At 67.6% G+C, this 55,181-nt stretch carries 50 protein-coding genes and 1 rRNA gene; 32 read left to right on the plus strand and 19 right to left on the minus strand.

What is annotated here, in order from left to right; translation table 11 throughout:
- Positions 1-215: 215 nt before the first annotated feature.
- Positions 216-1,133, plus strand: coding sequence for a hypothetical protein (locus tag EEB19_RS22745; RefSeq protein ID WP_187589597.1), 918 nt, complete (start codon positions 216-218; stop codon positions 1,131-1,133).
- Positions 1,134-1,232: 99 nt separating this feature from the next.
- Here EEB19_RS22745 and EEB19_RS22750 read toward each other — a convergent pair whose 3' ends face one another.
- The 3 genes from EEB19_RS22750 to EEB19_RS22760 all read right to left on the minus strand — a co-directional run bounded on the left by EEB19_RS22750 (position 1,233) and on the right by EEB19_RS22760 (position 3,889).
- Complete coding sequence (locus tag EEB19_RS22750) at positions 1,233-2,078, minus strand: class I SAM-dependent methyltransferase (protein WP_187589598.1); 846 nt, start codon at positions 2,076-2,078, stop codon at positions 1,233-1,235.
- A 15-nt stretch (positions 2,079-2,093) separates the two neighbouring features.
- Positions 2,094-3,173 (minus strand): trans-aconitate 2-methyltransferase, encoded by a 1,080-nt coding sequence (locus EEB19_RS22755; RefSeq protein WP_187589599.1) that lies wholly within the window; start codon positions 3,171-3,173, stop codon positions 2,094-2,096.
- A gap of 161 nt (positions 3,174-3,334) precedes the next feature.
- Positions 3,335-3,889 (minus strand): 2'-5' RNA ligase family protein, encoded by a 555-nt coding sequence (locus tag EEB19_RS22760; RefSeq protein ID WP_187589600.1) that lies wholly within the window; start codon positions 3,887-3,889, stop codon positions 3,335-3,337.
- 148 nt (positions 3,890-4,037) lie between these two features.
- On the opposite strand from EEB19_RS22760, the gene rpsA reads away from it, so the two are divergent.
- The 3 genes from rpsA (at position 4,038) to coaE (ending at position 8,189) form a co-directional block, all read left to right on the plus strand.
- Positions 4,038-5,501, plus strand: coding sequence for a 30S ribosomal protein S1 (rpsA, locus tag EEB19_RS22765; protein WP_187589601.1), 1,464 nt, complete (start codon positions 4,038-4,040; stop codon positions 5,499-5,501).
- A gap of 126 nt (positions 5,502-5,627) precedes the next feature.
- Complete coding sequence (gene aztD, locus EEB19_RS22770) at positions 5,628-6,890, plus strand: zinc metallochaperone AztD (protein WP_187589602.1); 1,263 nt, start codon at positions 5,628-5,630, stop codon at positions 6,888-6,890.
- A gap of 111 nt (positions 6,891-7,001) precedes the next feature.
- Positions 7,002-8,189 carry a dephospho-CoA kinase gene (coaE, locus tag EEB19_RS22775; RefSeq protein ID WP_187589603.1) on the plus strand — a complete coding sequence of 396 codons (1,188 nt, stop codon included), beginning with the start codon at positions 7,002-7,004 and terminating at the stop codon, positions 8,187-8,189.
- 12 nt (positions 8,190-8,201) lie between these two features.
- Here the strand turns inward: coaE and EEB19_RS22780 are convergent, their stop codons facing one another.
- Positions 8,202-8,684, minus strand: coding sequence for a hypothetical protein (locus EEB19_RS22780; RefSeq protein WP_187589604.1), 483 nt, complete (start codon positions 8,682-8,684; stop codon positions 8,202-8,204).
- 215 nt (positions 8,685-8,899) lie between these two features.
- On the opposite strand from EEB19_RS22780, the gene EEB19_RS22785 reads away from it, so the two are divergent.
- From EEB19_RS22785 to EEB19_RS22800, 4 genes are all read left to right on the plus strand, one after another.
- A complete protein-coding gene (locus tag EEB19_RS22785) occupies positions 8,900-9,310 on the plus strand; it encodes a hypothetical protein (RefSeq protein ID WP_187589605.1) in 411 nt (136 codons plus the stop codon).
- A gap of 34 nt (positions 9,311-9,344) precedes the next feature.
- The gene (locus tag EEB19_RS22790) at positions 9,345-9,947 is read left to right on the plus strand and encodes a hypothetical protein (protein ID WP_187589606.1); all 603 of its coding nucleotides are present in this window, start codon (positions 9,345-9,347) and stop codon (positions 9,945-9,947) included.
- A 195-nt stretch (positions 9,948-10,142) separates the two neighbouring features.
- Positions 10,143-10,565: a hypothetical protein gene (locus EEB19_RS22795; RefSeq protein WP_187589607.1), complete on the plus strand. Its 423-nt coding sequence runs from the start codon at positions 10,143-10,145 to the stop codon at positions 10,563-10,565.
- Between the two features lie 395 nt (positions 10,566-10,960).
- Positions 10,961-11,428: a hypothetical protein gene (locus EEB19_RS22800; protein ID WP_187589608.1), complete on the plus strand. Its 468-nt coding sequence runs from the start codon at positions 10,961-10,963 to the stop codon at positions 11,426-11,428.
- 6 nt (positions 11,429-11,434) lie between these two features.
- On the opposite strand, the gene EEB19_RS22805 is transcribed toward EEB19_RS22800, so the two are convergent.
- The 9 genes from EEB19_RS22805 to mdo form a co-directional block, all read right to left on the minus strand.
- On the minus strand, positions 11,435-11,968 hold the full coding sequence (locus tag EEB19_RS22805; RefSeq protein ID WP_187589609.1) for a DUF402 domain-containing protein: 534 nt from the start codon (positions 11,966-11,968) through the stop codon (positions 11,435-11,437).
- A 20-nt stretch (positions 11,969-11,988) separates the two neighbouring features.
- Positions 11,989-12,489: a hypothetical protein gene (locus EEB19_RS22810; RefSeq protein ID WP_187589610.1), complete on the minus strand. Its 501-nt coding sequence runs from the start codon at positions 12,487-12,489 to the stop codon at positions 11,989-11,991.
- The gene (locus EEB19_RS22815) at positions 12,486-13,688 is read right to left on the minus strand and encodes a Dyp-type peroxidase (RefSeq protein WP_262365865.1); all 1,203 of its coding nucleotides are present in this window, start codon (positions 13,686-13,688) and stop codon (positions 12,486-12,488) included. Before EEB19_RS22815 ends, EEB19_RS22810 begins: the two co-directional genes overlap by 4 nt.
- Positions 13,689-13,713: 25 nt before the next feature.
- Complete coding sequence (locus EEB19_RS22820; RefSeq protein ID WP_187589612.1) at positions 13,714-14,280, minus strand: copper chaperone PCu(A)C; 567 nt, start codon at positions 14,278-14,280, stop codon at positions 13,714-13,716.
- Positions 14,277-15,863 carry a PepSY domain-containing protein gene (locus EEB19_RS22825; RefSeq protein ID WP_187589613.1) on the minus strand — a complete coding sequence of 529 codons (1,587 nt, stop codon included), beginning with the start codon at positions 15,861-15,863 and terminating at the stop codon, positions 14,277-14,279. The genes EEB19_RS22820 and EEB19_RS22825 overlap by 4 nt, the downstream gene beginning before the upstream one ends.
- 288 nt (positions 15,864-16,151) lie before the next feature.
- The gene (locus EEB19_RS22830) at positions 16,152-16,685 is read right to left on the minus strand and encodes a hypothetical protein (RefSeq protein WP_187589614.1); all 534 of its coding nucleotides are present in this window, start codon (positions 16,683-16,685) and stop codon (positions 16,152-16,154) included.
- 47 nt (positions 16,686-16,732) lie between these two features.
- On the minus strand, positions 16,733-18,265 hold the full coding sequence (locus tag EEB19_RS22835; protein ID WP_262365866.1) for a VWA domain-containing protein: 1,533 nt from the start codon (positions 18,263-18,265) through the stop codon (positions 16,733-16,735).
- Between the two features lie 10 nt (positions 18,266-18,275).
- Positions 18,276-19,343: a MoxR family ATPase gene (locus EEB19_RS22840; RefSeq protein WP_262365867.1), complete on the minus strand. Its 1,068-nt coding sequence runs from the start codon at positions 19,341-19,343 to the stop codon at positions 18,276-18,278.
- A gap of 110 nt (positions 19,344-19,453) precedes the next feature.
- Complete coding sequence (mdo, locus tag EEB19_RS22845; RefSeq protein ID WP_187589616.1) at positions 19,454-20,725, minus strand: NDMA-dependent methanol dehydrogenase; 1,272 nt, start codon at positions 20,723-20,725, stop codon at positions 19,454-19,456.
- A gap of 219 nt (positions 20,726-20,944) precedes the next feature.
- Here mdo and uvrB point away from each other — a divergent pair, with 219 nt between their 5' ends.
- Together uvrB and EEB19_RS22855 are read left to right on the plus strand one after the other, a co-directional pair.
- Positions 20,945-23,101 (plus strand): excinuclease ABC subunit UvrB, encoded by a 2,157-nt coding sequence (uvrB, locus tag EEB19_RS22850; RefSeq protein ID WP_187589617.1) that lies wholly within the window; start codon positions 20,945-20,947, stop codon positions 23,099-23,101.
- A 128-nt stretch (positions 23,102-23,229) separates the two neighbouring features.
- Positions 23,230-23,673, plus strand: coding sequence for a universal stress protein (locus tag EEB19_RS22855; protein WP_187589618.1), 444 nt, complete (start codon positions 23,230-23,232; stop codon positions 23,671-23,673).
- Between the two features lie 65 nt (positions 23,674-23,738).
- Here EEB19_RS22855 and EEB19_RS22860 read toward each other — a convergent pair whose 3' ends face one another.
- Complete coding sequence (locus tag EEB19_RS22860; RefSeq protein WP_187589644.1) at positions 23,739-26,033, minus strand: AAA family ATPase; 2,295 nt, start codon at positions 26,031-26,033, stop codon at positions 23,739-23,741.
- 35 nt (positions 26,034-26,068) lie between these two features.
- The gene (locus tag EEB19_RS22865; RefSeq protein ID WP_262365868.1) at positions 26,069-26,617 is read right to left on the minus strand and encodes a hypothetical protein; all 549 of its coding nucleotides are present in this window, start codon (positions 26,615-26,617) and stop codon (positions 26,069-26,071) included.
- Here EEB19_RS22865 and EEB19_RS22870 point away from each other — a divergent pair.
- Positions 26,607-26,783 (plus strand): hypothetical protein, encoded by a 177-nt coding sequence (locus tag EEB19_RS22870; RefSeq protein ID WP_187589619.1) that lies wholly within the window; start codon positions 26,607-26,609, stop codon positions 26,781-26,783. The two genes, EEB19_RS22865 and EEB19_RS22870, sit on opposite strands and share 11 nt — an antisense overlap.
- Before the next feature lie 10 nt (positions 26,784-26,793).
- On the opposite strand, the gene EEB19_RS22875 is transcribed toward EEB19_RS22870, so the two are convergent.
- Both EEB19_RS22875 and EEB19_RS22880 read right to left on the minus strand, forming a co-directional pair.
- Positions 26,794-28,038, minus strand: coding sequence for a DoxX family protein (locus EEB19_RS22875; protein ID WP_187589620.1), 1,245 nt, complete (start codon positions 28,036-28,038; stop codon positions 26,794-26,796).
- 152 nt (positions 28,039-28,190) lie between these two features.
- Positions 28,191-28,874 (minus strand): MBL fold metallo-hydrolase, encoded by a 684-nt coding sequence (locus tag EEB19_RS22880; RefSeq protein ID WP_187589621.1) that lies wholly within the window; start codon positions 28,872-28,874, stop codon positions 28,191-28,193.
- A 207-nt stretch (positions 28,875-29,081) separates the two neighbouring features.
- On the opposite strand from EEB19_RS22880, the gene uvrA reads away from it, so the two are divergent.
- Positions 29,082-31,964 carry an excinuclease ABC subunit UvrA gene (gene uvrA / locus EEB19_RS22885; RefSeq protein ID WP_187589622.1) on the plus strand — a complete coding sequence of 961 codons (2,883 nt, stop codon included), beginning with the start codon at positions 29,082-29,084 and terminating at the stop codon, positions 31,962-31,964.
- Positions 31,965-32,055: 91 nt separating this feature from the next.
- Here uvrA and EEB19_RS22890 read toward each other — a convergent pair whose 3' ends face one another.
- Both EEB19_RS22890 and EEB19_RS22895 read right to left on the minus strand, forming a co-directional pair.
- A complete protein-coding gene (locus tag EEB19_RS22890) occupies positions 32,056-32,322 on the minus strand; it encodes a PspA domain-containing protein (protein WP_262365869.1) in 267 nt (88 codons plus the stop codon).
- Between the two features lie 162 nt (positions 32,323-32,484).
- A complete protein-coding gene (locus EEB19_RS22895) occupies positions 32,485-32,910 on the minus strand; it encodes a DUF1844 domain-containing protein (RefSeq protein WP_187589624.1) in 426 nt (141 codons plus the stop codon).
- 301 nt (positions 32,911-33,211) lie between these two features.
- On the opposite strand from EEB19_RS22895, the gene infC reads away from it, so the two are divergent.
- The 20 genes from infC to EEB19_RS22995 form a co-directional block, all read left to right on the plus strand.
- Positions 33,212-33,802: a translation initiation factor IF-3 gene (gene infC / locus EEB19_RS22900; protein ID WP_187589646.1), complete on the plus strand. Its 591-nt coding sequence runs from the start codon at positions 33,212-33,214 to the stop codon at positions 33,800-33,802.
- Between the two features lie 112 nt (positions 33,803-33,914).
- Entirely contained in the window at positions 33,915-34,109 is a 195-nt protein-coding gene (rpmI, locus tag EEB19_RS22905) for a 50S ribosomal protein L35 (protein WP_187589625.1), read from the plus strand.
- Positions 34,110-34,173: 64 nt separating this feature from the next.
- Positions 34,174-34,554 carry a 50S ribosomal protein L20 gene (rplT, locus tag EEB19_RS22910; RefSeq protein WP_187589626.1) on the plus strand — a complete coding sequence of 127 codons (381 nt, stop codon included), beginning with the start codon at positions 34,174-34,176 and terminating at the stop codon, positions 34,552-34,554.
- 29 nt (positions 34,555-34,583) lie between these two features.
- A complete protein-coding gene (locus EEB19_RS22915; protein ID WP_187589627.1) occupies positions 34,584-35,387 on the plus strand; it encodes an RNA methyltransferase in 804 nt (267 codons plus the stop codon).
- Between the two features lie 34 nt (positions 35,388-35,421).
- Positions 35,422-35,925, plus strand: a complete 504-nt coding sequence (locus EEB19_RS22920; protein ID WP_187589628.1) for a hypothetical protein — start codon at positions 35,422-35,424, stop codon at positions 35,923-35,925.
- Positions 35,926-36,170: 245 nt separating this feature from the next.
- Positions 36,171-37,508, plus strand: a complete 1,338-nt coding sequence (locus EEB19_RS22925; protein WP_187589629.1) for an acyltransferase family protein — start codon at positions 36,171-36,173, stop codon at positions 37,506-37,508.
- 129 nt (positions 37,509-37,637) lie between these two features.
- Positions 37,638-38,699, plus strand: coding sequence for a phenylalanine--tRNA ligase subunit alpha (gene pheS, locus EEB19_RS22930; protein WP_187589630.1), 1,062 nt, complete (start codon positions 37,638-37,640; stop codon positions 38,697-38,699).
- 74 nt (positions 38,700-38,773) lie between these two features.
- The gene (gene pheT / locus EEB19_RS22935; protein WP_187589631.1) at positions 38,774-41,275 is read left to right on the plus strand and encodes a phenylalanine--tRNA ligase subunit beta; all 2,502 of its coding nucleotides are present in this window, start codon (positions 38,774-38,776) and stop codon (positions 41,273-41,275) included.
- A 48-nt stretch (positions 41,276-41,323) separates the two neighbouring features.
- Entirely contained in the window at positions 41,324-42,361 is a 1,038-nt protein-coding gene (gene argC, locus EEB19_RS22940; protein WP_187589632.1) for an N-acetyl-gamma-glutamyl-phosphate reductase, read from the plus strand.
- Entirely contained in the window at positions 42,358-43,617 is a 1,260-nt protein-coding gene (gene argJ, locus EEB19_RS22945; protein ID WP_187589633.1) for a bifunctional glutamate N-acetyltransferase/amino-acid acetyltransferase ArgJ, read from the plus strand. Before argC ends, argJ begins: the two co-directional genes overlap by 4 nt.
- Entirely contained in the window at positions 43,614-44,510 is an 897-nt protein-coding gene (gene argB / locus EEB19_RS22950) for an acetylglutamate kinase (RefSeq protein ID WP_187589634.1), read from the plus strand. Before argJ ends, argB begins: the two co-directional genes overlap by 4 nt.
- Entirely contained in the window at positions 44,507-45,703 is a 1,197-nt protein-coding gene (locus tag EEB19_RS22955) for an acetylornithine transaminase (RefSeq protein ID WP_187589635.1), read from the plus strand. Before argB ends, EEB19_RS22955 begins: the two co-directional genes overlap by 4 nt.
- A complete protein-coding gene (gene argF, locus EEB19_RS22960) occupies positions 45,700-46,623 on the plus strand; it encodes an ornithine carbamoyltransferase (protein WP_187589636.1) in 924 nt (307 codons plus the stop codon). Before EEB19_RS22955 ends, argF begins: the two co-directional genes overlap by 4 nt.
- Positions 46,620-47,159 carry an arginine repressor gene (locus EEB19_RS22965; protein ID WP_187589637.1) on the plus strand — a complete coding sequence of 180 codons (540 nt, stop codon included), beginning with the start codon at positions 46,620-46,622 and terminating at the stop codon, positions 47,157-47,159. The genes argF and EEB19_RS22965 overlap by 4 nt, the downstream gene beginning before the upstream one ends.
- Before the next feature lie 100 nt (positions 47,160-47,259).
- A complete protein-coding gene (locus tag EEB19_RS22970; RefSeq protein ID WP_187589638.1) occupies positions 47,260-48,459 on the plus strand; it encodes an argininosuccinate synthase in 1,200 nt (399 codons plus the stop codon).
- Positions 48,456-49,898 (plus strand): argininosuccinate lyase, encoded by a 1,443-nt coding sequence (gene argH, locus EEB19_RS22975; protein WP_187589639.1) that lies wholly within the window; start codon positions 48,456-48,458, stop codon positions 49,896-49,898. The genes EEB19_RS22970 and argH overlap by 4 nt, the downstream gene beginning before the upstream one ends.
- A 79-nt stretch (positions 49,899-49,977) precedes the next feature.
- Entirely contained in the window at positions 49,978-52,959 is a 2,982-nt protein-coding gene (locus EEB19_RS22980; RefSeq protein WP_187589640.1) for an AMP-binding protein, read from the plus strand.
- Between the two features lie 62 nt (positions 52,960-53,021).
- The gene (locus EEB19_RS22985) at positions 53,022-53,249 is read left to right on the plus strand and encodes a Trm112 family protein (protein WP_187589641.1); all 228 of its coding nucleotides are present in this window, start codon (positions 53,022-53,024) and stop codon (positions 53,247-53,249) included.
- A 52-nt stretch (positions 53,250-53,301) separates the two neighbouring features.
- Entirely contained in the window at positions 53,302-54,597 is a 1,296-nt protein-coding gene (gene tyrS / locus EEB19_RS22990; RefSeq protein WP_187589642.1) for a tyrosine--tRNA ligase, read from the plus strand.
- Between the two features lie 459 nt (positions 54,598-55,056).
- A 16S ribosomal RNA gene (locus tag EEB19_RS22995) occupies positions 55,057-55,181 on the plus strand; the annotation flags it as partial.

The following is a 55,181-nucleotide window of genomic DNA, read 5'->3' on the forward strand; positions in this document are numbered from 1 at the left end:
CCTTGAACCCGATCGGAAACGACCGCTTCCCGGTCCGAGTCCGACCCACCGGCACACTGATCTCCACCACTCACTCCGTTCCCCACACCCCCACCAGCTGTCTCACGAACAGGCTGGCAGGGAGCGTGTGTTTCAAGGTGATGTTGAAAAGGAGGGGTGGCTGTGTCAGGCGTCAGTGAATGGATCCACATGGGGACCTGGTGCGTCCAATTCTCATGGAAGATCTGTCGCTCATCACCCACGCCATGGCTCGGCCCGAGCTCCTTGCTCGAGGCTTCACGGACTACGAGCTCCGACTCGGCACCGAGTCGGGGACGCTCACCACTCTCGCCCGCGGTGTGGTGATCTCCACGGCCTTCCTCGACGGCACCCGGGAGCAGCGATATCGCGAGCTCTCGATCGCGCGTCTCCGGACGTCGCGCCGTCCGGGGCGTGCACTCGCAGCCGGGTCCGCCGGTGCCGTCCTGGGGCTCCCGGTCTGGGGGATCGATGTCCGCCAGGTCGTGATGGTCGATCCCTCACGCTCACCCGGATCGCGGGCGTCGACCGGTGTGAAACTCATGACGGACAAGCGTCCGCCGGCGCTGACGATGGTCGACAATGTGCTGGTGACGTCACCGGCACGCACGGTCATCGACATCGCTCGCACAGCGAGTCGGGTCCCGGCCATCGCGATCGGCGATTCCGCACTGCACCAGGAGTTGTGCACCATGAACGATCTGCAGAACGAGCTGGACCTGATCACGAGAATGACCGGGGCCGAGAGAGCTCGCCTGATCGTCTCGGAGCTCAACGGTCTCGCCGAATCCGTCTTGGAGTCGCGTAGTCGGGTCGAACTGATCGACCGCGGCCTACCGATGCCAGAACTGCAGGTGAATCTCTACGACAGCTGGGGACGATGGATCGGACGGGTCGACTTCTACTGGCGTGAGCAGAGGACCGTCGGCGAGGCCGACGGAGAGTCGAAGTACAAGGGCGAGAGCGGGATCGCGGTGCTCCGCAAGGAGAAGGGTCGCTCCGACGCCATCGTCGAGGCCGGCAACCGCGTCATTCACTGGGGATGGTCCGACGTCGATCAGGCCGACGGTCTGGTCGCGCGGGTGCGACGGCTGATGGAGCTGCAGGCTGCCTGAGGTAACCACCCTCACTCTGTGACATCACCCGGCTTCACAACCTGTGTGGTGTTCGAAACTACGGGTATCTGCGCAAACTCGACCCCGACCGTAAGCCCCTCACCCCTTCCGGCAACAGAAGATGGCCGTCCCCGGGAAGTACTGACCGCGGAAGGGACTCCACTGGCCCCACTCCTGGTCGAAGCCCTCGGGCCACTCGGGTTCGATGAGGTCGTCGAGAATCATTCCGGCCGAGCGGATCTCACGCACGCGGTCGCCGACGGTGCGGTGGTGCTCGACGTAGGTGATGGCGCCGTCGTTGTCGACCTCGGTGTAGGGGGTGCGGTCGAAGTAAGGGATCTGCACGATGAGGCCGTCGGGACCCGGGTCGTCGAGGAACATCCAGCGCATCGGGTGATTGACCGCGAACACCCATCGGCCGCCGGGCCGCAGGACCCGCGCGACCTCCGCCATCACCCCGGCGCTGTCGGCGACAAACGGTACCGCGCCGAACGCCGAGCACACGACGTCGAACGACTCGTCGGCGAAGGGGAGCGACTCGGCGGTCGCCTGCACCAGTGGGACTCGTACGCCGTCGGCGGCCATCGCTGCCAGCCCGATCCCGAGCATCCGCCGCGACAGATCGACGCCGACGACACGTGCGCCCTGTCCGGCGAGCCAGCGGGAACACGGAGCCGACCCGCAGCCGACCTCGAGGACGTCGCGATCGGTGGTGTCGCCGAGGAGCCCGACGTCTGCCTCGCGCAATCCCTCCGGACACCAGACGAAGTCGCCGCCGGCCGCGTTGGTACCCAGGAACTCACCGTGCTCGGCGTGGTAGTTCTCGGCGTCGTGGTCCCACCACCAGCGGTTCGCCCGGTCGCTCGTGGTGGAGTCGACGGCGGTCAGGACGCGTGGCGGCCGGACCGTCCCGACATCGTCGTGCCGGTCGGGGTCATCGTTCACGTGGTGATCATAGGGTCACCGGGTGAGCTCGTAGAAGCGGAAGAACCCGAAATCCTCGATCGGCAGCACCGACATCGTGGAGAAGCCCGCATCACGCGCATATCTCTCCAGGACCGAGCGTCGCATGACGGTGCCCGTCGCCGCCGACGGCGGCGAACTCATCGAGTCCGGCAGGCACACGAACACCGAGAAGCCGTACATGATCTTGTCCAGATCATCTGCGGGACCGGTGAATTCGTCCGACACGGCCTCATCCATCACGACCATGGTGCCGCCGGGCGCGAGCGCTTCCCGCGCCGCCGACAACACCTCGACCGGCCGTGGCATGTCGTGCAGGCACTCGAAGGCGAACACGACGTCGAACGGTCCGTGCTGCAACGCGCCCGAACCGTCGGCCAGCACGAAGTCGACACGGTCGCTGACGCCGGCGTCGGCCGCCGTGCGCCGCGCCATGTGCACCGACTCCTCGTCGACATCGAGCCCCACGAAAGTCGCGTCGGGATAGGCCTGCGCGAGAGCCACTGTCGAATGACCCCCACCGAAGCCGACGTCGGCGATCCGCGCCCCCGGCGTCGACATCCGTTCGTGGAGATGGTCGACGCAGGCCAGCGCCGGCGCCAGTTCGCGATCGAACCACGGCTTGTTCAGCGCGGCCTGACATTCGCGGGCATCGGCGCCGAGTTCCGCCCAGCTCACCCCGCCGCCGGATCGGTACGCCGCGAGCAGTTCGGGCAGGTGTACGAACGACGCGGCGAACATCCGCGGGAGGGTGCCGAGGTAGGCCAGGCTCGATGTGTCGGTGAGCGCCTCGGCCGCTCCCGGAGGCAGCGAGAACCGGGGTGGCTCCTGGGCGACGTCGGCGTCGACGATGCCGTAGGCCGACTGCATCTCGAGCCACTCGCGCGCATAGCGGGCGTCGGTCTCGGTCAGCGTGGCGAGCTCGTCGGCGGTGACAGGGCCGTGGTCGACGAGACAGCGGTACCAGCCGAGTCGTTCACCCAGATAGATGCTCATGGTCTCGGCAGTGGCGATCGCGGACGAGAGAATCCGTTCGGCGAACGCATCGGCGGTGGAGGTGTCGGGTGCTGTGGTCATGAGGTGACCATGCGACGGCGAGGTCTCGAAATGTCTGTCGGATCGGTCAAGGATCGGGCGCAGTCCCGACAAACAGATGACGCGCCGAACAGATGACGCGCCGAACAGATGACGCGCCGAACAGATGACACACCGGATCGATGAAAATCGCCGACGACGGCTCAGCAGGCTCGGCCGGCGAGCACGTACTCGGTCTTGGCGTCGCCATCCCAATGACGCAGTCCGACGGCGTGCCCCTCGATGGTCGCGCGGGTGTCGAGCACGGCGAGTGCGCGGGTGAGTTCGTCGGCGGTGAGTCGTCGAGCCAGCGTGACGTGCGGGGTCCAGTGCCCGGGCAGGCTGTGGGGCATCAGCGCGGCGCCGGCACCCGAGTCGTCGACGAGATGATCGGCGCCCAGACGCAGCGTCTGTGCGTGCACCGACAGCAGCTCGGTCGACGGCACCACCAGTCGCGCGAGTGTCAGGCGGTCGGCTCGGCCGAACAGGATCGGCGCGCCGAGGAGAACGGGCACGGGCAGCCGCATGCCGACGGGCACGAGGGCCGCGTCGGCCGACGCAGCGATGTGGCCGGCGGCGGCGAGCGTGACGTGTGGTCGATTGCTGGGGGCGCGGTGGGCGCTCTGATTCGGCAGTCCGGCAGCGGCCAAGGCGTCCCACTCGTCACGAACCTGCTGGTCAGAGGGCTCGTCCAGAAGCAGTTCGAGCGAATGAACCACCTGGTCACCCTTCATCGTCACAGCTATTTGCCCAGTACAATGCCGCTGGAGTACGCTGGCTCACGCGCGTGTGCTCGACTACACGCTGTTCATACGTGCAATCAGAAGAACTTTACCTACTACACACCTGTCCGGAGCAACTCAACATATGTCGTCCCCCACGATCACCTCGCCGCAAGTAGCCGTCAATGACATCGGCTCGGCCGAGGACTTCCTCGCCGCCATCGACTCCACGATCAAGTACTTCAACGATGGCGACATCGTGGAAGGCACCATCGTCAAGGTCGATCGCGACGAGGTTCTGCTCGACATCGGTTACAAGACCGAAGGCGTCATCCCGTCTCGCGAACTCTCGATCAAGCACGACGTCGACCCCAACGAGGTCGTCAACGTCGGTGACGAGGTCGAGGCCCTGGTCCTCACCAAAGAGGACAAGGAAGGCCGCCTGATCCTGTCCAAGAAGCGTGCGCAGTACGAGCGCGCCTGGGGCACCATCGAGGAGCTCAAGGAGAAGGACGAGGCCGTCAAGGGCACCGTCATCGAGGTCGTCAAGGGCGGCCTGATCCTGGACATCGGTCTGCGTGGCTTCCTCCCGGCATCGCTGGTCGAGATGCGTCGCGTCCGCGACCTCCAGCCGTACATCGGCAAGGAGATCGAGGCCAAGATCATCGAGCTCGACAAGAACCGCAACAACGTGGTCCTGTCGCGTCGTGCCTGGCTCGAGCAGACCCAGTCCGAGGTCCGCAGCGAGTTCCTGCACCAGCTGCAGAAGGGCCAGGTCCGCAAGGGCGTCGTGTCCTCGATCGTCAACTTCGGTGCGTTCGTCGATCTCGGCGGCGTCGACGGTCTGGTGCACGTCTCCGAGCTCTCCTGGAAGCACATCGATCATCCGTCCGAGGTCGTCGCCGTGGGCGACGAGGTCACCGTCGAGGTTCTCGACGTCGATCTGGACCGCGAGCGTGTGTCGCTGTCGCTCAAGGCAACTCAGGAAGACCCGTGGCGTCAGTTCGCCCGCACTCATGCGATCGGCCAGATCGTGCCGGGCAAGGTCACCAAGCTGGTGCCGTTCGGTGCGTTCGTCCGCGTCGACGAGGGCATCGAGGGTCTGGTCCACATCTCCGAGCTGGCCGAACGCCACGTCGAGGTGCCGGATCAGGTTGTCGCCGTCGGCGACGACGCGATGGTCAAGGTCATCGACATCGACCTCGAGCGTCGCCGGATCTCGCTGTCGCTGAAGCAGGCCAACGAGGACTACACCGAGGAGTTCGACCCCTCGAAGTACGGCATGGCCGACAGCTACGACGAGCAGGGCAACTACATCTTCCCCGAGGGCTTCGACGCCGACACCAACGAGTGGCTCGAAGGCTTCGAGAAGCAGCGTGAGGCATGGGAGGCCCGGTACGCCGAGGCCGAGCGTCGCCACAAGATGCACACTGCGCAGATGGAGAAGTTCGCCGCTGCAGCCGCCGAGGCCGCCAACGCCCCGTCGGACTACTCGTCGGCATCCGAGAGCCGCTCGAGCTCGAGCAGCAGTGCTCCGTCGACCGGCGGTTCGCTCGCCAGCGACGAGCAGCTCGCCGCTCTGCGCGAGAAGCTGTCGGGCAACGCCTGATACGCACACCGCAGTAACCACTCACCGCTCCCCGGTTCGGATTCCGAACCGGGGAGCGGTGTCTTGTGTGCGTACCCATTCATGCGCTGTTGACAATAATTATCATTAGCCGCTTCACTATCCTGCGTGCATCTACAACGGACAAACCTGACACGGGTCGCCGCGCTGCTGGTCGCGTCGTCCTTCGCGCTCACCGCCTGTGGTTCCGACAGCGGGACGGACAGCGCCACGTCGGCCACCAGCAGCGGCACACCCTCCGGCTCTGCCGCGGCGCAACCCGTCGAACAGCAGAGCGCCACACCGCGTCTCGCACTCAGCTACGACGGCGGCATCCTCGTGCTCGATGCCGACAACCTCGAGCAGGTCGCCGACATCCCTACCGAGGGCTTCATCCGGCTCAACAGCGCCGACAACGGGCGCAACGTGTTCGTCTCGGAGACAGGTGGCTTCCGCGTGCTCGACATGGGCACGTGGACCCGGCAGCACGGCGACCACGGGCACTACTACACGACCCAGCCGACGATGACCGACATGCGCTTCGGGGGTGAGGAACCCGGTCACGTCGTGCCGCACGACTCGCGGATCACCCTGTTCAGCGACGGAACCGGCGAGGTCGACGTCGTCGAGCCGGCAGAACTGCTGCGCGGCAATGCGAAGTCGACCGAGTACACCGTGCCGGAACCGCACCACGGCGTCGCCGTCTCCCGCGGCGACGGCACCCTGGTGACCACGGCCGGCAACGAGGACACCCGTACGGGCATCGTCATCCTCGACAAGGAACGCAACGAGATCGCCCGCAACGACCAGTGCCCCGGTGTGCACGGTGAGGCCGCAGCCGCCGACGGGGTGCTGACGTTCGGCTGCCAGGACGGCATCCTGATCGTGCGGGGCAACGAGATCCAGAAGGTGCAGAGCCCCGACGCGGGCTACGGCCGCATCGGCAACCAGGCGGGCTCGGAGGAGTCGCCGATCGTGCTCGGCGACTACAAGACCGACAAGGACGCCGAACTCGAGCGGCCGAATCGCTTCACCCTCACCGACACCCGCACCGGCCAACTGCGCGTCGTGCCGTTCCCCGCGAGCTACAGCTTCCGGTCCATCGAACGCGGACCGAACGGGTCGGCGGTCATCCTCGGCACCGACGGCGCGCTGCACGTGTACGACCCCGCGACCGCTGCACCGATCCGCACCATCCCGGTGATCCCGGCGTGGACCGAGCCCGACGAGTGGCAGTCACCGATGCCCAACGTCCACGTGCAGGACGGCGTCGCCTATGTCGCCGACCCGACGGCGAAGACGATCACCGCTGTCGATCTGACGACGGGGGAGAAGAAGGCGCAGGCCGACCTGCCGCAACCGACCATCGAACTCACCGGCGTCACCGGCTGATCCACCTCCGACGACCGCACGGCTGACTCCAACCGCGCTGCGTACGGTTCCCGCGGCCTCCATCCCGAGGTCGCGGGAACTGTCGTCGCATCGTTTGCGAGACTGGTCGGTGTGATCAGACTGGGGCTGTCCGGCGGCATCGGTGCCGGCAAATCGACGGTGGCGAAGACCTTCATCGAGCGGGGCGGCTATCACGTCGACGCCGACAAGATCGCTCGTGAGGTGGTCGGCCCGGGCACCGAGGGCCTCGCGGCACTCGTCGAGGCATTCGGCGACGACATCCTCGCCGCCGACGGCACGCTCGATCGGCCCGCTCTGGCCGCCAAGGCCTTCGTCGACGACAAGCAGCGGCAGAAGCTGAACTCGATCACCCACCCACTCGTCGGCAAGCGCACCCAGGAACTCGTCGAGGCCGCCCCCGACGACGCCATCGTGGTGCAGGACATCCCGCTGCTCGTCGAGGGCAACATGGCGCCGTTCTTCCATCTCGTGGTGATCGTCCACGCCGACGCCGAGGTCCGCGTGCAGCGACTGACCTCCGCCCGCGGCATGCCCGAGAGCGACGCCCGGGCCCGCATCGCCGCACAGGCCGACGACGAGCAACGTCGCGCCGTGGCCGACGTCTGGCTGGACAATCACGGATCGCCGGATAATCTCGCCGCGGCCGCCGCAACGCTGTGGGACGAACGTCTGGTCCCGTTCGAGGCGAACATCCGCTCACGCACGGTCGTACGGGCGCCCCTGACCCTCGTCGACCCCGACCCGGAGTGGGCTGCTCTCGGCGCCCGGATCGTCAACCGGCTGTGGGCGATCGTCGGCGACAAGGCGTCGGCGATCGATCACATCGGCTCGACGGCCATTCCGGGCCTTGCGGCGAAGCCGACCATCGACGTGCAGATCACCGTCGCCGACCTCGACGTCGCGGACGGACTCGCCGACACACTGGCCGACGGTGGTTTCCCGCGTGTCGCCGGCATCGACGGCGACAACCCCAAGCCCGACCCGTCGACCGGTTCGGTCGATCGGGGACTGTGGGGCAAGCGCTTTCACGGCTCGGCCGATCCCGGCCGTCCGGTCAACGTCCATCTCCGCGCCGCCGACTCTCCCGGCGGACGCTTCGCGATCGACTTCCGCGACTGGCTGCGCGCCGACGACGCCGCCCGCGACGAGTACGCACAGATCAAACGTGCCGCCCTCGACGGCGCCGATGGCGACCTCGACCGCTACGTCACAGCCAAGGAACCCTGGTTCGACGACGCGTATCGCCGCATCGCCGTCTGGAAAGAGTCGCGCGACTGAGCAGGCGACTCATCACCCGAAGTAGGCAGCCAGACGCCGATGCCGGTGCCGGAACAGATGGCCGATGAACCACACCAGAACCGGCGTCACAGGGCGTAACGGCAGGCGCGGCCGGAACTGCAGCGTGTCGACGACGTCGGTGCCTCCCGACGCAGCGGTGCTGAGTCGCCGTTCGTGGTGCCAGACGCTCATCGACGCCATCGATGACTCCTCGCGGAATCCGGTGCCGGGACTCAGGTCGACGATGGTCAGATCGTCGTAGTCGACGGGCAACATTCCGCCGTAGAGGATCATCACCTTGCCGATCGGGACACCCACCTCGATGTCGGCGATCGTCTTGCCGCGGTGCCGGCGAGGCAGGACCATCCGCATGTACGGCATGAGCTCGTCGTTGATGCCCTCCATGCTCGCGACTCGGGCCCACACGTGCTCGATCGGCGCACCGATCACGGACCGCTGGGTATGGGTGCTCAGCTCCGCTTGCCGCGCGCTCATCGCCCGAGCGTGGCAGGTGGAGTCGCGGCAGGTCAAGGCGCTGCTTCGGCCGGTTCGGGATGCTCCACGGTGATTGCAGCGAACAGATGAACTCTGAGGACACATGTGCCCAGAAGGCGGCACTGAGTTCCACTTGCGTCGGCATCCTTTGCTAGCGTGAAGCGCGACCAGTAGGTGCGACCTACATCACTGCTCTATGTCGAGGGAGAACAGCCATGGGTGCACGTTCCAAGGGTCGCGTCGCGGCCGCCAGTATCGCTTTCGCCAGTGTTGCTGCCGCAGGGGCCGTCATGGCCGGGCCGGCGAGCGCGGCGGTCAGCGACATCCAGATCGACAACTCCGCCCTATTCGGCTCGGTCGGTGAGCAGCGGTACGGCGCGGGGTGTGGGTACGGCGTGATCGCCACCGCCGATCCCGATTCGCAGGTTTCCTTCACCATCAACGGCAACAACGCCGGTACGTTCAAGGCCGAGGGTGGCAAGGCCACGCTGCCGTGGTTCCCGGTGGCGCCGGGCAAGTACACGATCGTCGCCAAGCAGGGCGCCGAGGACCCCGGCAAGTCGACCGGTGAGATCACCGTCGGTGTGGGCGTTTACACCGGAAGTTCCTGCCTCGTCATCGGATGACACTGTCACGCCAGGTCACACGTGGTCGAAACGCGTGAACTCTTGGCAACCTCGTCGCGATATCGGGATACAACGGTTGCCGATTCGTGATTTCTGTGAAATACCTAAAGGTGCGGTCGCGATCGTCGGGATGCGACCGGTACAACGAAATGCCAAGGGAGACCAGCACATGGCTGTAAGCAAGACCCGCCGCACCCGTATTCTCGGTGCCGCCACCGCATTCATCGGCGTCGGAGCAGCAGGCCTGGTCATGGCTGCACCGGCAAATGCCGCAGTGACCGGCCTGTCTTGGGATGGGCCGTCGGGATATGGCTCGTCTGAGGGTGCTCGGGGCACGAGTTGCCTGTATGGAATCACTGCTAAGGCCACTAACGGTGGAGACGATGTCACATTCACCGTTGCACGGGACGGCGGCGATTCCACTACGGCTGACGTCGAGGTGGAGAACGGCGAGGCCGCTTACACCTTCAAGCCGACTGTGCCGGGTAAATACACGATTACCGCCGCGCAAGGTGCCACCGCTCCGTACACGCTCACGACCGAGGTCAAGCAGGGCATCAACCTCGACGTGGGCCCGGACACCGGCTCGCTGGAGATCGTTTCCCCGCTGCAGGCTGCCTGCCTCGTGATCGGCTAAACCTCAGATCTCACCACAACGGGTGTTGCGGACCAACGGTCCGCAACACCCGTTGTGTTTTGTCGGCCTGAAAACTAATGCACCGCAAGCAGTTTGCGTTTCCGAACCCCTGGGTATCCTCCCTGGTGTTTGTTACGTTCGATGGGAGCGGACGTCAGTTCCGTTCTGAACGCGAGGAACAACGGAAAGGACATCATGACCATTTCCACCAGTCGTATCGTCGGAACAACCGCTGCGTGCGCGGCGATCGCCGCTACCGGGTTCGTCATGGCCGCGCCCGCGAATGCCGCCGTCAGCGGTCTGACGCTTCAGGATCAGTCGGGTCCCGGGTCCGTGGAGGGCGTACGGGGAGTCGGCTGTACCTACAAGGCGGAAGTGAATGTCGATGCCGACACCTCGATCGTGACGTTCAAGGTCGACGGGCCCGGCAGTGCGGACAGCGAGACGAAGGTGACGCCTGCTGATGGCAAGGCGAGCTTCGGGTTCAAACCCACGATCCGCGGCAAGTACTCGATCACTGCGGTCCAGGGATCCAGCACCTCAAATGCAGTCCCGGCCGAGGTCGGCGGCAACGGCATCCAGATCGACCCGGAGACATGCCTGGTCCTCGCGCCCTGACGCCTCATCATCGCGCCTCTGCCTGGAACCGGCTGATGGCGCGCATCACGGTCACCTGAGAGCGTCGATAAGTGGATAATCCACTTATCGACGCCCTGCGGTGACCTTCATGCGGGCGCGTCCATGTACGCGCCCAGTGCTCATCGACGCGGTCGAGCAGGCTGCCTCGTCACGACACCTTGACCGTTCCCACACCATTCAGCCCGGGCGCTGCGGACTCGTTCCGTGGCGCCCGGGCTGAGGCATGTCGCCTGCTCGCCAGGCCGATGATACAAACTGACAACGTTTGTAACCCAAATTGCCCCGAACGCCGCCCCAGCGCTGCTAACGTTCCTTTCGCGCCCGTCGGGGGCGACGTCCGTAACGAGACGAAACGTCGAAGAGTGGGGTAGTCCATGCTGAGTCACCGAAGTCGTATCACCGCGCGATCGATCTGCGCCGCAACAGCATTCCTGGCAGTCGGCGCCGCGGGTGCCGCGGCTGCTGCTCCCGCGAACGCAGCCCTTGCGGGCATCGCCGTGCAGACCCCCGCGGGTTACGGATCGTCGAGTGGCTCCACCAACTACAACGTGTACGGCGCCGGCTGCGCGTACGAACTCGAGGTCATCGTCAACGGCTATCAGTCGTCGAAGTCCAACCTGAAGATCACTTCCGTGGGCCAGAGCAGGACAACGACGATCTACGACAAGAAGCCGACGTCGACCGCTGTCAGGCCGATCTGGCGGCCGAGTGCCCCCGGACGTTATGTCTTGACGGCCACCCTCGACGGCGTCACCAAGACGCGTTCGGTGAACGTCGGAACCGGCGTCCAATTGCCCGGATTCGTCCGCGGCGGTGCATGTTACGTCGTCCCGATCTACTGATCGCGCTCAGCCGGCAGGCCGGTCGAGAAAGGACACGAGTCCACCGGCCGCCACGCTCAGCCACCGCTGGATGTCGTGGCCGTGCTCGGCCGCGCCGACCAGCGCGCGGGTCGCGATGGCCACTGCTTCCTCGCATTCGGCAGTGCCCAGCAGGCCGGCCGAGTGCGCCTCGAACAGTTCGTCGACGTCGATGAGTTCGAGCGGATGTCCGGGCACGTCGACGAGGTCGAGGTACCAGTCCTCCGCGTACCACCGACCGTCGCCGTCGGGTCCGGTGAAACGGCCGATGTCGAGGTAGAGGCGCTGCCCATCCCGATAGCCGCCGAGGTAGTGGAAGATGTTGGCGCGCAATCCCAGTGACGGCAACAGCCATGACTCCAACCGGTCGAACCGGGGGTGATCTGCGGTCCGCGACATATAGAGACCGTGCTCGGTCACCTCATACCGTTCGACGACGCGGACGAAGCCCTTGTTGTCGGTGTTGGTCATCGCCGGCACGTCGAAGACCTCACGTTTCGGCGGATGCAGATGCTCCGGCATGGGTGAACTGTAGCGTCGATTCAGGGTGGGGGCCGTTGTCGCCGAGAAGCCGTCGTCAGCGGCCGTCCGGCGACCACCGGGCCCCACAGGATCGCGGTGGTGACGGTCCACGCCCAGAGCACGATCAACGCCGGTGTGACGGGTGGCCGAGAGTCCGGCAAGGTGTTGTGCGACCAGATGGCGAAGACATCAAGGACCGACGACAGACCCGCGCAGTAGAAGGCACCGCATGCAGCCGTCCACCGTCGGGTCGCCAGCGCGACCGCAGTACCGAGCACCGACGCGACCGCCGCCACGGTGGCGATACGCATCACTGCGGTGGCCGTCGTCGAATCCGTCAGGTGCGCCAGGACCGACAGGGCGGTGACGTCGCCGACCAGCGGTACGGCCAGGGCCAGCGCAGAAGCCGACAGGCAGGCGATCAGCAGCCGACGACGCCACCGACCTATCACAGACTCGCGTGTGATCTTGTCCTCGATCTCGGACAGCTCGCGCCGATAGTCGTCGAACACGTCGCTCATCGGCCGTGGTCCAGGAGCGACTGACCGAGGTAACCACCCTCTCCCACGCCGGGTGGGATAGCGAAGACCGCGGACCCGATGGGCGTGATCCACTCGTTGAGCGCATCAGCCTCGGCCAGACGTTGCTGCACCGGCACGAACTGGGAGTCGATGTCCTGCTGGTAGGCCGTGAAGATCAGCCCGGCGTCACTGGTGGCTCCTGTGGGTGGCGGGTCGTCGTAGTTGTAGGCCCGCCGGAGGAACCGCTCCCGTGGTGTCCGGTGATGAGCGCGCGCGATGTGGGCGTTCTCCGGGATGACCGGAATCCCGGCCTCGGATGCGGTGAAGTCCGGGTCGTCGTGCTCTGCGGTGCCGGTCAGCGGAGCACCGGTGTCCTGGCGGCGTCCCAGGCTCAGTTCCCGTCCGCGTGGGTCGAGTTCGTCCCAGGTGTCCAACTCGATCCGGATGCGGCGCAGCACCATCGTCGTGCCACCGGCGAACCATGGCTGATCGCCGCGGTCCACCCAGACCAGGCCATCGAGGTCGGGTCCGGGCGAGGGGTTGACGGTGCCGTCGACCTGACCCATCAGGTTGCGCATCGTCGTCCCGTCGGGCCGGGCGCCGCGTGCGGTGCGAAAGCCGTGCTGAATCCAGCGGATTCGGGTCAGCGACCGCACGTTCTGCAACAGCACGCGACGAGCGTGGGCCAGCGTCGTCGGATCATCGCAGCCGATGTGCAGCAGCAGGTCACCGCCGCTCCACCGCGGGTCCAGCCGGTCAATGACGAACGGCGGCAGCGCCTTCACCGACGACGGCCGCCGATGGGTCAGACCGACGCGATCGAACAGCATGGGGCCATAGCCGACCGTGACGGTCAGCCGCGACGGCGAGTGGGCGAGTTCGGGCTCGGTGTCGGCCAGGGCCGGCTGCCCGGCCGTCAGACGCGAGGCGTCCGCCGTCCACAGTCGCATGATCGACATTACGTCGTCGCGGGTGGCCGCGGGCAGGAGATCGAGGGCGACGAACACCGCGTGTGCCTGCGGTGTCGTCTCGACGCCTGCCTGATGGTCTCCATGGAAAGCTACAGTGTCACTTCCGAATCCGGAGGAGTCAGCGGTGGCCGAGACCGTCGCCGCGGTCGCGAAGGAACCTGCGGCCGCGCCCACTCCGGCAGCGCCGAGCGCGGCGGCGCCCCCGGTGAGGAGACGCCGCCGGCTCACGCCGGTCCGGTTCGGTGGTGTCCGGTCAGGCACCCGACTGCTCAGACGTCGACGGTGCAGGCGAATCACCACCGTGTCCGGGACTGTACTTCTCGTCGGCACCGGGGAAGTCACGTGCCTGGGCGGTGAACGACGTGGTCAAGCCATCCGACAGGCGCAGTTCCACCGAGACATCCTGACCCGGGGTGATCGCCTGCGGCAGATCGAAGAACATCAGGTGATCGCCACCGGGGGCCAGGGTGAGCGTGCCCCGGGCCGGGATCACCAGCCCACCTTCCTTCTGCCGCATGGTCATCGCACCCGACTCCGAGGCGACGACCTCATGGAGTTCCATCCGTCCGGCGGCCGGCGACGACGCCGACACGATGCGGATGTCCGTGTCGCTGGAGTTGGACAAGGTGCCGAACGCTGCCGTCATCTCACCGGCGGGAGCGCCTTTGACCCACTGGTCGGCCATCGTCAGCGAATCCGCCGATGAGGCGTCGTCGTCGGAGGAACTGCAGGCGCCGAGCAGCGCTGCGGCGACGACGAGGAGGACGGCGGTGACGATCGATCGGGTCGCGCGGGTGAATCGGGACGTCGAAATGGTCATGAGTTGTCCTTTGCCGTGGCGTCGGAGGTACGCCCGAGAGTGGTGTCGGTGGGTGCGGTGCGTTTCGTCGGTGGCCGGCGACGTCGACTCATGACGGCACCGATGGCGACGTCGAGCACGAGGAAGGCCACCAGGGTGATCCCCAGCAGCGGCAGGAACCAACCGACCGCGACGGCGGCGACAGCCAACGCGATCACGCCCACGACGGGAGCCCGGCGAATGCCTCCGCGCAGCGGCGGACGGCCGACCGCCAGTGCCGAGCCACGTGTCGGTCGGCGCTGCCACCACATCCGGTAGCCGCGAATGATGATGGTGATCAACACGATTGCGACGATCAGCAACAGCAGTTGGTTGAGCAGACCGAACAGGGTGCCCATGTGCATCCGAATGCCCCAGTCGGCGAGTTTCGCCATCAGCGAGTAGTCGCGGGAGTAGTCGACCGTCGCGGTGACCTGCATCGTCGTCGGATCGATCGCCGCGGAATCGGTGGTCAGCCGATAGGGCTTCGCGACCTCCGACACGCTGATGGCCTGGCCCGCCTCGGTGGGCAGGGTGATCTCGATCGGCGCCTGGACGCCTGCCTGATCAGCGGCCCGGGCGACCTGATCCAGATCGCCGACGGATCCACCGCCGGACGACGGCTGATGTGCTCCGTGGGCGGCATGCTCGCCACCGGAAGCGGCGTCGTCCCCGGCCAGACTGGTCGACAGCGAAGGCCGCTCCCAGGACATCGCCGAGCGGAGCTCGGTCACATGTTCGCCCGCGTACGGCGACCAGGTGATCCCGGTGGCCGACAGGAACAACAGCATCACCAGGATCCAGACCCCGGTAGCGCCGTGCCAGTTGAGTGTTCGTGCACGACCCGTCACGGACCGGTCGACGCCGAGGAGTCGGCCACGGCGCCCTCGTACGCGGTCTTTGCGGAACTTGGCCCACCACAGGAACAGTCCGCCCAGCGCGACCACCCACAACCATGACGCGGCGATCTCGCTGTACAGATTGCCGATCGGGCCGAGATGGAGATCTCGATGGAGCACGTCGACCCAGGTGGAGAACGGAAGCGAACCCATCCAGGAGGTCTCGGAACCGAGCACACTCCCGGTGTACGGATCCACGAAGACGGCTCGGAGATCCTCGGCGCCCAGACCGGGGTCGGCGAAATGGATGCGGGTGGAGGCGGTCGACGTGGCAGGCGGCTGCACCGACACGACCGTCAGGCCCGGATAAGCGGACTGAGCGGCCGACACCTGCTCGGAAAGCGGAAGCTGTGCGCCACCGGTCTGCTCGACCGTCAGGACGTCGGAGTAGACGACTTTCTCGATCATCGGCGACATCGCGTAGAGCGCGCCGGTGATCGCGGCGATCAGGATGAACGGGCCGACCAGCACCCCCGCGTAGAAGTGCAGACGGAGCATGAGCGGTCGCCAGCTGCGCGGCGCCGCATGCGGACGATCGGGCGGGCTCGGGACGCCGGGGTCGGCGACCCGGGTGTCGTTCCGGCTGGGGGAGTCAGGGGTGATCAGGTCACCCGGGGCGGTGTGCGGTTCCGGCGGATCGCCGACACCCGTACTCGTGGAAGACATGAGTGATTGGCCCTTTCAGGGCAGGAGGTTGATGCGGTGTGACCGCAGGGGCCCGCACCCTGAGCCCACGATGCGATTCGGAAGGCCAGGGCGCTGTGGCGTTACCGGGTTAACGTTTACCGGGTTGGCGATTACCCGGTTGGCGTTTGCCCGGGTCGGCCGATCAGAGGAGCGTGATCAGGCGTGATCGGGTCGACGAGCACGCGGCGGTACAGACCGAGCGGCCCGATGGCCGAAGTCCGGGAACTGCCCGGTCGTCGACGACGCCGGGGTGTGGACGATGCCGCGTCAGGCGGCGAGGAGAGGAGCCGGCGGGCCTCGGGTGCCCGGTCCGGAGGTGAGCAGCAGGAGCCGCGGCGCAGCGCTGTCCCATGAGGTCGACCACCGGTGCAGCGGCGACTCGGGCACCGCCGGCGGGCCGATCCTGAACCAGCGCGTGATCGACGTGAGCAGCACGCGGACCAGTCGCTCGCCGGTCCACAGACCGACTCCCACCAGCACCGCGAAGAGCAGGTGGCTGCTGATCATCGTCGGCGTGAACGATGCTCCGAGGGCGTGGCCATGACCCGATGCGACGGTCATCAACAGGTGCCCGACCACCTGGCCGGCGGCGAGCTGGCCGGTCACGGCGGGCAGTGTTGTGCCCCAGCGGCCGGAACACAACAGCCCGAAGGCGGCGCAGCCACTGATCAGCATCACCAGCGACCCGGTCGAAGGGAGCATTCCGCCGCCCACTCCGTGTGCGGTCAGCGCCGCCGAGCCCGACATGGTGCCCACCATTGCGCCGCGCACGCGGGCGGCGAAGGCGGACACTGTCGACATGCGCGGAAGGATACCGTGTCACGTCCGCGGGTGGCTGACGGCAGCCGTCAGCTCAGCGCGGCACCCAGTTCGTCGGCGCGGGTGACCAGTTCGGCCCCGTCGCGGGCGCTGACCACGCCTGAGCAGTGTTCGGCGTAGTCGGCGAGCCCGCATCCCGTCTGCGACCAGTAGCGCGACGGTTCGGGAGTCAACCACGCGACGCGATGCGTCCGCCGCGACAGCTCCGCGAACAGGTCGACGCGGGGATCGAACCCGTTGCTGCGCGCATCGCCGACGACGAGCACGGAGGTCCGGCGTCCGACGAGATCGCCGAAGTCATCGAGCAGGCCACGCAGCGTCGTGCCGTAGTCGCTTGTCGCAGCGAGGTCGAGTCCGTCCGTGGCCAGGACCGCGGTCAGTGCATCGTCCGCCGAGGCGGTGCGCAGCGCCGGCGTCACGCGGACCGGGGTGTCGACGAACGCGATGACCTCGCACCGATCGCCGACGCGGTGCAGGGTCTGGGCCAGCCTGAGCACGAACCCGGCGACCGGGCGAACCGACAGAGAGACGTCCACGAGGATGAGCAGCCGGACCGGGCCCGGCGTGTGCATGCGCCGCCACAGCGAGATCGGCACACCGTCGGTGCTGACGGCGGCCCGCATGGTGCGACGCATGTCGAGGGCGCCTCGGTCACCGTCGCGCGCGACGCGACGGGGTGCGCCACGCATGCGCTGCACCAGACGGTGACACGCACGGTCGATCTCGGCCTGATCGGCGACCGCCCGCGGGGGTGAGTCATCCGGCGTGGACATCCCGTGGGCCTCGAGGCGGGAGGAGAGTGCGTCGACGAATGCCGACAGCGCCCGTTCGAGTTCGGCGCGCTGCGCGTCGTCGAGCCCCTCCGCTCCATCGGTGCCGTACGCACGTCGGGCATCGTAGGTGTCGAGCAGGGCGAGGATCGCCGCGGCGTCGGCCAGCCCGATCGGGGTGCCGCTCACACGCGTTGCCGCCCCGACCAATTCGCCGACCGTCGCGGAATCCGCCTCGTCCACCTCGATGGTGTAGGTGACCCCGCCCGACACCGTCGACGCATCGGTGTCGACGCCGAGCTGCTCGGCGCCGGCCGACACACTGAAGTCGTTCTCCTCGCGATGGGCGCTCTCGCCACTGCGTGACCGTGCGTCGGGGTCGTCGACCATCAGGTCACCGATCTCGTCGGTGTGCTCGTCGGCCCCGATCATCCGTGCCGCGCCCTCGAAGTCGTCGTCCCAGACGACATCCTCGGGTAGGTCACCGGCCACCCCGCGAGGGCGGGGCAGCGCCTCGTCGCGACCTCGGTCGTCCGCGCCGAGGAAGAACAGGTCGAAGGCACACTCGAAACCCTCGGCCTCGTACCCGTACTTGACGGTCACGCCGCGCAGTGCGGCGCGCAGACAGGGCAGGTCGTCGGCACCCACCAGTGACAGCGTCCGGCGGACCTCGATGACCTCTGCCGGCGACGCGGCCACACCGTGTGCCCGGAGAACGCGACCGAACAGCACGGCGAGGTGATCGAGCACGTTGTCCCGGACGTGGGAACCGTTGTCGGCGAGACGGATCACGGCCGGAGCCTCATCGTCGGCCGGAGCTGCGGGCCCGGCCCGCCCCGAACGCGGTCGCGGTCACCGACCCCTGCGGTGTGACTCCGTGGACGTCGGCGGTGCCCCGCACGTTCGGGTTGTCGACGGCATCGGTTGCGGTCAGCGCCCGCCGGGCCACGTCGAGATCGCTCCCGAACTTCACCAGCAGGGACAGCAGTGCACGGTCGAGTGAATCCCGTTGGAGCGCATCGGCTGCCGCGTCATCGCGTCGGTTGCCGAGATACGATGCGGCGCGTGCCGCGTCGATGACCTCGGCGATCGACGGGCTCTTGCGCAGCGGCAGGTCGCGCAGGCGGCGGGCCAGGTCGACGACCTCGGCGACGACACCGTCCTCGACCTCCGGTGCGCGCACGGCCACGATGCGTCGTTCCCGCTCGGCGTTCGGGTAGGTCACCTGGAAGTGCAGGCAGCGCCGTTTGAGCGCAGGGGACAGTTCGCGGGTGTCGTTGGAGGTCAGGATCACCCATGGTGCCGAGCGCGCCGTGAACGTCCCCAGTTCGGGCACGGTGACCTGGCGTTCGGCGAGCACCTCGAGCATCACCGCCTCCATCGCCTCGTCGCTGCGGTCGATCTCGTCGACGAGCAGCACCGTCGGCGTCGTCGACATGATGGCCGCCAACAACGGCCGGGCCACGAGGAAGTCCTCGGTGTACACGCCGACATCGGTGCGCGCGAGAGCCGCCGACGCCGCGCTCAGCGTGGTCTCGCGGGCGAGTTCGGAACTGATCCTGTCGCGCAGCATCTGTACGTGCAGCAGCTGTCGGGCGTAGTCCCACTCGTAGAGGGCACGCGACTCGTCGAGGCCCTCGTAACACTGCAACCGGATCAGGTCCCGGCCGGCGGCGGCCGCGAGGGCCTTGGCGAGTTCGGTCTTGCCCACGCCCGCAGGCCCTTCGAGGAGCAGTGGACGATCGAGCAACGTCGCGAGATGGACGACAACGGCTAGATCGTCGTCGATCAGATAGCCCTGATTCTCGAGTCCGTCGACGAGATCGTCGACGGTGGAGAACTCGGTTGCGGGGACGGACAGTGTCGACATCGTCGGCATGGCTCCTCGTTTCGCAGAACGGTGATCATCGGTACGGCCGACCCGGGCGAGGCAGTTCGGTTCCTCGCCCGGGCCGGCCCACGGGAGTACCCGCTCCGACGTCAGTAGCTCCCGGTCATCGCGTGGGTGACCATCGGGATGAGGGACTCCACAGTGCATTCGCGCGGATTGCCCGGCGTGCACCAGTCGTCCATCATGTGCTCGGCGATCGCGCGGATCTGCTTGTCCGAGGTGTCCATGGTGTCGCCGCGGCCCTCGTACTTGCCGCTGTTCATCCGGTTCTTCTCGTAACTGTTCACACTGAGCTGACCGAAGTTGTCCGGGATGCCGAGATCCTTCGACAGCCGGATGGCCTCTTCGACCGCGGCGTCGGCGGCCTGCACCTTGGTCATGTTGGTCGTGTCGACACCGAGCAACGCGGCGATGTCGGCGTAACGCTCATACCGCGACGGGAGGTTGTACTCCCAGACACGGGGCAGGGCGATGGCGTTGTTCAGGCCGTGATGGCTGTCGTAGAACGCCGACACCGCGTGTGACAGCGAGTGGATCAGACCCAGACCACCCGAGTTGAACGCCTGTGCCGCGATGTACTGCGCGTGCATCATGCCGGTACGCGCCTCGAGGTTGCGCGGTTCGTAGACGGCGGTGCGCAGGTGATCGCGGATGAGCTCGATCGAGTACTTCGCATTGCCCAGCGACGGCGCGAAGTCCAGACGCGACACATAGGGCTCGCTGGCGTGCGCCAGGACGTCGAACCCGCAGAACGCGGTGAAGTGCTCGGGGCACGAGTAGTAGAGAAGCGGGTCGTCCATCGCCAGGTCGACCAGGCAGGTGTCGTCGAAGGCCACCCACTTGTGCGGCTTGTTCATGTCGGAGGTGTCGGTGATGACGTAGGCCCACGACGTCTCCGACCCGGTGCCTGCGGTCGTCGACACCGCGATGTGCTTCGGGTTCTCCTTGTTGGTGGCCTTGGAGAAGCCCTCGAACTCGTTGATGTTGCGGCCGTCGTGCGCGATCACCATCCGGGCGCCCTTGGCGGCGTCATGGCTGGAGCCGCCGCCGACCGAGATGATGCCGTCGCACTTCTCCGACTGATACAGCGCCGCGGCGTCCATGCAGTTGTAGTCCTTGGGGTTGGACTCCACCTTGTCGTAGAGGACGACGTCGACACCCTGGTACTCGATCTTGCCGACGAGTTCCTCGATGATGCCCGACCCCCGCAGGCCGGTGGTCATCAGCAGCACCCGGGTCATGCCGAGGTTCTTGGCCTCGACGCCGAGCATGTCGTGGGCGCCCACGCCGATCTTCGCGTTGGGGAACGGATGGAAGTCCTTGATCGGGAAGTCCCAGATCTGATTCAGCTCGATTGCCATGGGATGCAACTCCTTGTGCCGGATGCGATGTACCCCTCGAGAATGTTCGCCACGTCACACCGCCCACAAGATGACCTGTCTCGGTACGCACATGTTCGACCCGAGAGGTGAGATGGTCGCCTGTCCGTCTGGTCAGGTCGTCGTGCTCGGCCCGGTCCGCCGGCGTCGGTGCCGGCGCAGTGGAACACAACTGTCGGACCGCGCGTTTACCCTGGCACTATGGCTTTTGCAGCAGAACGTCCGGTCCTCGCGCACTCCGAGTTCCGTCCGGTCGGCGAGATCGAACGCACCGGTGGTCACTTCGAGGTGGTCAGCGAGTACGAGCCTGCCGGCGATCAGCCGGCTGCCATCGATGACCTGGAACGACGCATCACGTCGGGGGAGAAGGACATCGTCCTGCTCGGCGCCACCGGCACCGGTAAATCGGCCACCACCGCCTGGCTGATCGAGCGGGTGCAGCGACCCACCCTGGTGATGGCGCCGAACAAGACCCTCGCCGCACAGCTCGCGAACGAGCTGCGCGAGATGCTGCCGAACAACTCCGTCGAGTACTTCGTCTCGTACTACGACTACTACCAACCCGAGGCGTACATCGCGCAGACCGACACCTACATCGAGAAGGACTCGTCGATCAACGACGACGTCGAGCGGCTGCGACATTCGGCCACCTCCAATCTGCTGTCGCGACGGGATGTCGTCGTGGTGGCGTCGGTGTCCTGCATCTACGGTCTCGGTACACCGCAGTCGTATCTGGATCGCTCGGTGGAACTCGAAGTCGGCGACGAGATCGATCGCGACGCACTGCTGCGCCTGCTGGTCGATGTGCAGTACACGCGCAACGACACCGCGTTCACCCGCGGCAGTTTCCGCGTGCGCGGCGACACGGTCGAGATCATCCCGTCCTACGAGGAGCTCGCCGTCCGCATCGAGTTCTTCGGAGACGAGGTGGAGTCCCTCTACTATCTGCACCCGCTCACCGGAGATGTTGTCCGGCAGGTCGATTCGCTGCGCATCTTCCCGGCCACGCATTACGTCGCCGGGCCGGAGCGGATGGAGCGGGCGATGAAGAGCATCGAGGAGGAACTCGAGGCACGTCTGGCCGAGCTCGAGGGCAAGGGCAAGCTGCTCGAGGCGCAGCGGCTGCGGATGCGCACCAGCTACGACCTGGAGATGATGCGGCAGGTCGGATTCTGCTCGGGCATCGAGAACTACTCACGCCACATCGACGGACGTGCCGCCGGCAGTGCACCGGCCACCCTGATCGACTACTTCCCCGAGGACTTCCTGCTCGTCATCGACGAGTCGCACGTCACCGTGCCGCAGATCGGCGGCATGTACGAGGGCGACATGTCGCGCAAGCGCAACCTCGTCGACTACGGGTTCCGGCTGCCGTCCGCGGTGGACAACCGCCCGCTCACCTGGGACGAGTTCGTCGACCGCATCGGTCAGACGGTCTACCTGTCGGCCACTCCGGGCCCCTACGAACTCGGTCAGTCCAACGGCGAGTTCGTCGAGCAGGTGATCCGTCCGACCGGTCTGGTGGATCCCGAGGTGATCGTCAAGCCCACGAAGGGGCAGATCGACGACCTGGTGCACGAGATCCGGGAGCGTACGGAGCGCGATGAACGCGTCCTGGTCACCACCCTCACCAAGAAGATGGCCGAGGACCTCACCGACTATCTGCTGGAACTCGGTATCCGGGTCCGCTACCTGCACTCCGAGGTCGATACGCTCCGACGCGTCGAACTGCTGCGGCAGCTGCGCAGCGGCGAGTACGACGTCCTCGTCGGCATCAACCTGCTGCGTGAGGGACTCGACCTGCCCGAGGTGTCGCTGGTGGCCATCCTCGACGCGGACAAGGAGGGATTCCTCCGTTCGACCACCTCTCTGATCCAGACGATCGGGCGTGCCGCGCGCAACGTCTCGGGCGAGGTCCACATGTACGCCGACAAGATCACCGATTCGATGCGCAATGCGATCGACGAGACCGAACGTCGCCGCGAGAAGCAGGTGGCCTACAACACCGAGATGGGTATCGATCCGAAACCGTTGCGCAAGAAGATCGCCGACATCCTGGATCAGGTCTATCGCGAGGCCGAGGACGACGCGGTCGCCATCGGCGGATCCGGCCGCAACGCCAGCCGCGGGCGACGCGCCCAGGGCGAGGTGTCCAAGGCGGGTAGCTCGGGCGTCATCGAGAAGCGTGACACGTCGGCGATGCCGCGGGCCGAACTGGCGGATCTGGTGGCGCAGCTCACCGAACAGATGATGAGCGCCGCCCGTGACCTGCAGTTCGAGCTGGCGGGACGGCTGCGTGACGAGATCGCGGATCTCAAGAAGGAACTGCGGGGGATGGACGCCGCAGGAATCCGATGAATGTGCTGATCCCCACGAAAGGCGGACAAACCGGCACGTCGCCAACTAATCTGCCGGATCAGGGGTTTTACAGTTGGGGATGACACCTGCCTCGTGACGTCGGGGCGGAATGACTCGTGGAGGTTGGGATGAGCGCATACACAACGATCGTCGTCGGCACCGATGGCTCTGAGTCGTCGCTGAAGGCGGTCGAGCGTGCGGGGGCACTGGCGGGCGACGCCGCGTCGCTGGTGATCGCGTGCGCCTACTTTCCGAACGACAAGGGCGCCGGCGGCGCTGCAGACGTCCTGAAGGACGAGGCCTACCAGGTGACCGGGTCGACGCCGACCGAGGAGATCCTGCGGAGCGCGAAAGAGCGTGCCACCAAGGCCGGAGCGGCCAACATCGACCAGCGGTCCATCAAGGGCGCACCGGTCGACGCGCTGCTCCAGCTGGTCACCGACACCAAGGCGGATCTGCTCGTCGTCGGCAACAAGGGCCTGAATTCGATCGCCGGTCGTCTGCTGGGTTCCGTGCCGGCCGACGTGGCGCGCAAGTCGGCGTGCGACGTGCTGATCGTGCACACGACGTAGTTCGCACGAGCCAGCCCGCGCGACCTGGTCGCGCCGCTACCACTGTTCGACCGGACCCCCGGCACCTACCAGGTGTCGGGGGTTTCGTTCGTCATGTCCGACAACTCGTCCGGCAGGTCACCGGCGTGCACCACGGTGAGCCGTTGGGTGGCGCGCGTCAGGGCGACGTAGAGATCCGAATGCCCCAGGGGTGAATCCGCGATGATCTCCGCCGGCTCCACCACGACCGTGTTGTCGAACTCCAGACCCTTGCATGCGCCGACGGTGAGAATCCGTGGTGGCGAGTCGATGTCATCGACGGCAACGAGCAGTTCGGCATGCAGCCGATCCGGCGCGATGATCGCCGTCAGCCCGGTGAGTTCAGGCCGGGTGGCCGCCAGCACCGCTACCTTGGCCAGCGCCGCCGAATCGGTGTGGACGGCCCGTGGCTCGATGCCGTTGCTACGCAACGACGTCGGAGGTGTCATGTCCGGATTGATCTGAGCGAGGACCCGCGTGGCGTAGTCCATGATCTCCGATGGTGTCCGATAGTTCACGGTCAGCTCACGCAGATGCCAGCGGTCGGCGACGTACGGCGTCAGCACCTGACCCCACGACCGGGTGCCCGCGAGATCTCCCGTCTGGGCGGTGTCGCCGATGATGGTCATCCAGCGATTGGGGATGCGCCGCATCACCATCCGCCACGCCATCGCGGACAGTTCCTGCGCCTCGTCGACGATCACATGGCCGAATGCCCAGTTGCGGTCGCCGTGGGCGCGCTCAGCCGTCGTCAGCCGCTGGGTCTCGGTCTGACGGGCGGCCAGGGTCTCCGCGTCGATCAGGTCGTAGGCCATCAGGATCTCCGGGTCGAGCTCGTCCTCGAGATCCTGTGGGGCCGAACCGGTCAGGATGTCGAGCGCGTCCTGCGCGTCGGCGAGTTGTCGGCGCCAGCGCTCACGTTCGGCCTTCTCGGCATCGTCGGTGCCGTAGCCGATCAGCTCGGCGAGCTCGTCGAGCAGCGGCACGTCGGCGGAGGTCAGGTCGCTGCCATCCCGCTGCGCGTACGTCGGCTCGCGGAGCAGCGCGGCGCGATCGTCGTCCGACCACCCGGGGCTCGCCTTGCGGATCGCAGCGGCATCGGACAGCAACTCGCGCAGCATGTCCTGCGGTCCGAGTGTCGGCCAGTACTTCAGCAAGGCACGGCGGATCTCGCCGTCGTGGCCCATCTCCTGGCGGATGTCGGCGATGTCGGCGCCGCTGAGCAGTTGGGTCCCGTCCAGCAGACTCGAGCCGATCGTCCGCGCGTGGGCCTGCGCGAGACCGTCGAGCGCGGCACGGATGAAGATGGGTTGCGCCAGGTTGTGGGCGCGACGCGAACTGCGGGCCTTGGCGCGGGCAGCCTTGATCAGGGCCGAGTCGATCATCACCTGGTAGCCGTCGAAGTCCACCGGCACCGGCCTGCTCGGCAGTGACTGGCGTGCCCGCACGGCCCGCTTGAGCAGATCCACCATGCGCAGGTCACCCTTGACCGCCGCGGCCTCCCGCGACTCGGGTGCGACGGCGTGGACGCCGGGAAACAGGTCGCCGACCGTCGAGAGTAGGACGCCGGACTCGCCGAGCGAGGGGAGCACCTGGCCGATGTAGTTCAGGAAGTCGTCGTTGGGGCCGATGATCAGGATCCCGCTGCGCGACAGGATGTCCCGGTGGGTGTACAGCAGATAGGCCGCCCGGTGCAGCGCGACCGCGGTCTTGCCCGTACCGGGACCACCCTGGATCACCGTCACCCCGCGGTGCGGCGAGCGGATGATCAGATCCTGCTCACGCTGGATCGTCTCGACGATGTCGGTCATCTCGCCGGTGCGGGCGGCGTTCAACGCCGCGACGAGGGCGGTCTCGTTGACGACATCGCCATGTCCGACGTCATGCGGTGAAGCGTCGCCGAGGGTGAGGAACTCGTCGTTGACGGCGCGGACCCGACGGCTCCGGGTCCGGACGTGTCGTCGGCGGTCGACCTCCTCGGGTGCCGCCGGAGTGGCGAGATAGAACGGCCGCGACAGCGGTGCGCGCCAGTCCAGCAACAGCGTGGTGTCGGCGGCATCGTCGTTGAGCACCCCGATACGGCCGATGCGCCGCACCTCCCCGTCGTCGAGGTCGAGCCGCCCGAAATAGAGATTGTGTTCGGCGGCATCGAATTTCGCCAGGTCCTCGGTGTACATCCGCTCATAGGACTCACGCTCGGACCGTGCCTGCGGCGTGCCGCCCGCCTCACGCAGGGTCGTCGCGAGACGTCGCTGGGTGTTCGCGCGCATCCGGTCGAGTCGCGCATACACGAGGTCGAGGTGGGCCTGTTCCTCGTCGATCCGCGCGTCCGCGCCCGACATGGTGGGGTACTCCGGGGAACCGGTGTCCGTGGAACTCACTGTCGTGCAGCTCCTTCGGCGGGCACCGTGCCGATCCCGCATCCGGATGCGAGGCCGGCCGACCGCATCGCCGCCGACACCCGGGCGCCGTGTCGGGGTACCGCCAGCCGACGACACACATCGTCGACCGGTCCGGACAGGGTCCGGTCGGCGAGTTCGGCATCCAGCCATGCGACGACGGTCCGCTGCGGTCCCAGCGGGACCCTGTGTCCGCTACGCGGATCGGTGAGCACGCCGTGACGAGAGACGTAGAGCGAGAATGTCAGTGGGACAACGGGAGCGGCGACGACCGGGTGGTCGGCGGTGGAGAGCATCATGCGATCGTAATTCGGTTCGGTGTGGTCGAGGGCGGCGGCCTCGTCGTCGGTGAGCCAGGCGCCGACGGTGCTCAGCGAGGCCCCGTCGGAGCGAAAAGGTGCGGCCGGAATGTATCCGCGCGCCGAGACGTGCGCGGAATGTCCGACCGCGACGTCGGCGAGTGTGACCCGCATGATCGGCGGCGGCGGATTCCCCGACACAACGGCGGCGAGCTTGGTGCGCAGCACGTCGCGAGAGGCGTTCGACCCTACGGCGACGACGAGATGTCGGCCGGTCAGCGCCGCCGAGTCGATGGCGGCGTCGGCGTCGGCGTCGGTCGTCGTCCACGGGTACTCGTGGGCGGGACGCGTCGTCCCGGATGGGCCGATGGCACCGATCCGGGACGACGGATGATCGGTCGGGACTATGAGCGGGCCTTTCGCAGGCGACGGCGGCCTTCCTCGGCACCCTCGGCGGCGCGGTCCTTGGCGGTGGCGGTCAAGGCGTCTGCCTGGTCGGCGAGTTCGCCGGCACGGGCACGGATGTAGTCGGCGGCGTCGGTCGAACGGTCGCGGGCGGTGTCGGCCAGCTCCGGCGCGCGCTTGCGGATCAGCGCGGCGGCATCCGCCGAACGCTCACGAGCCGAGTCCGCCAGTTCAGGTGCACGATCCTTGATGCGATCAGCGGCCTTGTCGGACTTCTTCTGCGCGACGGCAACCGCCTTGTCGGCCTTCTTCTGCGCGGTCTTGACGGCCTTGTCGGTCTTCTTCTGAACCTTCTTGGCGGTCTTGTCCGAACGCTTCTCGAACTTCTTCGCAGCCTTGTCGGACCGCTTCTGGGCCTCCTCGGCACGCTTCTGGGCGGCCTCGGCGAACTCCGCGGACTTCTTCTGCGCGATCTCGGCGAACTCCGCGGTGCGCTTCTGCGCGGTCTCGGCCAGCTCCGGGGCCCGGTGGCGGATGGCCTCGGCGGCCTCGCTCGAGTACTTGCCGGCGGCCTCGGCGATCTCGGGCGCACGATGACGGATGACCTCGGCGGCCTCCACGGACCGCTCACGCGCGGCCTCGGCCAGCTCCGGGGCCCGGTGGCGCACGACCTCGGCCGCCTCGGCCGAGCGCTCGCCCAACACGTGAGCGCCCTCGACCGACCGCTCGCGGATGGTGTCCCAGGTGGAGTCGGAGGCGACGACCGGCAGCGCGCCGGCGATGGCGCTGCTCGCGGCCGACGCCTTCTGCCGTCCGCGCCAGGCCAGGGACGGCTTGCCCTCGGTGTCGACCGAGGCGATGAGCAGTCCGCCGAGCAGACTCACGTTCTTGAGGAACTGCGTGCGCTGCAGTGCGCGGGCCTGTGGGTCGGTCTCATTCCAGAAGTCATGACCGGCCAGGGTCGTCGGCACCAGCGAGCCGGCCAGACCCAGGGCCGCGACCCGAGGGAATTTGCCGGTGGCCAAGAGGATTCCGCCGCCGATCTGGATCGCGCCGTTGACCCGGACCAGGGTCTCGGGATCCGTCGGCACGTTGTCGGTGACCTCGTCGGGCAAGGTCTCGACCGATTTGTCCACGAACTGCTGGGACTTCTCGGCGCGCGGCCCCGGGTTGCGAAGTGCATCGATCCCCGATGCGACGAACACTGTGGCGAGCATGGGTCGGGCAATTCGGCGGATCAACACTGACGGCCTCCTCGTGACAGGACTCGGACAATCACCGCCCGTGGTTTGAGCGGGTGAACCTCATCGAGGCTACCGGTCACGAGCAGCCGTCGCAGGCGCCCAGCCTGCGCGCGTGGCGGTGTCGGTTCGATCGCATCAGTGGGAGCGGGCGATCACCATCCGCGCTCGCGCCACTCCGCCAGCGATGGACGCTCGGCGCCGAGCGACGTGTCCTTGCCGTGGCCCGGATAGACGACCGTGCTGTCGTCGTAACGTTCGAAGATCTTGGTGGTCACGTCGCCGAGGAGGGTCTCGAAGTCGCCGGGCTCCCAGGTCTTGCCGACCCCGCCGGGGAAGAGGCAGTCGCCGGTGAAGAGGTGGACGACGTCGCCGTCGGTCAGGGCCAGTGCGATCGACCCCGGCGTGTGACCGACGAGGTGGATCGCCTCGAACGAGAGGTCGCCCACCGTGATGGTGTCGCCGTCGTCGACGAGCCGATCCGGCGTGACCGGCAGCTCCTCGGCATCGTGGCGCCCGGCGGCGGTCGTGACCCCGAGCTCACCGGCCACCTTCTCCAACGCCTGCCAGTGGTCGAAGTGGCGATGCGTGGTGACGATCAGTCGCGGGGTCCCGGGCAACTCGCGGACCAGCTCGAGGATGCGGTCGGCGTCGTTGGCGGCATCGATGATCAGCTGATCGCCGGTCGCGCGTGAGGTGATGACGTAGACGTTGTTGTCCATCGGCCCGACGGAGAGTTTGACGATGGTCGCCGAGTCGAGCGTGCGGCGTTGCGGCGCCGGCGACTCCGACAGATCGCCGGTGTAGGTGTCACTGAGGGAAGCATCCTGGGGACTCATGGTCGCCAGGCTAGCGACGGACGAGAAGGCCTGCAGTTGGTTCGCGAGGGTATCGTGGAGCATTGGCTGATGGACCATCGCGAAGTTGTCGGTGGTCGTCGCTAAGGTACGCGCGGAGCGGTCCAACCCAGTCGGCCGACCGCATCAACCCGCTCACATACCAGCACTCCGGCATGCGCCGGATCAGCAACGAATGAGGACTTGCAAGTGGTTGACCGTCTGATCGTCCGCGGTGCCCGCGAACACAACCTGCGCGGAATCGACGTGGATCTCCCGCGGGACAGCCTGATCGTGTTCACCGGGTTGTCCGGGTCGGGGAAGTCGTCGCTGGCGTTCGACACGATCTTCGCCGAGGGACAGCGACGCTACGTCGAGTCCCTGTCGGCCTACGCCCGCCAGTTCCTGGGGCAGATGGACAAGCCCGACGTCGACTTCATCGAGGGGCTGTCGCCGGCGGTGTCCATCGACCAGAAGTCGACGAACCGGAACCCGCGGTCCACGGTGGGCACCATCACCGAGGTGTACGACTATCTGCGACTGCTCTACGCGCGGGCCGGTCGTGCGCACTGTCCGGAGTGTGGCGAGCTGATCGCCAAGCAGACACCCCAGCAGATCGTCGACCAGGTGCTCGACATGGAGGCCGGTGTCCGGTTCCAGGTGCTCGCACCGGTCGTGCGGACTCGTAAGGGCGAGTTCGTCGACCTGTTCGCCGAACTTCAGACGCAGGGTTTCTCACGCGCCCGCATCGACGGGGTCGTGCACCAGCTCACCGACCCGCCGAAGCTGAAGAAGCAGGAGAAGCACGACATCGAGGTCGTCGTCGACCGCCTCGCGGTCAAGCCGACGGCCAAGCAACGGCTCACCGACTCCATCGAGACCGCGCTGCGGCTGGCCGACGGGATCGTCGTCCTCGACTTCGTCGATCTCGAGGAGGACGACCCCCACCGCGAACGTCGCTTCTCCGAGCGGATGGCCTGCCCCAACGGCCACCCGATCGCCATCGACGATCTCGAGCCGCGCTCGTTCTCGTTCAACTCGCCGTACGGTGCATGCCCGGAGTGCGACGGCCTCGGGGTCCGCAAGGAGGTCGACGAGGAACTCGTCGTACCCGATCCGGATCTGTCCTTGTCGGAGGGTGCTATCGCGCCGTGGTCGGGCGGCCACAACGCCGACTACTTCCTGCGCCTGATGGGCGGGCTCGCCGACCAGATGGGCTTCTCCGTCGACACCCCGTGGAAGAAGCTGCCCGTCAAGGCGCGCAAGGCGATCCTCGACGGCAGCGACCACCAGGTGCACGTCAAGTTCCGCAACCGCTATGGCCGAACCCGGTCGTACTACACCGAGTTCGAGGGCGTCATGTCGTTCCTCGCGCGGCGCATGGACCAGACCGAGTCCGAGCAGATGAAGGAGCGGTACGAGGGCTACATGCGGGACATTCCGTGCCCGGCGTGCCACGGTGCGCGCCTGCGCCCGGAGATCCTCTCGGTCACCCTCGATCACCCGACGCACGGCGCGATGTCGATCGCGGAGGTCTGCGCGCTGTCGGTCGCGGAGTGCGCCGACTACCTCAACGGCCTCACGCTCGACGCACGGCAGACCGCGATCGCGGGTCGCGTGCTCAAAGAGGTGCAGGCGCGGATCACGTTCCTGCTCGACGTCGGACTGGAGTACCTGTCGCTGTCGCGGGCCGCGGGCTCACTCTCCGGTGGCGAGGCGCAGCGCATCCGTCTGGCGACCCAGATCGGTTCCGGGCTCGCCGGGGTGCTCTACGTCCTCGACGAGCCGTCGATCGGCCTGCATCAGCGCGATAATCGCCGTCTCATCGAAACCCTCACGCGCCTGCGCGATCTCGGCAACACACTGATCGTCGTCGAGCACGACGAGGACACCATCCGCGCCGCCGACTGGATCGTCGACATCGGTCCGCGGGCCGGCGAGCACGGCGGTGAGGTCGTGCACAGCGGCAGTTACAAGGATCTGCTGAAGAACCGCCGGTCCCTGACGGGTGCGTACCTGTCCGGTCGCGACGAGTTGCCCGTGCCGGCGATCCGTCGTCCGATCTCGCGGAAGAAGCAGCTCACCGTCGTCGGTGCGCGCGAACACAATCTGCAGGGGATCGAGGTCGGTTTCCCGCTCGGTGTCCTGACCGCGGTGACGGGTGTGTCCGGGTCGGGCAAGTCGACGCTCGTCAACGACATCCTCGCGACCGTGCTCGCCAACAAGCTCAACGGTGCGCGTCAGGTCCCCGGCCGGCATACGCGCGTCAAGGGTCTCGATCAGCTCGACAAGCTGGTGCGGGTCGATCAGTCGCCGATCGGACGGACGCCACGATCCAACCCGGCGACCTACACCGGAGTGTTCGACAAGATCCGCACGCTGTTCGCCGCGACGACCGAGGCAAAGGTCCGCGGCTATCAGCCCGGGCGGTTCTCGTTCAACGTCAAGGGCGGTCGCTGCGAGGCGTGCACCGGCGAGGGCACGATCAAGATCGAGATGAACTTCCTGCCCGACGTCTACGTGCCGTGCGAGGTGTGTCACGGGGCGCGGTACAACCGCGAGACACTCGAGGTCCACTACAAGGGCAAGACCATCTCCGAGGTCCTCGACATGCCGATCGAGGAGGCGGCCGACTTCTTCGAGCCGGTGACGTCGATCCACCGCTACCTGAAGACCCTGGTCGACGTCGGGCTCGGATACGTGAGACTGGGTCAGCCCGCGCCCACGTTGTCCGGCGGTGAGGCACAGCGTGTGAAGCTCGCGTCCGAACTGCAGAAGCGGACCAACGGCCGGGCCGTCTACATCCTCGACGAGCCGACGACCGGTCTGCACTTCGAGGACATCAAGAAGCTGCTGGGTGTGATCAGCGGACTGGTCGACAAGGGCAACACGGTCATCGTCATCGAGCACAACCTCGACGTGATCAAGACGGCGGACTGGGTGATCGACATGGGGCCGGAGGGCGGCACCGGCGGCGGAACCGTCGTCGCCGAGGGCACACCCGAGGACATCGCACTCGAGCCGTCGAGCCACACCGGGAAGTTCCTCGCGGACATCCTCGACGTCGACGAGACGGTGGCGTCGGCCGGCTGACCCCGTCCGATCGAGGGCTGGTGGTCCCTGAGGAACGAGCTTGCGAGTGTCACGAAGGGCCGCGAACTTCTGCCCTCGGCACCCGAAACGGCTACTTGCCCATGGATTTACGGATCTCTTCGAGCTTCTTTCGGGCCGCCTCGTCGCGCTTGCGCATCATCTCGTCGACCTGTTGGCCCTCGGGACCGGCGTGGGCGAGTTCCTCACTGCCGATCGCCGTCGAGATGCGGTTCTCGATCTTGTCGCGCACGAAGTCGAAGGTCGGGACGCCCGAGTTCGTGTAGTTCGGGTCCGGGATCGGTGGTGTGTACCCGGGCGGCGGGGGAGTCGCGGGCGCCTGCGAAGGATTGCTCACCACCTCGCCGTCGAGGACGCCCGGCTGGGCATCGGTGACGGGATCCTGGGCAGGGTCGTGCGGGGTGTCGCTGCTCACTCTTCCAGCCTACGTCGCTCGGACGCAGGCGCCGACGTTCGCAACCGGCACCGGGATGTCGGGACGTCGTCGGTTCGTATGCGCCGTCTACCGACGACGGTCGCGCACAGCTCCCGTGTACTTCTCGCCCGGACCCTCGCCGGGCTCGTCCGGGTAGGCGCTCGCGTCGCGGAATGCGAGCTGCAACTGCTTGAGGCCGTCCCGGATGGGTGCTGCGTGGATGCCGAGATCGGCCTTGGACGCGTCGACGATCCCGGCCAGGGCGGTGATCAGGGTGCGGGCCTCGGGCAGGTCGATGCGATCGTCGGGCGTGCCCTCGGCGAGCCCGAGTTTCTCCGCCGATGCGCTCATGAGCATCACGATCGCCCTGGTGATCACCTCGATGGCCGGAATATCGGCCAGATCCCGCACGTTGTCAGGATCGGTCTGCTCCGGACCGACTGCTCCCTCGCCGCCTGCCGCGGCACCCTCACCGGGCATCTGTGCAGGTGACGAATAGGAGTTCTCGGTCATGGCTGCTAGACTCCCATATCACGACCGCCCCGGTTTGCGCCGGGGTCGCAAGAGGAGTTCCGCTCCCACCGTCACGACGCGGGTTCACCGCAGTTGTACGGTCCGGTTCACGCCGACAGTCGCAACGCCTTCGAGCTGCGCGTTTCCGTCGGTTCGACACGTGTGTCGACGAGCCGGTCGGTAACGGAGCCCTGCGGATGCGATCAGCGTCCCGGGGCTCTTCTGCTGAGAAGCGAGGCCCCCTGCCACCGGAGTCCCATCTCCTGGCGGTCACCGGAGAAGAACTGATCAAGGAGGCCCCATCAGCACTGAGACCCGCATCAACGAGCGCATCCGCGTCCCTGAGGTCCGACTCGTCGGACCGAACTCGGAGCAGGTGGGCATCGTGCGTGTTGAAGATGCGCTTCGCCTGGCCTACGAGGCCGATCTCGACCTGGTCGAGGTCGCGCCCGACGCACGGCCACCCGTGTGCAAGATCATGGACTACGGCAAGTTCAAGTACGAAGCCGCCCAGAAGCAGCGCGAGTCGCGTCGCAACCAGCAGATGACCGTCATCAAGGAGCAGAAGCTCCGCCCGAAGATCGACGACCACGACTACGAGACCAAGAAGGGTCACGTCGTCAGGTTCCTCGAGGCCGGGTCCAAGGTGAAGGTGACCATCATGTTCCGCGGTCGTGAGCAGTCGCGCCCGGAGCTGGGCTACCGGCTTCTGCAGCGCCTGGGCAACGACGTCGCCGACTACGGCTTCATCGAGACCTCGGCCAAGCAGGACGGCCGGAACATGACGATGGTGCTGGCGCCGCACAAGGGTGCGAAGACCCGGCAGAAGGCGCAGCAGAGCCGCGACGACCGCGGACCCAAGCCGGCCGCGACGGACGCCGAGTCGAATTGATAGCGAGTGGGGATGGGTGACACCATCCGCCACTGAGCACTGACCAACCAGCGCGCGAACGACCACCCGACACCCACGGGTGGGTCCTCGCTCGCTCGAATGAAGGAAGCACATGCCGAAGAGCAAGACCCACAAGGGCACCGCGAAGCGATTCAAGGTCACCGGGAGCGGCAAGGTCGTTCGCCAGAAGGCCAACCGTCGCCACCTGCTGGAGCACAAGTCGTCGCGCCGGACCCGTCGCCTCGACGGCATCGCCGTCGTGAGCGAGAACGACGCGCCGCGCATCAAGCGACTGCTCAATCGCTGATCGCCCGGGCCAGGCCCGGCGACGACAGCAGAACCGACATCTGACCAACGAAGAGGACTGACACATGGCACGCGTGAAAAGGGCTGTCAACGCCCAGAAGAAGCGTCGTTCGACCCTGGAGGCATCCAAGGGTTACCGCGGACAGCGTTCGCGCCTGTACCGCAAGGCGAAGGAGCAGCAGCTCCACTCGCTGACCTACGCCTACCGGGACCGTCGCGCCCGCAAGGGTGAGTTCCGCAAGCTGTGGATCGCGCGTATCAACGCCGCGGCCCGCGCCAACGACATCACCTACAACCGTTTCATCCAGGGCCTGAAGGCCGCCGGCGTCGAGGTCGACCGCAAGGTCCTCGCCGACATCGCCGTGACCGATCCCGAGGCCTTCACCGGTCTCGTCGAGATCGCACGCAAGGCGCTGCCGGCGGACGTCAACGCCCCGGCTGCCTGATCGCACCGCAGCACCCGACCCGACCCGCGATGGAGCTTCTGTCTGAACGCTCCTCGCGGGTCGTGTCGTATGCCAAGCTCCATCGCGCCGCGGTTCGCCGGGCGGAGGGGCGATTCCTCGTCGAGGGCGCGAACTCGGTGACCGCCGCGCTCGACGCCGGCCGTGCGCAGATCGTCCTCGTCCGCGACGACGAGGACAGACGTCATGACGCCGTCCTCGACACCGCGAGCACCGACGGTGTGCCGGTCGTCGGACTCACCGCGCGCGCTGCCCAGAAGCTCTCCGAGACCGAGACGCCGCCCGGAGTCTTCGCGATCTGCGGGCTGCTCGACATCCCGCTCGACGACGTCCTCGCGACCTCTCCGCGCCTGCTCGCGGTCGCGGTCGAACCGCGGGAGCCCGGCAACGTCGGCACGCTCATCCGCTGTGCCGACGCGATGGGTGCCGAGGCGATGATCCTGCTCGGTGACTCCGTCGACCCGCACAACGGCAAGAGCGTCCGGTCGTCGGCGGGCAGCGTATTCCACCTGCCGATCGCCCGTGAACGGTCCGTCGACGACGGCCTGGCCGCGATCCGGCGGGCGGGTATCACCCAGTTCGCGACCGCCGCCGACGGCGAACTCGCACTCGACGACGCCGACGACGCGTTGGCCGGACGGTGCGCCTGGCTCTTCGGGAACGAGGCCCACGGACTCGACGCCGATGTCCAGCGATCCGCCGACCATCGCGTCTCGATCCCCATCCGTGGACGTGCCGAGAGTCTGAATCTGGCTGCGGCAGCGGCCATCTGCTTGTACGCGACCGCACGGGTCCACGCATCGGCGGACCGCTGAGCGACCGGTCCCCGACACCTGACAGGAGACACCCATGGCGGACACGCACACCTCACCGGCCGGATGGCCGCTGACCGCTCGCACCGTCGCGGAGGCCACCGATCAGGGGGTCCGAGCGGCGCGCGCGCAGGACATCGGGGATTTCCGCGACGCCGTCGGGCGGCTCGAGAAGCACGCCGAGGTGGCTCGTGAGGTTCACGGACTCATGGTCCGCGAACTGCTCGAGACCCTGTACCAGGATGGTGTGAGCGGGGACGATGTCTCCGAGGTCCTGCGACGCACGATCACTGGCGCCGGCCTGTGGGATGCGCCCGCGGATCCGTCGGCCGTCGTGGTGGTGCTCACCGGTGCACTGGGGGTTGCCGAACCGGGTGAGGACGGCGAGGGTCGGACAACCGCCATCGCGGCGGCCGACGTGGTCGGTGCGGCCGTGCTCGTGATCGCCGATCTGCTCGCCGCCGGAAAGATCGACCACAAGGACTATCTGATGCGCGCCGTGGAGGAGATCCGCCGCGCCCAGACCGTGGAGATGCCCTGACCGGGTGAACCCGGGATCCGCGTCGGATACCCGGGTCGCGGAACCTCTCCCGATGCCGACCGTGCCCTGTTTTCCGCCGATCGTGTCCGGATTTCCGCCGATCGTGCACTCCGATCGTGCTCTCACCCCGGCCGCCCTGTCTCCTCGGCGACCGTCCCGGACCCGCGACCGAGACGAGAACTGCTCAGGGACATCCGAGTAGAACTGCTCATCCGTCGACGGCCGGCGAAACGGATCCTCGATGCATGCGAACTCACCCCGGTGGGCGGACTCCCGACAGCAGTCCGCGCAGATCCCTTCCGACGGCCGCCGACCTCGACGTCCTCACCGGCTCGCGCGACCGGGTCGTCGACGTCCTTCGCCTCGCGTCGCTCGTCGTGGTCGTCGCCGGGCACTCCCTGATGCTCACCGTCTCCGCCGACGACGATGGTCTGCACCTGGGGAACCTGCTCGCCGACGTCCCGATCATGCAGGGCGCGACGTGGCTCCTGCAGATCCTCCCGCTGTTCTTCTTCGCCGGCGCGGCCGCCGCGACCCACGGCTTGCGGTCACGCCCGTCGACGTCGACGGGACACTGGTTGCTGGCCCGCGCGCAGCGTCTCCTGCGACCGGTCTTCTGGTATCTGCTCGCCGTCGTCGCGGCGCTGCTCGTCACCGGTGCCATGGGATGGTCGACCGCCGCCGACGTCATCGCGCATCTCGGCGTCCAACTCCTCTGGTTCCTCGGCGCCTACCTCCTCGTGCTCGCGGTGGTGCCGCTGCTGCACCACATCTCGACCCCTCGGCAGCTCGCGGTCGCGATCGGCGTCGCATGGGGTACGACCGCCGTCATCGACGTCCTCCGACTGGCGGCCGGAATCACATCGGTGGGGATCCTCTCGTTCCTGACCGTCTGGACCCTGCCCGCGATCCTCGGTGTCGGGTATGCCAAGCGACTCGTCACCTCGGCACAGGCCGTGTGCGGGGCGCTCGTGTTCCTCGCCGTCGACCTGCTGCTGGTCCAGGTGGGCCCCTACGAGGTGTCCCTGGTGACCGTGCCCGGCCAACAACTGTCGAACATGAATCCGCCGAGCCTTCTCCTCGCGGGGCACACCATCGTGCTGTGCGCGGCGGCCATCGCGCTCCGGGGCCCGTTGTCGGCGGTGGCGAACCGGCCGCGGATCTGGTGGTGGGTGGTTGTCGGGAACCGGGGCGCGATGACCCTCTATCTGTGGCATCTGCCGGTACTCGCCCTCGTCATCGGCGCAGGCGAGCTCGTGGGACTGACCCGCGACCAGACGAATCCCGCCGCGTTCGTCGCCGTCGTCGGTACGCAGACGGTGCTGGTCCTGGCGTTGATGGTTCCGGTCGTCGCGCTGCTCTCGGGCCGCGAGAACGACCCGCTTCCATGGTGGGACGCACCGCTGCGCCGCGACGCCGGCCCGATCCGCGACCGTGCCGTCCTCCTCGGCCTCATCGGGGTCGGGATCGCCACGCTGATGATGGCGCGCACCGGTCTCGCCGACGAGGGTCTCGTCTGGGCGGCGCTCGCCGTCGGCGGCGCAATCGTCGCACGCGCGATCGCGCTTCCGCGACGCGCCTGAGACGACGGCATCGGACACCTCATCGTCGGCTCCGAGCGCACCGACCTGCGCCGTGGCGACCCCGGCGGCTCGTCTAGGCTGGTAGCCGCATCCGAACGCCTGTTTTCGACATCGAGGAGAACTCCGCCCGTGGCCAGCTCTGCCGACGACGCCCCAGAGACGCGGTTCCCGGAACCGCAGGAACTCGACGCCGCGGCCGCGGCCGCCGTCGCCGCGTTCGAGGCGGCCGCCGACCTCGACGGCCTCGCACAGGCCAAGACGGCTCACCTCGGCGACCGATCACCCATCGCGCTCGCTCGTCGTGCACTCGGCAGCATCCCCAAGGATCAGCGTTCCGCGGGCGGCAAGCTCGTCAACGAGGTTCGCGGACGGGTCAGCGCCGCATTCGATCTGCGCACGACGGCGCTGCAGGCCGAGCGAGACCAGGCCGTCCTGGTCGCCGAGTCCGTCGATGTCACGCTGCCCAGCGGACGTCGCCGCGTGGGTGCGCGCCACCCGATCACGGTGATCGCCGAACAGGTCGCGGATGTCTTCGTCGGCATGGGCTGGGAGATCGCCGAGGGCCCCGAGGTCGAGACCGAACACCACAACTTCGACGCACTCAACTTCCTGCCCGACCATCCGGCCCGGTCGATGCAGGACACCTTCTACATCGCCCCCGAGGGATCCCGGCAGGTGTTGCGCACCCACACGTCCCCGGTGCAGGTGCGCTCGATGCTCGACCGAGAACTGCCGATCTACGTCGCCTGCCCGGGACGCACGTTCCGCACCGACGAACTCGACGCCACCCACACCCCGGTCTTCCATCAGATCGAGGGACTGGCGGTCGACAAGGGGCTCACCCTGGCGAATCTGCGCGGCACTCTCGAGGTGTTCGCGCGGGCCCTGTTCGGCCCCGACACCACGACGCGGATGCGGCCGAGCTACTTCCCGTTCACCGAGCCATCGGCAGAGGTCGACGTCTGGTTCCCCGCCAAGAAGGGTGGCGCCGGTTGGGTGGAATGGGGCGGCTGCGGCATGGTGAACCCGAATGTGCTGAGGGCCAACGGTATCGACCCGGACGTGTACACCGGCTTCGCGTTCGGCATGGGCCTGGAACGCACCCTGCAGTTCCGCAACGACATCTCCGACATGCGTGACATGGTCGAGGGTGACATCCGTTTCACCGTGCCGTTCGGCCCCGCGGTCTGACCGGCCGCTGCGGTCCGAGTCACCCGTGACAGAACACTTGAGCAGAAACCGATCGATGAAAGTAGTTGGTTGACGTGCGTGCCCCCCAGTCCTGGTACACCGAGGTGCTCCGCCAAGGAGACCCGCAGTGGTCGGCGACCACCGAGGAGATCGACCGGGGCTTCGTCCGCGTCGGCTTCGAGATCGAGGGCATCGACCCGTTCCCGGTGATCACCGGGCCCTTGGTCATCGGACGGGTCGCGACCATCGAGGAACTGACCGAGTTCAAGAAGCCCATCCGCTTCTGCACGGTCGAGGTGGGAGAGAGCGAGCCGCGCGGGATCGTCTGCGGTGCCCGCAATTTCACCGAAGGTGACCTCATCGTGGCGGCCCTGCCCGGCGTCGTGCTGCCCGGACCGTTCGAGATCGCCTCACGCAAGACCTACGGCCGGGTGTCCGACGGCATGATCTGTTCGGTGTCCGAACTCGGCATCGGCCACGACCACAGCGGGATTCTCGTCCTCGCTCCGGGAACCGCGGAACCGGGTGCGGACGCCCGCGAGGTCCTCGGTCTCGACGACACCGCGATCGACATCAACGTCACCCCCGACCGCGGGTACGCCTTCTCGGTGCGTGGACTCGGCCGCGAACTCGCCGGCAGCTTCGGCGTCCCGTTCGTCGACCCGGGCGCCGGTGCGGGCGCGCAGGCCGATCCGGTGCACTCCGAACCACCGGCCGTCGGCACCGGGCAGGCCTGGCCGGTCGCGATCGCCGACGACTCGACGGCCACTCGCTACACCGCGCGGGTCCTCACCGGCGTCGACGCGACCGCGGTCTCGCCATGGTGGATGCAGAAGCGGCTCATGGTCGCGGGCATCCGGCCGATCTCGGCCATCGTCGACGTGACCAACTACGTGATGATCGAGCTCGGACAGCCGCTGCACGCCTTCGACGCCGACAAGCTCGCGGGCACCGTCCGGGTGCGACCCGCCACACCCGGCGAGAAGCTCACCACGCTCGACGGGGTGGAGCGCACCCTCGACCCCGAGGACGAGGTCATCGCCGACGACAGCGGACCGATCGCGCTCGCGGGTGTGATGGGCGGCGGCGCCACCGAGGTGGGCGATGCGACGACGTCGATCCTGCTGGAGTCGGCCACGTTCGATCCGGTCCGGGTGTTCCGGACGGCCAAGCGGCACAAGCTCACCTCCGAGGCGAGCAAGCGGTTCGAGCGGACCGTCGACCCGGAGATCACCGCGGTGGCGTCGGATCGTGCCGCGCAGCTCATCGTCGAGATCGCGGGTGGCACTGTCGCATCCCCGCTCAGCGAGGCGCGCACCGCCGTCGCCGAGCCCGAGGCCATCACGATCCCCGCCGACGAGCCGGACCGCACAGCGGGTATCGACTATCCGGCGGGCACCACGGCGGCGCGACTGACCGAGGTCGGCTGCACCGTCGACGGCGCCGATCCGCTCCGGGTCACCCCGCCGTCATGGCGACCCGATCTGCGGCAGCGCGCGGATCTCGTGGAGGAGGTCCTTCGCCTCGAAGGCCTCGAGGACATCCCCGCGGTCGTGCCCCGCGCACCCGCCGGGACCGGTCTCACCGCCGCGCAGCGTCGTCGGCGCAGCATCGGCCGGACCCTCGCCCTGGACGGCTACGTCGAGGTGCTGCCGTACCCGTTCATGCCGGCCGGCGTGTTCGACCTCTGGGATCTGCCCGCCGACGACGAACGCCGACGGACGGTGAAGGTCCTCAACCCGCTCGAATCCGAACGCCCCGAGCTGAACACCACGCTCCTTCCCGGACTGCTGGAGATGACTGCGCGCAACATCGCCCGTGGTCAGCGTGACCTGTCGCTCTACACGATCGGCCAGATCGTGCTGGCCGGTGATCAGGTCACCTCGGTCGGCGCGCTCGACGTCACCCATCGCCCGTCGGACGAGGAGATCGCCGCACTCGATGTGTCGCTGCCACGTCAGCCGCTGCACGTCGCCGTGATCCTGACCGGGCTGCGCGATCCCGCCGGTCCGTGGGGACCGGGCCGTCCCGCGGACCACGTGGACGCGTTCGAGGCCGCGCGGGCGATCGGACGCGCATCCGGTGTCGAGGTCGAGCTGGTCGCCGACGACCACCGCCCGTGGCATCCGGGCCGCTGCGCACGTGTCGTCGTCGAGGGCGTCACCGTCGGGCATGCCGGCGAGTTGCACCCGGCAGTCCTGGAGCGTGCCGGTCTGCCGAAGCGGTTGTGCGCGGTGGAGATCGACATCGACGCGGTGCCGCTCGAGCAGCGTCTGCCGGCGCCGCGGGTGTCGCCGTTCCCGGCGGTTCTGCAGGATGTGGCCGTCGTCGTCCCGGACACCGTGGCCGCCGCCCAGGTCGAGGCCGCCCTACGGGCCGGTGCCGGGGAACTCCTCGAGTCCATCGATCTGTTCGACATCTTCACCGGGGATCAGGTCGGTGCCGGGAGCAAGTCACTGACGTTCGCGCTGTGCTTCCGCGCCGACGACCGCACCCTGACCGAAGAGGAGGCCAACGAGGCCAAACTCGCGGCGGTCGCGCATGCGGGCGACCAGGTGGGCGCCCGGCTGCGCTGATGGCGACCCGTCACTGAATTGATTTGCACCGTCATGCATAATGATTGCATGACGATCAAGGTGGCGGTTGCCGGCGCCAGCGGTTACGCGGGCGGAGAGATCCTTCGACTCCTGTGCGGGCACCCCCGTCTGCGATCCGGCGATCTGGAGATCGGCGCGCTGACCGCCGGCGGCAACGCCGGGAGCACCCTCGGTTCCCTCCACCCGCACCTGCTCCCGCTGGCCGATCGAGTGCTCGAGGAGACCACACCGGAGGTCCTCGCCGGACACGACGTGGTGTTCCTCGGGCTGCCGCACGGGGCGTCGGGCGAGATCGCCGACGCCCTGCCGCCGGCGACCCTGATCATCGACTGCGGCGCCGACCATCGGCTGGAGAATTCCCAGGACTGGACCGACTACTACGGCAGCGACTACGCGGGGAAGTGGCCCTACGGTCTGCCGGAGATCCCCGGTAACCGCGAGGTCTTGAAGGATGCGAGCCGGATCGCGGTTCCCGGCTGCTACCCGACGGTCTCCGTCCTGGCCCTGCGCCCGGCTGTCGCAGCGGGTCTGATCGACCCCCATGTCACCGTCGTCGCCGTCAGCGGCGCGTCCGGGGCGGGACGCTCGCCCAAGGTGGACCTGCTCGCATCCGAGGTCATCGGATCGGCACGCGCCTACGCCGTCGGCGGCGCGCACCGGCACACACCCGAGATCGCGCAGGCGTTGTCGGCGGCCGCGGAACTCCCGGTGTCGGTGTCGTTCACCCCGGTCCTCGTCCCGATGGCGCGCGGCATCCTCGCCACGTGTACCGCACGCACCGCCGCCTCGGCTGCGGAGATCCGCAGTGCCTACGAGAAGGCATACGGCGACGAGCCTTTCGTCCATCTCCTGCCCGAGGGCGTGCTCCCGACGACCGGCTCGGTCATCGGCGGCAACGCCGTCCAACTGGCCGTCTCCGTCGACGAACGCGCAGGCACCCTGGTGGTCGTGGGCGCCATCGACAACCTGACCAAGGGCACCGGCGGCGCCGCTGTCCAATCGATGAACCTCGCACTCGGCTGGGATGAGGCGGAGGGCCTGAGCACCGTGGGAGTGGCGCCGTGACGACATCGCAGCAGCCCGGTGACACCGACGACCGGATCACCCCGGGCGCACCGTTGGACGCGCCCCGGCTCGTCCGCGAGCAGGGCGTCACCGCACCTCTCGGTTTCCGCGCGGCGGGAATGGCCGCCGGTATCAAGGCATCCGGTGCCGCCGATCTCGCGCTCGTGTTCAACGAGGGTCCCGACTACTCCGCGGCAGGCGTCTTCACCCGCAACCAGGTGAAGGCCGCGCCGGTGCTGTGGAGTCAGCAGGTCCTGACCACCGGCCGACTGCGAGCCGTGATCCTCAATTCCGGGGGCGCCAACGCCTGCACCGGGCCGGGCGGATTCCAGGACACCCACGCCACCGCCGAGGCCGTGGCCGAGGCTCTGAGCAACTGGGGCACCGACACCGGCGCCGTCGAGGTGGCCGTGTGTTCGACCGGATTGATCGGTGATCGTCTGCCGATGGACAAGGTGCTCGCCGGCGTCACCGAGATCGTGCACGACATGGGTGGCGGACTCTCCGGCGGCACCGACGCGGCACACGCCATCATGACGACCGACACGGTGCCCAAACAGGTTGCGCTGCACCATACGCAGGGCTGGAACGTCGGCGGCATGGCGAAGGGTGCCGGCATGCTCGCACCGTCGTTGGCGACGATGCTCTGCGTGCTGACCACCGATGCGAATGCGACGGCGGAGCAACTGGACGCGGCCCTGCGCAAGGCCACCAGCCGGACACTCGACCGGCTCGACGTCGACGGATCGACATCCACCAACGACACCGTGCTGCTGCTGAGTTCCGGCGCCAGCCAGATCCCGGTCGACCAGGCCGATCTCGACGCTGCCGTCCTGGCCGTGTGCGACGACCTCGCCGCCCAGATGATGGCCGACGCCGAGGGCGTGACCAAGCGCGTCGTCATCACCGTCGCCGGTGCGGTGACCGAGGACGATGCCGTCGCCGTCGCCCGCACCGTCGCACGGGACTCGCTCGTCAAGACCGCGATGTTCGGCTCCGACCCCAACTGGGGCCGGGTCCTCGCCGCTGTCGGGATCGCCCCCGTCACCATCGACCCCGACCGGATCTCGGTGTCGTTCAACGGCACGCCGGTGTGCGAGCAGGGCTGCGGTGTGCCCGGGGCGCGCGAGGTGGATCTGAGCGGTGTCGACATCGCGGTCACCATCGATCTCGGGCTCGGCGACGAGTCGGCGAGCATCCGGACGACGGACCTGTCGCACGGTTACGTCGAAGAGAACTCGGCGTACTCCTCATGACGCTCAGCGCTCTCGAGAAGGCATCCGTTCTCGCCGAATCGCTTCCCGCCCTGCAGGATCTGCACGGCGCAACGGTCGTCGTGAAGTACGGCGGCAATGCCATGATCGACGATGACCTGAAGAAGGCGTTCGCCGCGGACATGGTCTTCCTGCGCGCCTGTGGTGTCCACCCGATCGTGGTGCACGGCGGCGGCCCACAGATCTCGGCGATGCTCGGCCGACTCGGCCTCGAAGGGGAGTTCCGCGGCGGCTTCCGCGTCACCACCCCGGAGGTGATGGATGTCGCCCGGATGGTGCTCTTCGGTCAGGTCGGGCGTGAACTCGTCGGACTGATCAACGCCCACGGGCCGTACGCGGTCGGCATCACCGGTGAGGACGCACACCTGTTCACCGCGACCAGGCGCACGGTCCTCGTCGACGGCGTGGCCACCGACATCGGACTCGTCGGGGACATCACCTCGGTGAACACCTCCGCCGTCCTCGATCTCGTCGGCGCGGGCCGGATCCCCGTCGTGTCGACCATCGCGCCCGACCGGGACGGCGTGGTGCACAACATCAACGCGGACACCGCGGCGGGTGCTCTCGCCGAGGCGCTGGGAGCGTCGCGTCTGGTCATGCTGACCGATGTCGAAGGGCTCTACACCGATTGGCCGAACCGGGAATCACTCGTCCCGCGGATCGGCACCGGCGAACTGTCGCGGCTGCTCGGGTCGCTCGACGCCGGAATGGTGCCCAAGATGGAGGCGTGCCTGCGGGCCGTCGACGGGGGAGTCCGCCAGGCGCACGTGATCGACGGCCGGGTGCCGCATTCGGTTCTGGCCCAGCTGTTGACCGAGAGTTCCACGGGAACAACCGTTCTCGCCGATGCCGATCTGGAAGGTGGCGCAGCATGACCGAGCCGTTGCAGCAGCGGTGGTCGGCCGCGCTGATGAACAACTACGGGACCCCGGCGATCGCGCTCACGAAGGGATCGGGAGCCGTCGTCACCGACGCGAACGGCAAGGAGTACCTGGATCTGCTCGGGGGCATCGCCGTCAACGCGCTCGGCCATGCGCACCCGGCCGTCGTCGACGCGGTCACCACACAGTTGCAGACCCTGGGACACGTCTCGAACCTCTACATCAGCGGGCCCGCCGTCGAACTCGCTGAGCGACTGCTCGACAAGTTCGGCCATCCCGGCCGGGTGTTCTTCTGCAACTCGGGAACCGAGGCGAACGAGGCGGCGTTCAAACTCGCGCGCCGGACCGGACGTCCCGAGATCGTGGCCGCCGAACGTGCATTCCACGGCCGCACGATGGGTGCGCTGGCGATGACCGGCCAGCCGGCGAAACGTGCGCCGTTCGAACCCATGCCGGCGGGCGTGCGATTCGTGCCCTACGGCGACATCGAGGCGCTCGAGGCCGCGGTCACCGAGAACACCGCGGCGGTCATCCTGGAGCCCATCCTGGGGGAGAGCGGCGTGGTCGTCCCCCCGAACGGCTACCTCGCCGCGGCTCGCCGGATCTCCTCCGAGAAGGGCGCACTGCTCATCTTCGACGAGGTGCAGACCGGGATCGCCCGGACCGGCGCGTTCTTCGCTCACCAGGCGGCCGGCGTCGTCCCGGACGTCATGACGTTGGCCAAGGGACTCGGCGGTGGGATGCCGATCGGTGCCTGCGTGGCGACCGGTCCCGCCGCCGACCTCTTCGAGCCCGGCCAGCACGGCACCACTTTCGGGGGGAACCCGGCGTGTTGCGCCGCGGCTCTCGCGGTCCTCGACGTCATCGACGACGAGGGCCTCGTGGATCACGTAGCGTCGGTGGGGAAGTCCATCGCGACCGGCATCGAGGAACTCGGGCATCCGCGGATCTCGCATGTACGCGGCAGCGGCCTGCTGCTCGGGGTGGTCCTGACCGACTCGATCGCGGCCAAAGCCGAGATCGCCGCCCGCGACGCGGGCTACCTCATCAATGCGCCTGCGCCCGATGTGATCCGGCTCGCGCCTCCACTCATCCTCACCGAGGAGCAGGGCGCCGGCTTCGTGGCCGCCCTGCCGGCGATCCTCGACGCCGCTGTAGACGCCGAAACTCAAGGGGACACGGCATGATTCGCCACTTCCTCCGTGACGACGACCTGACCCCGGCCGAGCAGGCCGAGGTCCTCGCCCTCGCCGCCGAGGTGAAGGCGTCACCGTTCGCGCATCGTCCGCTCGAAGGTCCGCGCGGTGTCGGGGTGATCTTCGACAAGAACTCGACCCGAACCCGATTCTCGTTCGAGATGGGTATCGCGCAACTCGGCGGGCACGCCGTCGTCGTCGACGGCACCACCACGCAACTCGGTCGGGACGAGACCATCGAGGACACAGGTCGCGTGCTGTCGCGGTTCGTCGACGCCGTGGTGTGGCGGACCTTCGGTCAGGATCGGCTGGAGGCGATGGCGTCGTCGGCGACCGTCCCGATCGTCAACGCACTCTCCGACACCTTCCACCCCTGCCAGGTGCTCGCCGACCTGCAGACGATCATCGAACGCAAGGGACGTGCCGCCGGGCTGTCGATGACCTACCTCGGCGACGGTGCCAACAACATGGCGCACTCACTGGCGCTCGGTGGGGTGACCGCGGGGATGCACGTGACCATCAGTGCACCCACAGGTTTCGAGCCGGATGCCGATGTCGTCGAGGCCACCACGGCCCGCGCCGCGCAGACCGGCGGCTCGATCCGGGTGATCGCCGACCCCGGAGAGGCGGTTGCCGGCGCGGATGTCCTCGTCACGGACACGTGGACGTCGATGGGGCAGGAAGGCGACGGCAAGGACCGCACGGCGCCGTTCCGGCCCTACCAGATCAACGACGACCTCGTCGCGAAGGCGGCTGCGGACGCCATCGTGCTGCACTGTCTGCCCGCCCATCGCGGCGAGGAGATCACCGACGCGGTCCTCGACGGTCCCGCGAGCTTCGTCCTCGACGAAGCCGAGAACCGGCTGCACGCGCAGAAGGCGTTGCTGATCTGGCTTCTGGGGCAGCGATGACCGCGGGCAGATCGACACCCGACGACACCCCGGCCGTCCCGGCGGTGGCGACCGAGACACGGCTCGCCGCGACCAAGGCGGGACGGCACGCACGAATCATCGACATCCTCTCGACCCACCAGGTACGCAGCCAGTCCGAACTGCAGCACCTGCTGGCCGCCCAGGGAATCGACGCCACCCAGGCGACGATCTCCCGAGACCTCGACGAACTCGGCGCGGTCAAACTGCGCGCCGCCGACGGTGGCGCGGGCGTGTACATGGTGCCCGAGGACGGTTCCCCGGTGCGGGGGGTGTTCGGCGGGACCGACCGCCTCGCCCGGCTGCTGTCCGAACTGCTGGTGTCCACCGACAGCAGCGGGAACCTCGCGGTCTTGCGGACGCCGCCGGGAGCCGCGCATTATCTGGCGAGCGCCCTCGACCGGGCGAGCCTGCCGGACGTGGTGGGGACCATCGCCGGGGATGACACCATCTTCGTGGTGGCACGGGAACCGGTCGACGGTGCCGAGCTCTCGCGACGAATCGAGGGCCTCGTGTAACCGCGTGGCCCGACACCTCAGCCCTTCGGACACAATCAGACCAACAGCACCACGAGCGGGACGAAGCCCGCGCCGGTGCGCAGGAACACAGGAGAATGACATGGCGGAACGCGTCGTACTCGCGTACTCGGGCGGCCTCGACACCTCGGTCGCGATCAGCTGGATCGGCAAGGAGACCGGCAAGGAGGTCGTGGCAGTCGCACTCGACCTCGGCCAGGGCGGCGAGGACATGGATGTGGTGCGTCAGCGCGCCCTCGACTGCGGCGCAGTCGAGGCGGTCGTCGTCGACGCCCGCGACGAGTTCGCCGACGAGTACTGTCTCGCGACGATCAACTCGAACGCCCTGTACATGGACCGCTACCCACTGGTGTCGGCGATCTCACGCCCGTTGATCGCCAAGCACCTGGTGACCGCGGCACGCGACCACGGCGGCACCGTCGTCGCCCACGGTTGCACCGGCAAGGGCAACGACCAGGTGCGCTTCGAGGTCGGATTCGCCTCGCTGGCACCCGATCTCGAGGTCCTCGCTCCGGTCCGCGACTACGCGTGGACCCGTGAGAAGGCGATCACGTTCGCCGAGCAGAACGACATCCCGATCAACGTCACCAAGAAGTCGCCGTTCTCGATCGACCAGAACGTGTGGGGACGCGCCGTGGAGACCGGGTTCCTCGAGGATCTGTGGAACGCACCGACCAAGGACGTCTACGACTACACCGACGACCCGACGGTGAACTGGAACTCGCCTGACGAGGTCATCATCACGTTCGACAAGGGACGCCCGATCGCCATCGACGGTCGCCCGGTGAGCGTGCTCGAGGCCATCCAGGAACTCAACCGCCGCGCGGGCGCGCAGGGTGTCGGTCGCCTCGACGTCGTCGAGGACCGGTTGGTGGGCATCAAGAGCCGCGAGGTCTACGAGGCTCCCGGTGCGATGGTGCTGATCCGTGCGCACGAGGAACTCGAGCATGTCACCCTGGAGCGCGAGCTCGGCCGCTACAAGCGGCACACCGACCAGAAGTGGGCCGAACTGGTGTACGACGGACTGTGGTTCTCGCCGCTGAAGCGATCGCTCGACGCATTCGTCGCGTCGACGCAGGAGCACGTGAGCGGTGATATCCGCCTGGTCCTGCACGGCGGGCACATCGCGGTCACCGGCCGGCGCAGCGGCGAATCGCTCTACGACTTCAATCTGGCCACCTACGACGAGGGCGACAGCTTCGATCAGTCGGCCGCACGCGGATTCGTGGAGTTGCACGGACTGTCATCGAAGATCGCGGCCCGGCGGGATCTGGATCTGTGACGTCGCACGGCACCAACGAGGGCTCGCTGTGGGGCGGCCGGTTCGCCGACGGTCCCGCCGCGGCGATGGCGGCGCTGAGCAAGTCCACACATTTCGACTGGGCGTTGGCGCCGTTCGACATCGAGGCGTCGGAAGCGCACGCGCGTGTGCTGTACCGCGCGGGTCTGCTCACCGACGAGGAACTCGAGGCGATGCTCGTCGGATTGTCGCGCCTGGCCGACGACGTCGCGAGCGGGGCATTCACACCGTCCGAGAGCGATGAGGACGTGCACGGCGCGCTCGAGCGCGGACTGATCGATCGGGTCGGACCGGAACTCGGTGGTCGACTCCGGGCCGGTCGCTCCCGCAACGACCAGGTCGCCACGTTGTTCCGGATGTGGTTGCGCGCGGGGATGCGCCGAGTTGCACTCGGGCTGCTCGACGTCGTCGACGCCCTGATCGCGCAGGCGCAGGCCCACCCGGATGCGGTGATGCCGGGCAAGACCCACCTGCAGGCCGCGCAGCCGGTGCTGCTGGCGCATCATCTGCTCGCACACGCTCACCCGTTGCTGCGCGACGTCGACCGGCTCGCCGACGCGGACCGCCGTACCGCGGTGTCTCCGTACGGATCCGGCGCGCTGGCCGGGTCGTCCCTCGGGCTCGATCCGGCCGCCATCGCCGCCGACCTCGGCTTCGACCGTGCCGCGGAGAACTCCATCGATGCGACCTCCTCGCGCGACTTCGCCGCCGAGGGGGCGTTCGTGCTCGCGATGATCGGCGTCGACCTGTCGCGGTTGTCGGAGGAGATCATCCTGTGGAGCACACCCGAGTTCGGGTACGTGACCCTCGCCGACGCCTGGTCGACGGGCAGCTCGATCATGCCGCAGAAGAAGAATCCCGACGTCGCCGAACTGACCCGCGGGAAATCCGGCCGCCTCATCGGCAATCTGACCGGTCTGCTGGCCACGCTGAAGGCACAGCCTCTGGCCTACAACCGCGACCTGCAGGAGGACAAGGAACCGGTCTTCGACTCGGTGGCGCAACTCGAATTGCTGTTGCCCGCGGTCACCGGACTCGTCGCGACGCTGGATTTCCACGAGGACCGGATGGCCGAGCTCGCCCCGGCCGGCTTCACACTGGCCACCGACATCGCGGAATGGATGGTGCGGCAAGGTGTTCCGTTCCGTGTCGCTCACGAGGTGGCGGGAGCCAGCGTGCGAGCTGCGGAAGAGCGGGGGATCGGTCTGGCCGATCTCGACGACGCCACCCTCGCAGAGATCAGTCCCGACCTGACGCCGGCGGTGCGAGACGTTCTCACCGTGCGCGGATCGATCGAGTCGCGCAACTCGCATGGCGGGACCGCGTCGGTCCAGGTCGAACGGCAACTCGCCGAGCTCCGCGGTGAGGTGAGCCGACGACGCGCCGAGTGGCCCGGAGACGGGGCGGACCCACCCGGCTGAGTACGCTGAGGGCGCCGCCTGCGGGGAGGTCGGTACAGTGACGTGCATCACTCGATCGAGAGGGGAGGGGAACGCCGTCATGGTGGGACTCCCGGTGCTGCCCGACATCGGTTCCGCGGTCGAGCGCGTGCTGGCCACAGCGCAGAACGGTCTCGAGGTCCTCCGTCTCGGCGGACTGGAGACCGGTACCGAGCCCGCACCGTTCAGCATCGTCGAGACCGAGAAGATGTTCCGGCTGCGCCGGTACTTCCCGGAGACCCCGACCGACGGCCCCCAGATCGTCCTCGTGCCGCCGATGATGGTGTCGGCCAACGTCTACGACGTCACCGAGGCCAATGGTGCGGTGTCCATCCTGCACCGCAACGGCATCACCCCGTGGGTGATCGACTTCGGGTCCCCGGACTCCGAAGAGGGCGGGATGGAGCGCAATCTCGCCGACCACATCGTTGCCGTGAGCCGGGCGATCGATCTCATCGTCGAGGCCACCGGACGCGACGTCCACCTCGCGGGCTATTCACAGGGCGGCATGTTCGCCTACCAGACCGCCGCATATCGGCAGTCGAAGGGCATCGCCAGTCTCATCACCTACGGCAGTCCGGTCGATGTCCTCGCCGCCCTGCCCCTCGGACTCCCGGCCGGTCTCGTGGTGCCCGGTGCGGAGTTGCTCGCCGACAAGGTGTTCAACCGGTTGTGGGTGCCCGGCTGGATGGCCCGCGCGGGATTCCAATTGGTGGACCCGGTGAAGACCGCGCGCAGCCGCATCGACTTCCTCCGCAAACTGCACGACCGCGAGGCGCTGCTGCCCCGTGAGGACCAGCGCCGCTTCATCGAGGCCGAGGGATGGGTCGCGTGGTCGGGGCCCGCCGTCGCCGAGCTGCTGCGACAGTTCGTGGTGCACAACCGGATGATGTCGGGCGGATTCGTCATCAACGGCGATCTGGTCTCGCTGACCGAGATCACCTGTCCGGTACTGGCTTTCATCGGCGAGGCCGACGACATCGGTCAGCCCCTCGCGGTCCGCGGAATCGTTCGTGCCGCACCGGCGGCGACCGTGTTCGAATCACGCGTCCCGGTGGGACACTTCGGGCTCGTCGTCGGCAGTACCTCGGGCGCGCACACATGGCCCACGACCTCGGACTGGGTGCTGTGGCAGGACGGCACCGGCGACCGGCCCCCATTGGTCGAGGAGATGCACACCGAGCTCGACCCACACGGCAGCGGTGTGAGCATGTCGTCGCGCATCACCCACGGGATCGGTTCGGTCGCCGACGCCGGGGCCGGGGTGTCGCGCGAACTGCTCGGCCTGGCCACCTCACTGCAGCGCACGTCGCGTGCCGTCGCCCAGGAGTCCGTCCGCACGGTGCCGCGCCTGCTACGACTCGGACAGATCCAGACCGGCACGCGGATCTCCCTCGGCAAGCTGATGTCGGAGAACAGCAAACGCGCCGCCGACCAGGAGTTGTTCCTCTTCGAGAACCGGGTCCTGACGCACGCGCAGGTGAACACGCGCATCGACAATGTTGTCGCCGGCCTGATCGACTGCGGGATCCGCCCCGGCGTGCACGTGGGTGTGCTCATGGACACCCGGCCGAGTGCACTCGTCGTGGTCGCCGCGTTGTCGAGGCTCGGGGCCGTCGCGGTCCTGCTGGCCGCCGACGGCGACATCCCGGAGATGTTGCGCCTGGGCGAGTGTTCGTCGGTGGTCACCGATCCCACCCACCTCGATGTCGCGGCCAAGCACTCCGACCGGGTTCTGGTTCTCGGTGGCGGCAGTGGCGAGGCCCGTGACATCGACTCCGCCGACGGTGCCTCGATCATCGACATGGAGCGAATCGATCCCGACGCCGTCGAGATCCCGCCGTGGTACCGCCGCGATCCCGGGCTGGCCGGTGATCTGGCGTTCATCCTCTTCACCCGGTCGGGCGGAAACCTCGCTCCCTGGCCGGTCTCCAACCACCGGTTCGCCATGTCCGCGTTCGGTGCGGCGTCGGCCGCTGCACTGACCGATCGCGACACCGTCTACTGCCTGCCCCCGCTGCATCACGCATCGGGGCTGCTCACCACGCTCGGCGCCACGGTCGTCGGCCGATCGCGGATCGCGCTGTCCGAACGGATCGATCCGGAGACGTTCACCGCCGAGGTGCACCGCTACGGCGTCACCGTCGTCTCCTACACCTGGACGATGCTGCGCGAGGTCGTCCACAGTCCGGATTTCCGGGTCAATCAGTACAACCCGATCCGGTTGTTCATGGGTTCCGGTATGCCGAACGGTCTGTGGGGCGACGTGCTGGAAAGCTTCCCGCGGGCACGCGTCCTGGAGTTCTTCGCGACCGCCGACGGCTCGGCGATCCTGGCCAACGTCTCGGGAGACAAGATCGGCTCGATGGGGCAGGCATTGCCGGAGACGAATCCGGTGGAGGTTGCCGCCTTCGACGTGGATCGCGGACGTCTGGTGGTTGACGACTCCGGTTTCGTCGGCAAGGCCGGGGTCGGCGAGGTCGGTCTGCTGCTCGCCCGCGCTCGCCACCGCTTCGACACGTCGTCGACGGTGCTGCGCGATGTCTTCGCAACCCGTGACCGCTGGGAGGTCTCGGGTCACCTGTTCCAGCGCGACGCCAACGACGACCTGTGGTTCTTCGGCTCGGTCGACACCGTGATCCGCTCGTCGGACGGACCGGTGTTCGTCCCGCCGATCGAAGCGGCATTGTCGCAGGTCCGCGGGGTCGACCAGGTCGTGGTGTACGGGTTGGGGGAGACCGGACACCAGATCGCGGTCGCGGCCGTCACCATGCGCAGTGCCGGCGGACGGTCGGAGTCGCTCACGGTGTCGGCGCTGCGGGTCGGCCTGGGCGGATTGGCAGCCGAACGCCGTCCGCACCTGATCTGGGTGGTCGATGAGATCCCGGTCTCCGATTCCTACCGTCCGCTGGCCCGCCGCCTGGCGGGGCGCGGGTTACCCCGGCCGGGTGCCCGTGTCTGGTACCGCGACGCCGACGGCAGGTATCGTCGTTACACGAGAACTGCTGCGGCAGAAGTCGGTTGGGATGCAGCCGCCCTATAGGGCGCGCGCGCCACAGCCGCACGGCGAGATGACATGGCAGCGACGACGAGAAGAGGACCGACGTGACCTCACGTGCGGAATCGATCGATCCCATCACCCGTGAACGGTTGGTGTGCCCGCAAGACCACGGACCGCTGATCGATGCGGGAGACGAGCTGTACAACCCGCGCCTGCGGGTCGCCTACCGCATCGACGACGACGGCATCCCGGTGATGCTCGCCGACGAGGCGCGCACCGTCGACGACGCGGAGCACGAGGCCTTCACCGCGGGCGGTACCGGGAGCCCGTGACCTGCAGGCGGGGGGTCGTCGGCCCGCCCTGCATGGATGACAAGATCGACGGGTGAGCACCGAGACGCCGGCCTCGTCGTACACCGACATCCTCTCCGAACTCGAGTGGCGTGGCCTGATCGCCCAATCGACCGACCTCGACGCACTGCGCATCGCACTGTCCGACGGACCGATCACGCTGTATGCCGGCTTCGATCCGACCGCGGCGAGTCTGCACGCGGGACATCTGGTTCCGCTGTTGACGCTGCGGCGATTCCAGGAGTCGGGTCATCGTCCGATCGTGCTTGCCGGTGGGGCCACCGGTCTGATCGGTGACCCCCGTGACGTAGGGGAACGGACGATGAACGCGCCGGACACCGTCGCCGAATGGGCCGACCGCATCGGCGGACAGTTGCGCCGCTTCGTGACCATCGATGACTCGCCGACCGGTGCGCTGATCGTCAACAACCTGGAGTGGACCGCGAAGCTCAGCGCCGTCGAGTTCCTGCGTGATCTGGGCAAACACTTCTCGGTGAACGTGATGCTCGCACGCGACACCGTGCGTCGGCGACTGGAATCCGACGGGATGAGCTACGCCGAGTTCAGCTACCTGTTGCTGCAGTCCAACGATTTCGTCGAATTGAACCGCCGTCATGGCTGCATGCTGCAGGTCGGTGGTTCCGACCAGTGGGGGAACATCGTCGGCGGCGTCGATCTCGGCCGGCGTCTCGACGGTTCGTCGCTGCACGGGATGACGGTCCCGCTGGTCACCTCGTCGGACGGGAAGAAGTTCGGGAAGTCGACCGGCGGTGGCAGCCTGTGGCTCGATCCGGAGTTGACCAGCCCCTACGCCTGGTACCAGTACTTCGTGAACACCGCCGACGCCGACGTCGTCCGGTACCTCAAGTGGTTCACCTTTCTCAGCCGCGACGAGATCACCGAGCTCGAGCGCGCCACCGAGGAGACGCCGCACCTGCGCACGGCGCAGAAGCGGCTGGCCGCCGAGATGACCACGCTCATCCACGGCGAACAGCACACCAAGGGCGCCGAGCTGGCGAGCACCGCCCTGTTCGGACGTGGTGACCTGGCCGAACTCGACGAGCAGACCCTGGCCGCCGCGGTCGGGGAGACCACGGTCGCCGACTATCAGGGAACCCGGCCGACCATCGTCGAACTCCTCGTCGACACGACACTCTCGGAGAGCAACAAGGCTGCTCGTCGATCGATCGCCGAGGGTGGCGCCTACGTGAACAACACCAAGATCACCGATCCCGACTGGCAGCCGGCAGACGCCGACCTGCTCCACGGTCGATGGCTGGTGATCAGGCGCGGCAAGAAGAGCTTCGCCGGTGCGACGATATCGCTCTGACCAGGCGATTTGACGCGTTGTTCGCACCTGTGTAACTTAATCGACGCACCGCAGAGAGCAACTCCCCCGGGGCCGACAAGGACTCGGGGAGGTGAAGGTGCCCGAGCATCAGAGCCCGGGCCGACTCCGCGGGGCCGACCCCCGAAAGAACTTGGAATCGGGAGTTGCGGACCGGAAAACGGTCTGGTAGGCTGGAAGAGTTGCGCCGGAGACGGACAACTTTTCCAAACAGAACGTAAAGCTCGCAGGTGAGCGCCCTGATTCAGGGTAGTACCGGTGGGTGTGTGTTCTTTGAGAACTCGATAGTGTGTTGGACGATTTTTCGATGCCATTAGTTTGGGCATCGGGAATCTTTTATTGAAGTTTTTTGATGCCAGTTTATTTGGATTGTATTTTAGTCAGGTTTTGCTTTCCTGATTGTGTTGATTCGGCCGGCTCAGCCGGTGGTTTCAGTAAGTTTTCATGGAGAGTTTGATCCTGGCTCAGGACGAACGCTGGCGGCGTGCTTAACACATGCAAGTCGAACGGAAAGGCCCAGCTTGCTGGGTACTCGAGTGGCGAACGGGTGAGTAACACGTGGGTGA

Origin of the sequence: Gordonia sp. OPL2 (genome assembly GCF_003797825.1) — a bacterium.
GTDB lineage: Bacteria > Actinomycetota > Actinomycetes > Mycobacteriales > Mycobacteriaceae > Gordonia.

Coding starts and splice junctions, on each gene's coding strand:
- EEB19_RS22745 (WP_187589597.1), top strand. CDS start 216: ATGGAAGATCTGTCGCTCATCACCCACGCCATGGCTCGGCCCGAGCTC.
- EEB19_RS22755 (WP_187589599.1), bottom strand. CDS start 3,173: ATGACCACAGCACCCGACACCTCCACCGCCGATGCGTTCGCCGAACGG.
- rpsA (WP_187589601.1), top strand. CDS start 4,038: ATGTCGTCCCCCACGATCACCTCGCCGCAAGTAGCCGTCAATGACATC.
- EEB19_RS22780 (WP_187589604.1), bottom strand. CDS start 8,684: ATGAGCGCGCGGCAAGCGGAGCTGAGCACCCATACCCAGCGGTCCGTG.
- EEB19_RS22785 (WP_187589605.1), top strand. CDS start 8,900: ATGGGTGCACGTTCCAAGGGTCGCGTCGCGGCCGCCAGTATCGCTTTC.
- EEB19_RS22795 (WP_187589607.1), top strand. CDS start 10,143: ATGACCATTTCCACCAGTCGTATCGTCGGAACAACCGCTGCGTGCGCG.
- EEB19_RS22800 (WP_187589608.1), top strand. CDS start 10,961: ATGCTGAGTCACCGAAGTCGTATCACCGCGCGATCGATCTGCGCCGCA.
- EEB19_RS22805 (WP_187589609.1), bottom strand. CDS start 11,968: ATGCCGGAGCATCTGCATCCGCCGAAACGTGAGGTCTTCGACGTGCCG.
- EEB19_RS22810 (WP_187589610.1), bottom strand. CDS start 12,489: ATGAGCGACGTGTTCGACGACTATCGGCGCGAGCTGTCCGAGATCGAG.
- EEB19_RS22820 (WP_187589612.1), bottom strand. CDS start 14,280: ATGACCATTTCGACGTCCCGATTCACCCGCGCGACCCGATCGATCGTC.
- EEB19_RS22825 (WP_187589613.1), bottom strand. CDS start 15,863: ATGTCTTCCACGAGTACGGGTGTCGGCGATCCGCCGGAACCGCACACC.
- EEB19_RS22830 (WP_187589614.1), bottom strand. CDS start 16,685: ATGTCGACAGTGTCCGCCTTCGCCGCCCGCGTGCGCGGCGCAATGGTG.
- EEB19_RS22840 (WP_262365867.1), bottom strand. CDS start 19,343: ATGTCGACACTGTCCGTCCCCGCAACCGAGTTCTCCACCGTCGACGAT.
- mdo (WP_187589616.1), bottom strand. CDS start 20,725: ATGGCAATCGAGCTGAATCAGATCTGGGACTTCCCGATCAAGGACTTC.
- uvrB (WP_187589617.1), top strand. CDS start 20,945: ATGGCTTTTGCAGCAGAACGTCCGGTCCTCGCGCACTCCGAGTTCCGT.
- EEB19_RS22855 (WP_187589618.1), top strand. CDS start 23,230: ATGAGCGCATACACAACGATCGTCGTCGGCACCGATGGCTCTGAGTCG.
- EEB19_RS22860 (WP_187589644.1), bottom strand. CDS start 26,033: ATGTCGGGCGCGGACGCGCGGATCGACGAGGAACAGGCCCACCTCGAC.
- EEB19_RS22880 (WP_187589621.1), bottom strand. CDS start 28,874: ATGAGTCCCCAGGATGCTTCCCTCAGTGACACCTACACCGGCGATCTG.
- EEB19_RS22895 (WP_187589624.1), bottom strand. CDS start 32,910: ATGACCGAGAACTCCTATTCGTCACCTGCACAGATGCCCGGTGAGGGT.
- rpmI (WP_187589625.1), top strand. CDS start 33,915: ATGCCGAAGAGCAAGACCCACAAGGGCACCGCGAAGCGATTCAAGGTC.
- rplT (WP_187589626.1), top strand. CDS start 34,174: ATGGCACGCGTGAAAAGGGCTGTCAACGCCCAGAAGAAGCGTCGTTCG.
- EEB19_RS22915 (WP_187589627.1), top strand. CDS start 34,584: ATGGAGCTTCTGTCTGAACGCTCCTCGCGGGTCGTGTCGTATGCCAAG.
- EEB19_RS22920 (WP_187589628.1), top strand. CDS start 35,422: ATGGCGGACACGCACACCTCACCGGCCGGATGGCCGCTGACCGCTCGC.
- EEB19_RS22925 (WP_187589629.1), top strand. CDS start 36,171: ATGCGAACTCACCCCGGTGGGCGGACTCCCGACAGCAGTCCGCGCAGA.
- argC (WP_187589632.1), top strand. CDS start 41,324: ATGACGATCAAGGTGGCGGTTGCCGGCGCCAGCGGTTACGCGGGCGGA.
- argB (WP_187589634.1), top strand. CDS start 43,614: ATGACGCTCAGCGCTCTCGAGAAGGCATCCGTTCTCGCCGAATCGCTT.
- EEB19_RS22955 (WP_187589635.1), top strand. CDS start 44,507: ATGACCGAGCCGTTGCAGCAGCGGTGGTCGGCCGCGCTGATGAACAAC.
- argF (WP_187589636.1), top strand. CDS start 45,700: ATGATTCGCCACTTCCTCCGTGACGACGACCTGACCCCGGCCGAGCAG.
- EEB19_RS22965 (WP_187589637.1), top strand. CDS start 46,620: ATGACCGCGGGCAGATCGACACCCGACGACACCCCGGCCGTCCCGGCG.
- EEB19_RS22970 (WP_187589638.1), top strand. CDS start 47,260: ATGGCGGAACGCGTCGTACTCGCGTACTCGGGCGGCCTCGACACCTCG.
- EEB19_RS22980 (WP_187589640.1), top strand. CDS start 49,978: ATGGTGGGACTCCCGGTGCTGCCCGACATCGGTTCCGCGGTCGAGCGC.